The sequence below is a fragment of the uncultured Flavobacterium sp. genome, assembly GCF_963975005.1.
Classification (GTDB): domain Bacteria; phylum Bacteroidota; class Bacteroidia; order Flavobacteriales; family Flavobacteriaceae; genus Flavobacterium.
The window spans coordinates 1-49,721 of record NZ_CAXBFR010000003.1; the positions used below are offsets into that span (position 1 = coordinate 1).

Consider the following 49,721-nt stretch of genomic DNA (forward strand, 5'->3'; position numbering starts at 1 on the left):
CAATTCCAATATTTCTTGTATATTTTAAATCTCTTGCCATTTCTTATTTATTAAAATCTGAAGTGAGAGAATGCTTTATTTGCATCTGCCATTTTGTGAGTATCCATTCTTTTCTTAACTGCTGCACCTTCTTCTTTAGCTGCTGCTAAAATTTCTGATGACAATTTTCCAGCCATAGATTTCTCATTTCTTTTTCTAGCATATAGAATTAACCATTTCATTGCAGTAGAAATTTTTCTATCTGGACGAATTTGCATTGGTATTTGGAATGTAGCTCCACCAACTCTACGACTACGAACTTCTACGTGAGGCATAACGTTTGTTAAAGCGTCTTTCCATAATTCTAAAGCTGATTTTTCATTATCACCTTTTTTTGCTTCCACGATGTCTAATGCATCATAAAAAACTTTAAAAGCTGTTGATTTCTTACCATCCCACATCAAGTTGTTCACAAAACGTGTTACCAACTGATCGTTAAATTTTGGATCTGGTAAAAGGGGTCTTTTTTTTGCCGCTCTTTTTCTCATTTCTTTTCGTTTGTGTCAAAGTTTAACAATCAAAAGCAGAAAGCACAATACTTTCACACCTTTAGACATTATCCTCTAGACTGATTTTTGATTTACTTTTTAGCGTCTTTTGGACGTTTTGCACCATACTTAGATCTTCTTTGTGTTCTACCGCTTACTCCGGCAGTGTCTAAAGCACCACGTACGATGTGGTATCTAACTCCTGGTAAATCTTTTACTCTTCCACCTCTAACTAATACTATCGAGTGCTCTTGTAGATTGTGTCCTTCTCCAGGAATGTAAGCATTCACTTCTTTACCATTTGTCAAACGAACCCTTGCTACTTTACGCATTGCAGAGTTTGGTTTTTTTGGTGTAGTAGTGTAAACACGCGTACATACTCCTCTTCTTTGAGGACAAGAATCTAAAGCAGCCGATTTACTCTTCTTAGTCATTTGGGTTCTCCCTAGTCTTACTAATTGTTGAATTGTTGGCATAATTAAATACTAATTTTTCTTGTGATTTATTAATTCCCGCTTTTTTACGGGTTGCAAATGTATGAATATATTTTAACAAAACAAATCTAATTTATTAATTTTCAAAACTTTGTTGCTCATTATTTTTTGTTTTTTGATTATAGTTTGCCGTTACAAAAGATTATATGAAATTATTTTCGTTTTTTTGCGTTAGATAAATGCCATGAAAAAGTTAATTACTATATTCTTCTTCTCTTGCTTTCAACTCTCATTTTCACAACAATTTGAAATGATTGTTGAAGGAAGCAACAAAAAAAATTGACAGCTTAGGTTTTATCAAAAAACACATAAACGTTGCTTCTATAATTGAAGAACAAAAGTCTTTAGAACAAAAACTTCAATACAAAGGGTATTTTCAAAATGAATTATTGCTTCAAACAAAATTAAATGATAGCGTTTTCTTTTTTAAATACAGTTTAAAGAGTCAAGTTCAACTTGTGCATATATATATAGGTATAAATTCAGCAGAAGAAAAAGAACTATTAAGTCTAGAAAATGATTCCATAAAACTAACTATTGAGAATGTTGAATCTTTTATGCAAAATAAAATTTCTTTACTTGAAAAGAAAGGATATTCACTAGCTAAACTAAAACTAACAGATTACAATCAGGTTAATAATTATTTGGAAGCTAAATTAGTTTTAGATTTAAACCAAAAAAGAAATTTAACAAATATCGTAATTGAAGGTTATGACAAGTTTCCATATGGAATTAAAAAGGCAATTTTAAAGAAAGCAAGACGATTGGATTTCAATCAGGATAATGTTTCGAAAATTTATAAAGATTTTAATGAATTGCGTTTTGTAACTCAAACCAAATATCCTGAAATATTATTCACCAAAGATTCTACAAAAGTTTACGTTTATCTTGAGAAAGCCAAACCTAATAAATTTGATGGTTTTATAGGATTTGCCAATGATGAAAATTCCAATCTTCGTTTTAATGGTTATTTGGATTTACAATTGCAGAATATTTTAAATTCGGGTGAAAAGTTGAGTTTGTTTTGGAAAAACGACGGAAAACAACAATCAAGTTTTAATTTAGGAACTGAAATTCCGTACATGTTTAAAAGTCCGTTTGGAATTAAAGCTGATTTGCGAATTTTCAAACAAGACAGTACATTTCAAAACACAAAGACCGATTTGAATTTAGGATATTATTTCAAATACAATTCGAAAGTATATTTAGGCTACCAAAAAACAACTTCAGTTGATATTCAAAATACAAATTCGTTTAGCATTAATGATTTTACCAATACTTTTATTACTTCTACTTTTGATTATATTGACTTTAACAATGATGATTTCTTATTTCCAGAAAAGACAAAATTCAACATTAAACTTGGATCAGGAAATCGAACCATAAGTTCTTTAAAAACAAATCAATTTTTCGGACAAGTCAGTTTTAGTCACAATTTATATTTGAATGAAAAAAATATTATAAATATAAAAAACGAAACTTTTTATCTACAAAGTGATGATTACATAGTTAATGAATTATATCGTTTCGGCGGCATAAATTCGATTCGTGGTTTTAGTGAAAATAGTTTACAAGCCAATGCATATAGCGGGATTTTAACCGAATATCGCTACATGATGTCACCAAGTATTTACGTTCATTCGATAATTGATTATGGTTATTTTCAAGACAAAACCTCTAATTTGAGTAATAGTTTATTGGGATTAGGTTTTGGCTTTGGTCTTTTTACTAAAAATGGTTTATTCAATTTTATATATGCAAATGGATCTACCAATGAACAAAACATCAAACTTTCTAACTCAATTGTTCATGTTAGTTTTAAAACTTATTTTTAAGAAGAGATTAAAAATTAAAGGATTGAAAAATTGAAAGATTTCATTGTTTGTTCAATACCTTTTAACCTCATAAACTTTTAAACTACTAAACTTTTAAAAATTCTAATAAAAAGACTATTTTTGCCAAATGGAAAGAGATAATCAAATATTCGGAATACGTGCTATAATTGAAGCGATTCAATCAAAAACAGAAATTGATAAAGTTTTTTTACAAAAAGAGCTTCAAGGTGACTTGATGAAGGATTTGATGAAAGCTATGAAACAGAACAACGTTAATTTCTCTTACGTTCCTGTAGAAAAATTAAACCGCTTGACTTCTGGAAACCATCAAGGTGCTGTGGCAACGATTTCTCCAGTTTCTTTTCATGATCTAGAAACATTGATAGAAACTGTTTTGGCTAAAGAAAAAACGCCTTTGTTTTTAATTTTAGACCAATTATCTGATGCTCGTAACTTTGGAGCAATTATAAGAACGGCTGAATGCACTGGTGTTGACGGAATTATTGTTCAAAAACAAGGTTCTGCTCCAGTAAATGGTGACACCGTTAAAACAAGTGCTGGTGCTGTTTTTAATGTTCCAATTTGTAAAGTTGACCATATTAAAGATGCAATTTTTCATTTACAAGGAAGTGGTATAAAAACTATTGCTGCTACTGAAAAAACAGATAGCAATATTTATGATTTAACGCTAAACGAACCTTTGGCTATCATAATGGGAAGCGAAGATAGAGGTGTAAACCCATCTGTGTTGAAAATTGTGGATGAAAAAGCAAAATTACCAATGTACGGAACTATTGAATCTTTGAATGTTTCTGTAGCTTGTGGTGCTTTTTTATATGAGGTTGTTAGGCAGAGACAGTAAAAAAAAATTTGGTTCTCAGTCTTTAGTTGGCAGTGAAATTACTCCTTTTTAAATCCAATAAAATCTTAAACCCCTTTTGTGGTTAAAATGCAGTTTTTAATTTAGTAAGAAAAATACGCAATAAGTATTTGAAATACTAAATTTTAAAAATTAAAATGATTTTTTTAATTACATTTGCTCACTTTATAAAAAAAAAGAAAAAAAATGAAATTAAAAAAATTATTAGCAGTTGGTTTTCTGATGGCTTTGAATGCTTCTAACTTATTTGCTCAAAACATTTCTGGTGAAAATATTGAATATGAATCGCTAAAAGCTCCCATTTACAGTACTGAAGAAGCTTTAAGAACTTTTAAAGTTAATCTAACTTCACCTTACAACCTTACTGCTGAGGACGTAATAGCACAATCAAAAGTTGATTTTGAAAATGATGTTAAAAATTATGACAAAAAAGTAGCTAACAGCGAAAAAGAGTTTCAAGAAAAACTTAAAGACCATGATGATGAAGTTCTAAAAGCAAAAGAAAAATTTGAATTAGAATCTGCAGAATTTAAAAAACTATCTTTATTAGAGCGTCTATCAATGACTGATCAAGGTAAAAACCCAAAATTAGTCACACCAAATAAACCGGTATACGTAAAACCTACAAAACCTGTTTATCAATCTCCTAATTTAAATGATTACATTATTGTAAACAACAGCGTTCTTGAAACACAAATTAAAATTACAGGCTTTACTACTTCAGGTAAAAATTTAGAGGTTTTTTTAGATATTGATAAAATTACTTTTCAAGATAATGCAGGTCAAACTTTTGCAAAGCAACCAACAAAATTAAAAGTATTGGTTAATGGTGTTGAAAAAGTTAAAACGTCGATCTTTGAAGATTTTAAATTTGTTTCATCTTCTCCAAGTAACAACATAAACAAACCATTAACTGAAAAAAACTTTTTGACAGAAGTTATCAATACAGTGAATACTTACTTAAACGATAATTTTGGATATCAATCTTATAAAAGTACAGTAAAGATCTTAAGCGTAAAAAACAAAGGAAAATATGATGATCTAGAAAAAGCAGATATTTATATCTCAACAAATCTTAGAAAATTAAACCCTCAAAACCCTGAAATGACTGTAGCTGCAAAAGCGGGTTTACAAAAAGGAATTGACATTTGGACAAATACACTTACAAAAGTTGACTACAAAGACAAGAAAGCTGAATTTAATTCTAAGATAGCTGAATTTGTATATTTCAATCTTATCCGTTTGAATTTAGCGTTGGGTAATAAAAAAGATGCTGAAAAATATTTGAATGAAATGCAAGAAAATATGATTTATATGAAATTATCTTACGATGATGAAAATGAATTAAAAAGCATTGAAAATCAAATTTATAAATCTAAATAATTTTTAAATTTCGAATCAAAATGAAATTAAAACACATCTCTTATATTGTCCTTTTTATTGTTTCGTTTTTGAATGCACAAAACAACATTAAAGGCGATAATTTTGAATTTGACAAAGAATTCGAAGAACATCCAGAAATAGTTTTAGCTGATAATTACAATCACTACCTCTTTACAGTTACAAATAGAGATGGAATGTTATCTAGTCATAAATTGACCTTAAGAAAGTTTGATCAAAAAAATCAATTAGTAGATACTTTTGTTAAAGATTTTGCTATTGACTTGTATACCTTACATAACTTTCATGGCGTTTATGTAATTGATGATACTAAAATCGCTTTTATAGTTGAATCTTATTCCAATAAAAGAAAAATAAATGAACTTATTAAATATGTATTTGATAAAAAAACAGGCACATATAGTTCAGATGTTATCAGTTCACATGCAAGCACAGATGATAAAAAGTTTGGAAGTTTTTATGTAAAAAAATCTCTAAACCATAAATTTATCGGAATTACTTATGAAACTAGAAACAAAAAGAAGGAACCAGAAATTACAGAATGTATGGTTTTAAACAATTCTACTTTTGGTCAAGTTTTTACTAAAACCGTTCAATTTGAAGATGAATTTTATACTGATGAGAAAATAATGTCAAATAGTGGTCATTTTATTTTTTTAAGAAGACCTAGAAGCTATAAAGAAACCAATTATTTTGTTGTTATTTCTAAAGATGGTGAAAGTAAAAAAACAATTGAAGAAAACACAAGAGTTCACAAACCCATTGCCATATCAATTGGAACTCAAGATTATTTAATTGCTTTTAATTATAAAGACAAAGGAATAAGAAGAGGTGATTTTGGATCTATTTTATTGTATGATTTAGAGGCAGGTAAAATTTTAAAAAACAATGATATTGAAGATTTTAATAAAATTAAAGATATTGAAGAAGTAAATTTAGGAGCTGTTTTTGTTGAAAACAATCAAATTAGACTTTTTGTTGAAGGAAGATATAAATCAGGCACAAAACCAAGCACAACCTTCCCAAATTCTACTATGAAAGATCCTGTTTACAATTATGGGCCGTCGCATTTGTTCGTTTTTTCATATGATGGTACTTTAACTAACAACATTAATTTAGAAGTTAACCCACAATCAGAACCTACTTTATACCATTCTTTTGGAATGCTTAACGTAAAAGGAGAATACATCATTAATCCGGGAACATATTACAAAGGCAATAATTTACACAATTGGTTGTATAAAATTAATCCAAATAATAATTTTGCTATTACATATCTAAATTACCATTATCAAATATCTGACAATAACAGTTATAAATTTGTGAATCAAGTGGTTTATTATTTCCCAGATACAAACAGATTTTTGACAGCAGCTGTTGTTACTAATGAAAATAAAATGGGATTATTAAGTTTTACTTTAGAATAAAAAAAGCCTACATAACATAAAAAATCGTCATTTATAATGACGATTTTTTTATTCCTTTTTTATTCCTATGAAATCATAAATCACTTTTATAGATGAATTGAAATATTCTTTCACTACTTCTTCTGGTTTTGGTGGTGGAGCGAATTTTCCATTTTCGTCAAAGTTTTTCATAAAAGGATCATTTTTTGGATTGAAATCTGGACTTTCCCAATCGTAAAAAATCGCATGATCAAATTGTGGTGTTTTTAAGAAATAACTCAACACGAAACCTGTAAGAAAACCGAATAAATGTCCTTCCCACGAAATGTTGTTTTTTCCAACTTCTGGAAACATGTACCAAATCATTCCGCCATACAATAAGATTACGGTTAAGGAAACAGCTACTAATCTAAAGTATTTGGTAAAAATTCCTTTGAAGAAAATAAAACTGACTAAAGCATAAACTAATCCACTAATTCCAATATGGTAACTTGGTCTTCCTATCAACCATGTTCCTATACCTGAAAATAAAATTCCGATTATCACTACTGTTACAGCTTGTTCTCTATAAAAATACAGTAAGAATAACAAGAGAACAAATAAAGCAATAGAATTATTAAAAAGATGTTCTAAATCACCATGAATAAAAGGACTTAAAATAATTCCTTTTAATCCGAAACCTGTTCTTGGATAAATACCGTAATGTCCTAAATCTATATGGTAATGATGTTCTACCCAAAATACAATCCACAATACCAATACAAAAAGCAAAGGAAATAGAATTACCGATGGTGTAAATTTGAATGGATTGTCTTTTATTTTGTTCATTTTTGTTACACGGAGTTTCTAAAAGGAAACGCAAAGTTTCACAAAGAATTATTTTTGTTTGTTCAAAGATAACGCCAAATGTGTTTTTATGCTTTTTTGTCAGACCTTTCTAAAAAAACCTACAGAAAATCTTTAGCCCTGATGGGAATGGCATCCTTTTTTGAAAAAAAAGATAGAATGGACAGCAGGAAGAAGCCTTTCTAAAAATGCCTGAAGTTAGTGCTCCAAAAAAATAAAATTATTGTAATTTTACCAAATGGAAGCACCACTAGCCGAAAGAATTCGACCAAAACAATTATCTGAATACATTAGTCAACTGCATTTAGTTGGTGAACAAGGTTCGTTAACACATCAGATTGCGAAAGGGATTATTCCTAGCTTGATTTTGTGGGGACCACCTGGAACGGGAAAAACGACTTTGGCTCAAATTATGGCTGAAGAAAGTAAACGTCCGTTTTACATTTTGAGTGCGATTAATAGTGGTGTGAAGGATATTCGTGAGGTTTTAGACAAAGCGAAACAAAGTGGTGGCTTGTTTACGGCAAAAAATCCGATTTTATTTATTGATGAGATTCACAGATTTAGTAAATCGCAACAGGATTCATTGTTGGCTGCTGTGGAGAAAGGTTGGGTGACTTTAATTGGTGCTACGACTGAAAATCCGAGTTTTGAGGTGATTCCGGCTTTATTGTCAAGATGTCAGGTCTATGTTTTGAATCCGTTTTCGAAAGCTGATTTGGAAGCTTTATTGCATAGAGCGATGGAAACGGATGCTTATTTGAAAACAAAAGACATTCAACTGAAAGAAACGGAAGCTTTGTTGCGACTTTCTGGTGGTGATGGTCGAAAGTTATTGAATGTTTTTGAATTAGTGATTAATGCTAGTGAAGGAGATTTAATTGAAATTACGAATGAAAAAGTAATGCAATTAGCTCAAAAAAACACAGTTTTATATGACAAAACAGGTGAAATGCATTATGATATTGTTTCGGCTTTTATAAAATCGATTCGTGGAAGTGATCCAAATGGTGCGGTTTATTGGTTGGCTCGTATGATTGAAGGTGGTGAAGATGTGAAGTTTATCGCTCGAAGAATGTTGATTTTAGCCAGTGAAGATATTGGAAATGCCAATCCAACTGCTTTGATCATGGCAAATAATACGTTTCAGGCCGCAACTGCAATTGGTTATCCTGAAAGTCGAATTATATTGAGTCAGTGTGCGGTTTATTTAGCAACTTCTGCTAAAAGTAACGCAAGTTATATGGCAATTGGAAAAGCTCAGCAAATCGTAAAACAAACTGGTGACTTACCTATTCCACTTCATTTGCGAAATGCTCCAACGAAATTAATGAAAGAATTAGGGTATGGTGATGAATATAAATATTCGCACGATTTTGCTAATAATTTTGCTGAACAAGAATTTTTACCTGATGATTTAACGGAAACTAAATTCTTTGATCCAGGAGAAAATGCTCGTGAAAAAGAAATTCGTCAGTTTTTGAAGAATCGTTGGAAGGATAAGTATGGGTATTAGTTATGAGTTGATATAAACTAAAATTTCACCTCAACTTCTTCAACCACTAAAACATCATTTTGATAACTTTCAAATTTTGAGTTTTTACCGTTCAAAGTAAAAATTCCTTGAATACTTCCTTTTTTGGCAATGAAAATTGTTGGATTTGAAGTTTTTGAAAGTTCGAATTTTATATTTTTATTTTCGTCGACTAGATTATAACCGTTTTTAGTTAGCACAGAAACTAATTTTGCGTTTTCAATACCAATTTCTTGTTTACTTGATGTCACTTTCTCTTCGGTTAAAACAGCGCTTTCTTTGACTTCTGTCTTATTTTCAGTAGAAATAGCATATTTATTTTTAACATTTGTAAATCCTTTCATAGAAATTAATGCAGCTCGCGTTACTTCATTATATGCTGTATTTATATTTTTTTCTCTCGACTCTGTTTCATCACTAAAAGAGACAACATTGTTTTGACAATCTTTTAATTCAATTTTCATTTTAGTTTTAAACATATTACTGTCTTCAATTAAATCTAAAAACAAAGCATTACATCTATTGCTAGCTACTTCTAAAGGTAATTTGTCTGTTGTATAAAACACTTGGAAACCTTCTTTTTCAAAAAATGATTTACATAAAACATTTAGATTATATTCATTTTCAGCTTTTAAGAAATCGAATTTCTTTGGCATAATGATAACTTTATAATTTTCTTGTGCTACAGAAAGCATAGAAAAAAACAAAATTGATAAAAAAACAATTTTCTTCATTTTATAATATATTTTTTAATTCTAAAAGATGATTTACTTGGTAAACATCGTGATTAATTTCTGTTTTATGCTCGTTGAAAAAGATTGCATCTATACCAAAATCTAAAGCTCCTAAAACATCTGCTTCAAAACTGTCACCAATCATAATGCTTTCTTCTTTTGAAGCTTTTGCAATTCCTAAAGCGTAATCAAAGATAATAGGATTTGGTTTTTTTTGTCCGGCTAATTCTGAATTTGTTATGGTTTCAAAATAATGTCCAATGTTTGAATTATGCAACTTCTTGTCTTGAACTTCACTAAAACCATTAGTTATTATATGCAATTGGTAATTTGGTTTTAAATAGTCTAACAACTCAATGGCACCGTCAAAAAGATGATTGTATTCTGGTAAATACTCAATATAATCATCAGATAATTTGTGAATAATTTCATCAGAAACTTCAAAATTCAAAGCTACAAAAACATCTTTCAATCTATAATAACGTAAATCTTGATGTGAAATCTGATTGACTTGATACAACTTCCAATAATGTTGATTTCTTGGAATATAAATGTTTAAAAATTCTTCTAGAGAAATATCAAAACCTTGATTTTTAAAAATTGCATCAAACGCAAAACCTGAATTTTTATCAAAATCCCAAAGCGTATGATCTAAATCAAAGAACAAATGTTTTTTATGTTTGAACATCTTATTTTTTTACAATTACAGCATCTTCGATGTGATAAATCCAATCTTCTATATCTGTTTCGTTGTATCTAAAAGTTCCTTTTAAAGTCACGTATTGATCCGTGTTTAGTTTTGGCAAACTTCCTCTGAATTTAATTCCAGCTAAAGTTTCTGGCCCAGATTTTCCACAGAAAAAACAAGCTGCAAATACGTTTTTACTAATCGCATAATTCTTCGAATCAATTGGAATAATAAATCCACTAATGACAACCGTTTTCTTTCCTAATGCTTTTAATTTTGCGTTAACTACAGGAAAATCAACTTCTCCATAATCTTTTACTGTTTTTTTACTGTATGAAATGTTTCCTAATAATTTCCATGTCAAAGTATCTTCTGCAACTACTTTATTAGTAGAAGTTTTGAAATTTTTATTCGTTGAATTTGAAAAACTAAATAAGAAAAAAGCAACAAAAAGTGCTACAATAATTTTGGTAAACTTACCCATTTGCTAATGTTTTTGATATATTTAAATTATAGGCTTTTATAGCCGGAATTAACGCTGCAATGATTCCCACAAAGATAGTTAGTAAAAATAGAATTCCTTCTTTATCCCAAATAAATTCATAAGGATTGAAGCTCATTTTAAAATCATCTTCTGCCGAATTGGATAACAACATCAAAGCAATTCTTCCAAGAATCGTTCCAAAAAGGAATCCAACCACACATAACAATAAGCTTTCAATCATTACTAACATTAAAAGTTTGAATCGTCCTGCTCCACTCACTCTTAATAAAGCAAATTCAAATTTACGTTCTTTTAAAGTATTGAATAAAGCAATGAAAATTGAAATTCCAGAAATCAACATGATTCCGTAGGCTAAATATTGAAGAGCATCAATTCCAATTCCAAATAATTTGAATAAACGATTGACTTCAATTGCTGGAGAAGCTACTTGCATTTTTGTGTTTTGAGCAATGATTCTTGGCCAAGTTACAATTCCCATTTTATTTCTAAATTTCAACAAAACAGCTGTGATTTCCATTCCAGGTTCATCGATTGTTAAATCATTTTCGTGGTCATCGTGAACATGTCCTTCTTCTCCATGAATAGGGTTTTCTGCAACTAGGTCATGTTCGTGTTCATCATGTACATGAGCTACTTCACCGTGAGCTGAATTTTCTAGAACTACTTCATCATGATTATGTTCTTCATGACTTCCGTGCATTTGCCAAACACTTGGAATGTTGCATAAAATTAAATTATCTACAACTTTTCCAGTTTTTTCGGCAATTCCAACAACTGTGTATGCTTCATTTTCATGAACTTCTCCTTCTGCTGCATCACCATGTGAACCAAAGAACTCATCTCCTACTCTAATGTTTAATTTTTGAGCAATGTCGTTTCCAATAACAACATCAAAATTATGTTCAAATAGCTTTCCTTCAGAAATTTTTGCTCCATATTTTTCTAAATAATCAGGTGTTGTTCCTAAAATTTTAAAACCTCTATAATTATCTCCAAACGCTAAGGGAATTGCTTTTTCTAAAAAAGGGCTTTTCATCCAAACTTTTGCAGAATCATAACTTATATTTCCTGTTGGTGCATCTACTTGATAAACGGAAGAAAGTATTAATTGCAAAGGACTTCCTTGTGCTCCCATTACTAAATCAACACCGTCAATATTACTGTTGAATTTTTCTTCAAATTGTTTTTCTAGTAAAATTAAAACCGTAATTATCGCAACACTTGACATCAATAAAATGATGCTCAAAATTGTGTTTAAAGGTTTAAACCAAATGTTTCTCCAAGCTAATTTTGCAATCATATCATTGTAATTTGGTTGTGAAACTTCTCTTTAATTCGGCTATCATGTGTTACAATGATTAATGTTGCTTTATATTCTTTAGATAAAGACGTCAATAATTCAATCACGATTTCTGTGTTTTTATCATCTAAACTTGATGTTGGTTCATCAGCTAAAAGTACTTTTGGCTCGTTGATTAAAGCTCTAGCAATTGAAACACGCTGTTGTTGCCCAACACTTAATTGTGATGGTAATTTTGACGCATGATCTTCTAATCCTAATTGGTTTAAAAGTTTTTTGGCTGATGCTGTATTTTTCTTTCCTGTTGCCAACCAACTTGTCATTTCTAAATTTTCTAAAATAGTTAAAGAAGCAATGAAATGCGGTTTTTGAAATACAATTCCGATATATTTTCCTCTAAATGAATCATTTTTTCTTTCGGATAATGTCACAATATCAGTAGAATCAATTTCTATTGAACCTGATTTTGGTCGCAATAATCCAGCTAAAAGATGCAAATAAGTTGTTTTCCCTCTTCCTGAATTTCCTGTGATTAGAATTGTATTTCCGGCCGTACAAAATAATGCTGGCATATGAAATAATTCTCCTTTTGGGTATTGAAATGTAATGTTATTAGTGCTTATCATATTTTCTTAAATTCCAATATTTTAAATTCCAAATTCCAATATTGTAAATTCTAATTTCTAATTTCTGAATTTATAAGTGGCAAGATAAGAATTTGAAACGTATTTATTTCTTAAACTTATCTAAAAAATTCCTTCATCATTAAAACTATAAAATCCGTTTTCTGTGATGATAATATGATCTAAAACGTTTATTTCAAGATGTTTCGAAGCTTCTTTAATTTTTTTAGTAATTTGAATATCAGCATCACTAGCTAATAATTTCCCTGAAGGATGATTATGTGTTAGAATAATTGAGATTGCGTTGTGTTCAAAAGCTGTTTTAAAAATCAAACGAACATCTACAACTGTTCCTGTTAAACCACCTTTTGATAGTTGGGATTTATGAATTACTTTATTGGAATTATTCAAATATAAAACCCAAAACTCTTCGTGAGGCAATTCACCAATTATAGGTTGCATGATTTCGAAAACCATTTTACTAGATGTGATTTTCTTTAATTCAATAGATTCTTCTGCTCTTCTTCGTCTTCCTAATTCTAATGCTGCTGCGATTGAAATTGCTTTTGCTTCACCAATTCCTTTAAAATTTAAAAGCTGATTTACCGAAACTTTTCCTAAAGCATTGAGATTGTTATTTGTTGAAGCTAAAATACGTTGGCATAATTGCACGGCACTCTCATTTCGAGAACCAGAACCAATTAAAATAGCCAATAATTCAGAATCAGATAAGGAAGATTTTCCTTTAAGTAGAAATTTTTCACGTGGGCGATCGTCTTCAGCCCATTGGTTGATTGGTGTGTACATAATTTATTTGGCTTATATTAAAGTACAAATGAAAATAATTTTATAATAACTTCAAAATAAAAACGTTAGAATTTTTTAATAGACCGCAAATTTCACGAATTATCACAAATGAATTAATATGAACAAACCAATCTATATTATCTTATTTTCTTTAATCACTTTGTTTTCTTGTAAAAAAGACGCCAAAATGACTGATGTAATTTTTTCAAATCAAAAGGAAATTGTTCAAAATATTAGTATAGAAAATCCGAATTCTTTTGCTGAAAAATTATCAAATGCTGCAATTTCGATAATTGATGATAAAGTAGTTTACACACCAAGTTATGTTTCTATAAAATACCCAAATGGTGATGTTCCTGCAAAAACTGGAGTTTGCACTGATGTTATAATTCGTGCTTACAGAAAATTGAATATTGATTTACAAAAAGAAGTTCATGAAGACATGAAAGTAAATTTTTCAAGATATCCAAAAACTTGGGGTTTAACAAAAACTGACACTAATATTGACCACAGAAGAGTTCCTAATTTAGAAGTTTTTTTTGAAAGAAAAGGAGAAAAATTAAAGGTAACCCAAAATGCTTCTGATTACAAAACAGGTGAACTAGTAACTTGGATGATTAATGGAAAATTACCTCATATTGGTATCATTACGCATTTAAAATCTGCCGATGGAAAACGAAATTTAATTGTCCACAATGTTGGTGGCGGACAAGTTTTGCAAGATTGTTTGTTTAGTTATGAGATTATTGGGCATTATAGATATATTAATTAAGTCATTATGATAAACGGAACAATCTTGACTTGTTTTAAGCTACTTGATATTGCTTCGTTCCTCGCAATGACTTTACTTCATTAACCCTTTCACTTCTTCAAAATCCAAACCACCATAATTACCTGAACTCATCAATAATAAGGCTGAATTATCAAAATTTTGTGCAAACAAGAACTCTTTAAATTCTTTTGGATTCGTATAAATAATTAAATCTTCTCTTTGAAATGATTGTGCAATTTGTTCGTAAGTTACTTCTTCTAATTGCTTAATTTTTACAGCATCTGGTGAATAAAAAACAACCGCAACATCGGCTGAATCCAATGCTCCTTGGTATTCTTTTAAGAATTCTGCATTCAAACTACTGTACGTATGTAATTCTAAACAAGCAATTAATTTTCTATTTGGATATTGATTTTTTACGGCTTTTGTAGTGGCAGAAACTTTACTTGGTGAATGTGCAAAATCTTTATAAGCTACTTTTCCTTTTCCTTCTGCAATTTTCTCTAAACGTTTACTCGCTCCTTTAAAAGTCGCTATTGCTTCATAAAAATCAGCTTCATCAACTCCCATGTTTTGGCAAATCCATTTTGCACCAGCTAAATTATTTAGGTTATGTGCTCCAAAAACTTCAATTGGCATTGGTCCTTCTGGTGTGTCTAATAAAGTTGTTCCGTCTTCAACAGTATAACTTGGAGTTTGGTATGGCAATCTTCTAATGGTATTTTGCGAATCTTCTGCGACTTTTTTCACAGCTTCATCTTCTTCATTATAAATTAGAATTCCACCTTTTGTAATTTGATTAACGAATATTTCAAACTGTTCTACATAATTTTCAAAGGTTGGAAATACATTAATATGATCCCAAGCAATTCCTGAAAGTAAAGCAATATTTGGTTGGTATAAATGAAATTTTGGTCTTCTATCTATTGGTGAAGACAAATATTCATCACCTTCTAAAACGATAAAATCATTTTCATGTGTTAAATGCACCATAGTATCAAAGCCTTCTAATTGAGCTCCAACCATATAATCTACTTCGATATTATGAAAATGCATTACGTGCAAAATCATAGATGTGATTGTAGTTTTTCCGTGAGAACCACCAATTACAACTCGCGTTTTATTTTTAGATTGCTCGTATAAAAATTCAGGATAAGAATAAATTTTTAATCCTAACTCTTGTGCTTTCAACAATTCTGGATTGTCTTCCTTTGCATGCATTCCTAAAATAATAGCTTCAATATCTGAAGTTATTTTTTCTGGAAACCAGCCCATTTCATTTGGCAATAATCCTTTTTTATCTAATCTTGATTTAGATGGTTCAAAAATAGCATCATCGCTACCTGTAACTTGATATCCTTTATTGTGTAAGGCTAGAGCTAAATTGTGCATGGCTGCTCCACCAATGGCTATGAAATGTGTACGCATTTGAAATTCCAATATTTAAAATTCCAAATTCCAATATAAAAACTAATTTGAAATTTGGGATTTGAGTTTTTTTTATTTTTTAAATTCTTGTTTTAGCTGACTTGCTTTCGTTTTATTCTTCATTTTATTCAAATACAAATCATATAGTTTGTCATATGTTGTATTTGAATTTCCTATTTCGTGTGCTTTTTTATAATTGGTTTCAGCTTTAGAATAGCGTTCAAAATACACATCAATATATCCTCTTGCTAAGTAACCGTCAACTTTAGACAAGTTCATTAATTGTGTTGCATATTTTTGGGCTTTGGTTTCACTTCCGCCAACAATTCCCGGTAATTCGATATATAACATTACTAAAGCCCAACGCGTATCTATATGTTTTTCGTCTAATTTGGCAGCAGTTAAAAAAGCAGTTTCAATATCAGAAATCATTCCTAATGCTCTGAATTTATTGACACTTTTAGCTTTCATGCCCATTGCACCACCATATTTGTAATGATAATTTGCAGTAGAAGGAAATTTGAGTTTTAATTTTTCATAAAGAGAAATAGCTTCATCCCATTTTTTTTCTTTTCCAGCAATGTCTCCTAAATATTCTATTGTTTTTGAATGATTAGGATTAGTTTTTAAATAGTCTTCGAATAGCGTTTTTGCATCAGAAAGTTTGTTTTCTGAATACAATTTTTCTGCTTTTTCAAAACTTGATTGAGCTATCATTACTGAAGAAAATAATAAAAAAAATAATAGTTTAATTTTCATTGCTTTAAATTATGCTCAAAAATACTAAAATGATTTTGGTTATTATTTATAAAAAAAATATTTATGCTTAATTCCAACCTTTTTTGTATTTTTCATCTCTATAGTATAAAACACACTTATGTCTGAAAAAATATATCTCGTAATTTTATTTTTAAGTTTAAATTTTGGATTTAGCCAAAACTTTGATTCAAATTGGAAAAAAGTCTATCAATATGAATTAGATGGAAAAATAGAAACTGCTCAAAAAGAAGTTGAATCAATCTATAAAAAAGCCAAACGAAAAAAAGAAGATGTAACGATTGTTAAATGCTTTTTCTATTTGTCAAAATTTGAACAAGTTTTTGATGAAAATGCTCAATCAACAATTATTTCAAACCTTAGAAAAGAGATTAAAGAGGCTTCAAAAGAAAATAAAGCTATACTTAATTATATCTATGCTAAAATTCTGACGGATTATTACAATAACAAAAGGTATCTTATAGGTAAACGAACAAATCTTGAAAACAATTTAAGTACTAACTTTTTAACTTGGACGAGTGAAGATTTTGATGAAGAAATTAATTTTGCTTTCGAAAATTCTTTAGAAAATAGAAAAGCATTAATGGATATTTACATAAATGACCTAAAAGAAATTTTTGAAACTTCTCCCTATTCAAATAATAAAGAAATAAGTGTTTACGAATTTTTATTAGAAAAATATTCAGACCACATTATAAAAAAAATAAGCCAATGGGATTACAAAAATAAACTAGATATAAAAAAATTCAATGATACAGGGTTATATGATTACAATTTATCAAGCTATTATGATTTAAATAAAATTGAACATACTGAAGTAAAAAAAGTAATAGAACTATACGTATCACAAGAACAATATTATCGTATTAATACGAAAGAGAATATTAGAGACAACTATTATATTGAAAGAATTAAATTTCTTTATCGTCTTAAAAAAAACATTTTGTATTTTGATAAAATTAAACAACTAGAAAAAAGTACCAAAAACGAATATTTAAAACAAGATTTACGTTTAGCGAGAGCTAATTTATATTATTCTCAAACTCAAAAAAATTCAAAAGAAAATCTGTATCATAATGCTTTAGCGTTAATTGACACAATACTAAATTCTAAATCAAATCTCAAAACTCTTTCAAATGCTGAAAAATTAAAAAACTCAATAATTGGCAAATCACTAAGAATTGAAATTAAGAACAAAATATATTCAAACGAAAACACTAGAGCTTTCATAACCTATAAGAATATTGATTCAATTACCATCAATTATTATAAGTTTCCTATTGAAGTTGAAAGAAAATTAAACAGTTACGGTTCCAGTAAAAAGGACTCCCTATACATTGATTATATTACAAAAAACAAAGCTATTAAGCGCTTTACTCGAAAAGTATTAAACAAAAAAGACTACTTTGAATATTCTACTGAAATTTTGTTAGAAAAATTAGAAACAGGAAATTATTTACTGTTTATTGAGTCGAATAACAACTCCGACAACAAGAACATAGCATATAGTTTTTCAAAAATTACAGTTTCTAATATTGGAGTTCTAAAAGATAAAGATGTAGCGAATGATTTATTTTATTTTTATGATAATAAAACAGGAAAACCATTAGAAAATGTTATAGTACGAAATAATGAAGAATCAGTTATTTCAGATAAAAATGGCAAGGCAATCATAAAAAAAAGAGCGTATAATCCTAAAAACAATTATGACCGCTCAGAAATCTATTATATAAAAGAAAATGATACCATACTTGAAAATTATAACAAAGGATATTTAGGTATAAATATAGACGAATATGATGATAGGAATTTCGAAGCAAAAGCTATGGTTTACTTTGATCGTGCTATATATAGGCCTGGTCAAAAATTTTTCTTTAAAGCAATTTTAATTCAAAATAAAAAAAATAAAAAAAGTGTCGTTCCCTTTGTAAGTGTTCATGTGGTGATTAATGACGCTAATGATACTGTCTTAAAAGAGTATGACATTCAAACCAACGAATTTGGATCAATCTTTGGGGAATTTGAAATACCAAAAAATATTGTGACAGGAGAATTTTACATTTCAATTGATGAAGCTGAAGATTATAAAATTGATACCGAATATTATGATTCAGAAAATGATGAACATAAATTTTGGGACAATGTTAATTTTAGAAGTTCTGGTAAATTTTCTTTTCATGTAGAAGAATACAAAAGACCAACATTTGAAATAAATTTTTCAAAAATCACAGAAAACTATAAAATTGGAGATACAATTAAATTAAAAGGTAATGCAAAATCTCTAGCGGGTAATAGCCTTACTAATGCAAAAGTTGTCTATGAAATTTCCAATCATGTTTATAAAAAAAATAATAGCTATTCTGGAGATAATAATTTTAAAAGTAAAGAAATTCAAACAAATGAAAATGGTGATTTTATAATAGAATTCTTAGCAAATGATAGCCTATTAGATCTTAATCAGATATTTAGATTAGATTACACTATAAATGTAACAATAACTGACATAAATGGTGAGACTAGAGAAGCTGAAACATTCCTAAAAGTAGGCCTTGAAACGCTTTCATTAACTTCATATATTTCAGAAGAATTAAAAATAGAAGAAAAAAACAACTTAAGAATTGAGACTACAACATTAAATAATCATCCTATTAATGCTAAAGGTAAAATTGAAGTATATTATTTTGAAAAAAAATCATTTTTAAAAAACCGAGAATTTTCATTTCCTGAAATACAAACAATAGAAAGAGAAGAATTTAATAAACTTTTTCCGTTTGAACCTTATAACAAAACTGATACTGAAAGCAAGCAAATATTAATTAAAACAATTGATTTTGACACAAAGTTAACTAATGATACAAATCTTGATTTTTTAACTAAAGAAAAACTTGGTGATTATTATTTATTAATTTCATCAGAAGACGATAATGGAAATTTAATTAAAAACCATAAATATTTTAAATTAAAATCATCTAAATCTCCTTTTTTGAACGAACAGCTATTTTCTTATGTAGACAAAACTAAAGAAGGCTCTGATTTTTTTGAGATAGAAATTCGTTCAATAATCCAAGATTTATATATTACTTCTCGATTTTATGATGATCAACTAATAGTTAAAGAGCAAACTATTCAGTTAATTAATGGCAAAGGAGTATTTAAAATAAATAAAAAGAATGAATATAAAAACGATGTAAGTTTTCATTTCTCTTCTTTTTGGGAAAATGAGTTTGTAAGCACATTTTTTTCAATTAAAAAAGAAATAATTAGTCCAAGAATTAACATTGAGATTCAAAGCTTGAAAAACAAAATAGAACCTGGCAGCGTACAAAATTGGTCTTTTAAAATTTTAAATTCAAAACTAGAAGCTGAAGTTTTGGCCAGTATGTATGATAGTTCATTAGATCAATTTGTAGAAAAGAACTGGGAAGATATTTATCATTATAATCAAACTAACTACCCAGCCTTTCCAAGATTCTATAATGAAGACAAGGAATATCTATATTTCAGAAACTTTAATTTCGCTTTAAAATATCCCGATTATGAAAACAAATTTAACACAGAAATAAACACATTTGGTTTTGATTTCAATACAGTTTATAATGTATATCTAAATAAAAAATACCTGAAATCAATAAAAGGAATAACCAACATACCTAAAAATGCTAAAATAATAACAGGTAATGTGTCAGATGAACTAGGAACTTTAGCTGGTGCAACCGTTGTTGTAAAAGGTACAATAAGAGGAATAACGACAGATTTTGACGGTAATTTTGAAATAGAGGCAAAAGCTGGTGAAGTTTTAGAAGTTTCTTTTGCAGGAAAAAAGAAGAACACATTTATAATTGGTAGTAAAAGACAATATGATGTTATTCTAGAAGAAGGTTTCGTAGGTGATGAAATAGTGTTAACTGGCATTATTGGTGTTTCTAGAAAGGCAGATGCAGTAACTTCATCCTACCAAATAATAAAACATGAAGAAATTAATCAAGCTGCAAATGAAAATGCTGTTCAAGCCTTAGCAGGAAAAGTTTCTGGTTTACAAATAAATACAACTTCAGATGGAAAGACTAAATCAATTGTTTTAAGAGGAAGTCGATCTATCACAGGCAATAATGAAGCTTTAATAATAATTGATGGAACCATAAGCACAGCTAACAATTTACAAACATTAAATTCAAATTTAATCTTAGAAATGAGAGTTATAAAAGGTGGCGAAGGAGCAGCTTTGTATGGTGATAAAGGTGCAAATGGCGTAATTGTAGTTAGTACTAAAAAAGGTTTTCAAGAACTCGCGAATGTAAAAACAAGAACCAATTTTAAGGAGACAGCTTTCTTTTATCCCAATTTAAAAACAGATAAAGACGGAAAAATTTCTTTTGAATTTAAAACACCAGAATCTTTAACAAGATGGAATTTTAGACTTTATGCTCATAACAAAAATGCTGAAACAGGTTATTTTCAAACTGATATTATTTCTCAAAAAGATGTCATGGTACAAACCAACATGCCAAGATTTGTTCGTGAGAAAGATGAAATTAAAATAAGTGCAAAAGTAGTTAACATGACTTCAGAAATAAAAACTGGAATTGCCATGTTACAATTATATGATGCAACAACCAACACTGTTATTGATGAAATTTGTTCAAATAAAGACAACGTTAAAAACTTTTCATGTAAAGCAAAAGAAAGTGTCCCTGTAGAATGGATTATTAAAATCCCTGAAGGATTACAAGGTTTGCAGTATAAAATTGTAGCAAAATCTGGTAATTTCTCTGATGGTGAAGAGAATATTTTACCTGTTCTTTCTAATAAAGTTTTGTTGACAGAAAGTATTCCTATTTGGGTGAAAGGTGAAACGAAAAAGGAATATGAATTTCTTAATCTTAAAAACAATTCGTCTAAAACATTAAAAAATTATTTGTTCACTTTAGAATATACATCAAATCCAACTTGGTTAGCCTTGCAATCGCTTCCTTATTTGATGGAATATGAACATGAATGTGCCGAACAAACTTTTTCAAGATATTACGCAAATTATATTGCGACTCAAATTATTGATAGTAATCCCAAAGTTGCTTCTCTGTTCGAAACATGGAAACAAGAAGGAAATTTGACTTCAAAATTAAATATGAATGAGGAATTAAAATCAATTGTTTTAGCTGAAACTCCATGGTTATTAGATGCACAAAATGAAGAATCGAAAAACAAAAGACTTGCTCTTTTAATGGATTTAAACACTATGAAAGAATCTATGGAATCTACTTTGAAAAAATTGAAAGAAAAACAAAATCCTTCTGGCGCTTTTTCTTGGTTTGATGGTGGCGATGATAATCTTTACATTACGCAACATATTGTAAAAGGTTTAGGTCATTTAGGCAAACTTTTTCCTGAAAAGGATTCAATTTATAATAGTGTTGCAGAAAAAGCTATTCCATATTTAGATCAAAAATACATCAGTAATAGTTGGTTGAAAAATCAGAGAATCAATTATTATACCTATTCTAATCTACATTATTTATATGCTAGAAGTTTTTATGTTGAAAAACAACCAGTTTCTAAAAAAATAGATTCTATAATCAACATTCAAAAAGTAGAATTTAAAAAAGATTGGCTGACTTATAATTTATATTCTAAGGCATTATTGTCTTTAACGATGTATAGATTTGGAGATAAAACTTTCGCGAAAAAAATCTTAACAAACTTAAAAGAATCTGCTGCAAGAAATGAAGACAACGGAATGTATTGGATAGAAAACACTAACGGTTACTATTGGTATCAATCTTCTATAGAAACGCAAGCTATGCTTATTGAGGCTTTCACTGAAATTGAAAATGACGACAAAATTGTAGATGAATTAAAAGTTTGGTTGTTAAAAAACAAGCAAGTCAATAAATGGTCTACAACTAAATCAACAACTGAAGCTGTTTATGCCTTATTATTGGAAGGAAGTGATTGGACTTCTTTAAAAGACAACACAAAATTTACAATTGGAAATGAAAAAATATTTACTAAAAAACTATCTGAAAAAGATAAAGAAGCCGAAACCGGTTATATAAAACTAAATTGGAAAGCAGATGAAATTTCCAAAGAAATGGGAACAATTAAAATTGATAACAAATCTAAAGTTCCTGGTTACGGTGGTGTTTATTGGCAATATTTTGAGAATTTAGAAAACATTAAAACAGATAGCACTAAGATATTATACATTACTAAAACACTTTACAAGAAAGTTAAAACATCAAAAGGAAATGAATTAATCGAAATGAATAAAGAATCTTTAAAAACCGGAGATTCAATTACAATTAGATTAGTTTTAAAAACTGAAAGTGATTTAGAATTTGTGCATTTAAAAGATTTAAGAGCTTCATGTTTTGAACCTGTTGATGTAATTTCTAACTATGAATGGAAAGACAATTTATCTTATTATAAAAGCACAAAAGATGTCGCAACGCATTTCTTTTTCGATAAAATAAATAAAGGAACATATGTTTTAGAATATGATGTTAGAATAAACAACTCTGGAAATTTTAATGATGGTATAGCAACTCTACAAAGTATGTATGCTCCAGAATTTTCAGCACATTCAACAAGTACAACAATTAAAGTTGATTAATTAAACTAACAAAAAAAAGGCTTTCTAAATATAGAAAGCCTTTTTTTTATTGTTAACTAGAATATTATTCTACCTCAACATTTAACATTTTCCATAATTTATCTTTCAATTCTCCTAATCCTACATTAGTGATTGAAGAAATAAACATATATGGCGTTCCTTTAAATTCTTTATCTAATTGAGCTTTTAATTCTGTTTTTAATTCTTCATCAAGCATATCCGATTTAGAAATCACAACTAATCTGTCTTTATCCAACATTTCAGGATTGTATCTTCTTAACTCATCTAATAAAATTTCGTACTCTTTTTTAATGTCATCAGCATCAGCTGGAACTAAAAATAACAAAGTCGAATTTCGTTCAATATGTCTCAAAAAATAATGCCCTAAACCTTTTCCTTCTGCTGCACCTTCAATAATACCTGGAATATCTGCAATTACAAAGGATTGAAATTCTTTATAAGCAACGATTCCTAAATTAGGCTTTAAAGTTGTAAAAGGATAATCGGCAATTTTTGGTTTTGCAGAAGTTAATACTGATAATAAAGTCGATTTTCCTGCATTTGGAAATCCTACTAAACCTACATCCGCTAAAACTTTTAATTCTAAAATGATATCAACTTCTTCAGTTGGCATTCCTGGTTGAGCATATCTTGGTGTTTGATTAACTGAATTTCTAAAATTCCAGTTTCCTAAACCACCTTTTCCTCCTTTTGCAAGAATTTTTGTTTCATCATGTTCTGTAATTTCAAATAAAACATCACCAGTTTCTTTGTCTTTTACAATTGTACCTAATGGAACTTCAATATATTTATCACCACCATCTGAACCAGAACTTCTCGAACTTCCTCCATCACCACCGTGACCCGCTTTTACGTGACGCAAGAATTTTAGACTAAATAATGTCCAAAGATTTTTATTTCCTCTAACATAAACGTGTCCACCACGACCACCATCTCCACCATCTGGACCACCTTTTTCAATAAATTTTTCTCTATGTAAATGCGACGAACCTTTACCTCCTTTTCCGGAAGAAACATATATTTTTACGTAGTCGACGAAATTTCCTTCTGTCATAACTTTAATTAGTGATTAGCAATTAGTAATTAGTGATTAGCTAATTTCCATGCTGAAATTATTTTTGCAAAGGTAAGATTTATTACTCAAACTACTATTTTATTCTTTATTGATGTTTTTTACTAAAATTTTATCAATTTTTACCCCATCCATATCAATTACTTCAAACTCTAATTTATTCCAAATTAATTTCTGACCTTGTTTCGGAATTGCTCCTAATTCAGTAATGATTAAACCACTAACTGTTGTGACTTCATAATCTGACAAATAATCATCCATTTCAAAATAAGTCAGAAAATCATGTAGTGAATAATGCCCATCAACCAACCAAGAACCATCTTCTCTTGCTAATAGTTGAAATTCTTCTTGATAAAAATCGGAAGCATCACCAACCAAAGCTTCTAAAATATCATTTAAAGTAATCATTCCCTGAAAAACTCCATGCTCATCAGTCACCAATGCATAATGAATTTTTGAGGTTTTAAAATGTTCTAATGCTTTATAAGCTAAAGTATATTCGATGAAATAAATGGGTTCACTTACAAATTGTTTTAAATCGAAATCTCCAGTTTCAAAATTTGAAAACAATTCTTTTAAGGAAACAATTCCAACTACGTTGTCCAAATTATCTTTACAAACAGGGTAAAAAGAATGTAAATTTTCTAAAATTTTAGCTCTAATTTCTTCTGTTGTGTCTTGTTGAGATAAATATACTACTGAATTTCTATGTGTCATAAGAGAGTTTACTTTTCTATCTCCAATATGAAAAACACGTTCAACGATGTCTTGCTCAATTTCCTGGACTTCTCCACCTTCTGTTCCTTCTTTTATAATGGCTTTGATTTCTTCTTCCGTAACTTTTCCGTCAGCTGAAGGTTTTATTTGTAACACTTTCAATAAAAACTCAGTTGAAATCGTCAACAACCAAATAAATGGCATCGTAATTTTTGACATATATTTCATAGGAATGGCCAAAGCTTTTGCAATTCCTTCTGGATGATTCAAACCAATTCGTTTGGGTAATAATTCGCCTAAAACTAAGGAGAAAAACGTCAAAATTATTACAACTATAGCAACGGCAATTGAATCTGCATAAGGTTGTAAAACTTCAAACGAACTAACAAAATTTTTAACATCTGTAGTGATTTTATCTCCAGAAAAAATACCTGTTAGAATTCCGATTAAGGTAATTCCGATTTGAACAGTTGATAAAAATTTATTGGGAGAATTAGCTAATTCTAAAGCAGCTTTTGCTTTTATATTTCCTTTTTTGGCTGCTGTTTCTAAACGAGTTTTTCTTGCAGAAATTAAAGCAATTTCAGACATTGAAAAAACGCCATTTAATAGAATTAAGAATAATATAATAAGTATTTCCATAAGTAAAGTTATAAAAAAAGAGCTATTTAAATGAATAGCTCTTTAATGATTACAAATATCTAAAAAAAATTATAAAGTATCTATAACAGCACTTAATCTTTCTGTGACTTCTGCAATACTTCCAATTCCGTCAACCGATTTGAATTTATCTTGTGCTTTGTAATAATCCATCAAAGGAGCCGTTTTTTGATTATATTCATCATAACGATTTCTGATTTTGTCTTCGTCTTGATCGTCTGGCCTTCCTGATGTCTTCCCTCTTTCTAACAAACGTTGTACTAAAATTTCATCATCAGCATCTAAAGCAACTGTGGCAGTGATTCCTTGATTTTTAGAAGTCAAAAACAGATCTAAAGCTTCAGCTTGAGCAATCGTTCTTGGAAAACCATCAAACAAAAATCCTTTTGCCTCTGGATTTCTATCTACTTCACTTTGTAACATTTTAATGGTTACTTCATCTGGAACTAAATCACCTTTATCCATAAAAGTTTTAGCTAACTTACCTAATTCTGTTTCATTTTTAATGTTAAACCTAAAAATATCACCCGTTGAAAGATGTACTAAATTATATTTTTCCTTTAAAAAATCGGCTTGAGTTCCCTTACCTGCTCCAGGTTTTCCGAATAAAACTATATTAATCATTTGTGTTTGTGTGTTTTCTATGGCTAATTGATAAACATCTGGTATATTTCTTCCTAATCCATTATAATCTAGACCAAATCCAACTATGAATTTATTTGGAATACGAATACCTATATAATCTAATTTGATATCTTTTTTATAAGCTTCTGGTTTAAAAAAAAGGGTTGCAATTTTTAAATGCTTTACTTTTTTCTCTTTAAATATTCTTTTTAATTCTTCTATTGTGTTTCCAGTATCAACAATATCTTCAACAATTACAACGGTTTTTCCTTCTAAATCTTCGTTTAAACCGATTAATTGTTTTACTTCATTTGTTGTTTCTGTTCCTTCATAAGAAGCTAATTTTACGAAACTCACTTCGCACATTCCTCTATAATATTTCATTAAATCTGAAATAACTTTAAAAGAACCATTCAAAACTCCAATAAAAACAGGAACTTCGTCAAAAAAATCATCATCCATTTGTTTTGCCATATTTTGAATTGCAAAATCTATTTCGTCTGATGAGATAAAAGGTTCAAAATGTTTATCGTGTAATTTTATCATTGTGTAGTTGTTCCGATTAAAATCGGTTTTGTTGTTTGTAAAGAAAAATAAACAACAAATTTACTAAACATGAAAGGATTACGAATAAAGTATTTCAACTTTTTTGCAAAATTGATATATTTACAACATGAAATCGTCACAAACGCTATTTGCTTTAGCAAAAACCTTAAAAAAACGATAACGTATATGACCTTTAAAAAATAAATATTTCCATATATGAATTCAGAAATGTTTGCAAAAATTGACCAAAGTACAGCTCACAAAAAAAGCAGAATTACAGTAAGTAATTTTGCCATGAAAAACGATGAAAATTTAGCTGAATTAATCGAAATTGCTTTTGATATTTCCCACAAAAATCACGTAAAAGCCTTTTGGTCATTAGAATTAGTTTGCAATAAAAAACTAAAAATGTTCGTTCCCTATTTAGATAGGTTTTGTGAAATTTTCCCCAAATTGAAAGATGATTCAGCTGTTAGACCAGCCACAAAAATTTGTATGTTTTTAGCCAAAAGCAATCACAGAAAAAACGGAATTGAGTTGTCAAAAGACCAAGAACACACTATTATTGAAAATTTAGTAGATCGATTAATTCAAAATGAAAAAGTAGCTGCAAAAGTATATTCCATGAAAGCTTTATTTGTTTTAGGAAAAAAATACCATTGGATTTACGAGGAATTAAAGCCAATAATCACGCAAGATGCTTTTGAACATTCAGCAGCTTATCAAGCTTGTGCGCGTAATATTTTGAAGAAAATTTAAGTTTTTGTCATTTCTAAATTTGATTTTTAGCATTTGGAAAATGGAATTTATATCTTTGCTCAAACACAACTACAAATGAATTATTTCTCTTCTGATTTTAAATTAGGAATTTTAGGTGGTGGTCAATTAGGCAAAATGCTTTTGGCTGACACAAGAAAATTTGACATCCAAACTTTAGTGCTTGATCCAAGTGAAGAAGCACCATCGCAATTTGGCTGTAATGCTTTCTATAAAGGAAGTTTAATGGATTTTGACACGGTTTACAAATTTGGAAAAATGGTCAATTTATTGACAATCGAAATTGAAAACGTAAATCTCGACGCTTTAGACAAACTAGAAGAAGAAGGTTTAGCTGTTTTTCCATCTCCAAAAACCTTACGTTTAATTCAAAACAAAGGAAAACAGAAAGATTTTTATGTCGAAAAAAATATTCCTACTTCAAAACATTTGCGTTTAGTTGGTTTAAATGATTTAAAACAATCTCTTGAAAAAGACGAATTAGAGTTTCCTTTTGTATGGAAATGTGCTCAATTTGGTTATGATGGAAATGGTGTAAAAGTTTGTCGTTCTGCTTTAGATTTAATCAATCTACCAGATGTGGAATGTATTGCTGAAGATATGATTCCGTTTAAAAATGAATTGGCAGTAATTGTTGTTCGTTCTTTTTCAGGTGAAGTTAAAACCTATCCTGTTGTAGAAATGGAATTTCATCCTGAAGCTAATCAAGTTGAATATGTAATTTGTCCAGCAAGAATTGACGAAAAAGTTGCTCAAAAAGCAATTGATGTTGCCTTAAAAGTTTCTGAGAGTTTCAATCATGTTGGTTTATTAGCTGTTGAAATGTTTCAAACAGAAGATGATGAAATTTTAGTAAACGAAGTCGCACCAAGACCGCACAATTCTGGACATTATTCTATTGAAGCAAGTTACACATCACAATTTGAAAATCATTTACGTGCCATTTTAAATCTTCCTTTAGGAAATACAGCAAGCAAAGTTGCCGGAATTATGGTAAATTTGGTTGGCGAAGAAGGTTTTGAAGGTCAAGTTGTGTATGAAAACATAGAAAAAATAATGGCAATTGATGGTGTAACACCTCATATTTACGGAAAAAGACAAACTAGACCTTTCAGAAAAATGGGTCACGTTACAATTGTAAACGAAGATATGGTTGAAGCTAGGAAGATTGCTGAGGAAGTTAAGAAAAGTATTCGAGTAATTAGTGAGCAGTAATTAGTGTTCAGGTTTTTAAAACATTATGCAATGAATGAATTAGAAAAATCAGGAAAAATGAAAACAATTTTATTAGCAATAAGTATATTATTAATTTCAATTCATACAATTTATTTCTACCATTCAATAAGACCTGAGTTTGAAACAAAAAAAATTATCCAACAAATTATTAGGTTTTCCTTAACTTTTGCCCTGCTTTATTTTGTTTATGTAGGAAAAAAATGGGCTAAAAATATTTCAATCATATTATTTTCAATTGGATTATTAGGAGCAATTTACGCTTTTTCAAGTAATGAAGAATTGCCATTAATTTTAAAAACCCCTTTCATCGTGATGACATTAGTATATAGTATTGCTATTTATCATTTCGCTTTTTCTAAAAGTTTTAAAGCTTTTTTTGAATACCAAAATAACAAAGAAATTTACAAACAACATTAAACTAAAAAAATGAAAGTAGCCATCATAATGGGTTCAAAATCCGATTTACCAGTAATGCAAGATGCCATCGATATCTTAAACGGATTTGATATTGAAATCGAAGTAGATATTGTTTCGGCACACAGAACTCCAGAAAAATTATTTGATTTTAGTCAAAATGCACATACTCGTGGAATTTCAGTAATTATTGCTGGAGCTGGTGGTGCTGCTCATTTACCTGGAATGGTTGCTTCTATGTCTCCGTTACCTGTGATTGGTGTTCCTGTAAAATCTAGCAATTCTATTGATGGTTGGGATTCTGTTTTATCTATTTTACAAATGCCTGGTGGTGTTCCTGTAGCAACTGTTGCTTTAAACGGTGCCAAAAATGCTGGAATTCTTGCTGCTCAAATTATTGGAACTTCTGACAAATGTGTGCTTGATAAAATCATTGCTTACAAAGAAGGATTAAAGCAAACCGTTTTAAAATCTTCAGAAGAATTAAAAAAATAAAATTTAATTTTCATAAAATAACCCTTTCAGAAATTAAAACTCAGAAAGGGTTTAATAATAAAAAAATGACACTACTTACTCAAACATTCCATACAAAATTCGAAACAGCTCCATTTTCGCAAATTAAAATGGAAGATTACAAACCTGCTTTTGAAGAAAATATCAAAAATGCAAAAGCTGAAATCGATGCCATAATAAATAATCCAGAATCTCTAACTTTTGAAAATACTTTGGAAGCTTTAGATTTTGCAGGAAATCCTTTAGATAGATTATCGTCTATTTTCTTCAATCTAAATTCGGCTGAAACTTCTGAAGAAATGCAAAAAATAGCACAAGAAGTTTCTCCATTACTGACAGAATTCAGTAATGACATTACTTTAAATGAAGATTTATTCAAAAAAATAAAAGCAATACACGATCAAAAAAATGATTTAACTTTAACTACGGAACAACAAACTTTATTAGACAAAAAATACAAAAGTTTTGTTAGAAATGGTGCTTTGTTGAATGACGAACAAAAAACAAAACTTCGTGAAATTGACACACAATTAGCCAAACTGAAACTGACTTATGGTGAAAATGTTTTAGCTGAAACCAACAATTATCAGTTACACATTACAAATGAAGCCGATTTAAAAGGTTTGCCTGAAGGTGTAATCGAAGCTGCAAAGTCAGAAGCAGAAAACAGAAAACTAGAAGGCTGGGTATTTACTTTAGATTATCCAAGTTACATTCCTTTTTTGACATATGCGGATAATCGTGAATTGCGAAAAGAACTTGCTACTGCAGCAGGAAAAAAAGCATTTCAAAACAATGAATTTGACAATCAAAATAACGTAAAAGATATTGTTCGTTTGCGTCATGAACGAGCTAATTTATTGGGTTATCCTTCACATGCTCATTTTGTTTTGGAAGAACGTATGGCTCAAAATCCAGATAAAGTAATTTCATTTTTGAATGATTTATTAGAAAAAGCCAAACCTGCAGCCGAAAAAGAATTTTCAGAATTAACTGCTTTCGCGAAAGAATTAAACGGAATTGATCATTTAGAAAAATGGGATGGTGCTTATTATTCTGAAAAAATGAAACAAAAATTATTTAATTTGGATGATGAAAAACTAAAACCCTATTTCAAATTACAAAATGTTTTAAACGGTGCTTTTACAATTGCTAAAAAACTATACGGATTAACCTTCACAGAAGCTTTTGATATTGAAAAATACCATAAAGATGTTACAACTTACGAAGTAACGGATGAAGATAACCAATTAGTAGCTGTTTTTTATGCTGACTTTTTTCCAAGAAAAGGAAAACGAAATGGTGCTTGGATGACTTCATTTAAATCACAATCGATTAGAAATAGTAAAAACGACAGACCACATATTTCAAATGTGTGCAACTTCACCCCACCAACAGCGACTAAACCTTCACTCCTAACCTTTAATGAAGTAACAACTTTATTTCACGAGTTTGGTCATGGTTTGCACGGAATGTTAGCCAACACGGTTTATCCAAGTTTATCTGGAACTTCTGTCTATTGGGATTTTGTGGAATTACCAAGTCAAGTGATGGAAAATTGGTGCTATGAACCAGAAGCTTTAGCATTATTTGCTAAACATTATGAAACTGGAGAAATTATCCCTCAAGAATATGTAGAAAAAATCAAAGAAAGTGCGAGTTTTCAAGAAGGAATGGCTACAATGCGACAAATAAGTTTTGGTTTACTAGATATGACATATCACGGAAAACCACAAATAATAGATGATGTAAAAGCATTTGAAGAAAAAGCATTTGAAAACACAAAACTATATCCAGATGTTGCAGAAAATTGCATGAGTACATCTTTTTCTCATATTTTCCAAGGTGGTTATTCTTCTGGATATTACAGTTACAAATGGGCAGAAGTGTTAGATGCTGATGCATTTGCTTATTTTCAAGAAGAAGGCATTTTTGATAAAGAAGTGGCTACAAAATTCAAAGAAAATGTACTTTCAAAAGGTGGAACAGAACATCCAATGACTCTGTACAAAAAATTTAGAGGCCAAGAACCAAAACCTGAAGCGCTGCTGAAACGTGCTGGGTTGATTTAAAAATAAGTTAGCAGTTATTCCAAAAAAAATCGTTAATAAATGAAAAATAAAGATTTAGAATTTACTATTAGAAGAGGAATTTTTGATAATGCTCCAAGAAAGTTAATTTTAAATCCAGAATTCATAAAATTTCAAAGTAATGATTCTGTAGATAATCCATATACAATTTTTGAAGTAAATGAAATTGCTGAACTTAGATTTGGAATGAAATGGATTTCTATAGAAGTTACTTTTGGAAGAGAATATTTTATTTACATAAGAAATACTGAAAAAAAAATTATTAAAATAAACTTCAGTACTTATTTTGGAAATAAAAAAACTGAATATCAAAATCTCTATCGCGAAATAATAATTAATCTTGAAAATTTATATTTTGGAAAAATTGTAGAAGAATATTTAAAAAAATATCAACGTAAAGAAAGTTTTCAAATTAATGATGTATATTTTTCAGAAGAAAATGTAAAAATTGGAGGAAACGGAATAATTAAAGGAAGTGAAAAAATAATTTCTTGGGAAAACTTAAGAATTAAAGATTATTATTCAAATATAACTATTTATAGTGCTGAAAACTCTAAAGAAATTAATCGAGGTTTTAGCTATTTAGAAGATTGGAATTCGCTCGTTTTATGTAGCTTTCTAAAAAGTGTATTAAAATATAGAGAAAGTGAAAAGAAAAAGGTAAATGACAAGAACAACTGCTAACAACGGTTTTGTTCAATGGCTTGGGCTTGGTTTTTCCTTCGGAAAAACCTCTATGATTCGTAATTTTGTTTTATATTTGTTTTGGTCAGTGCTTAATCACAAGCCACTGAAACAAAGCCGTAAAACGATAACCGAATTCCAATAGTTCGGTTTCTTTTTAAAAAAAACTTTCATTTATTATTGAAACTTTAAAAACTTTTATATATCTTTGTTTTATCAAATTAAATCAATTCTTAAATGGAATTCAAAGAAGCAAAAAATAAATTCGTTCAAACTTGGGGTGCATTAGGCAGTCAATGGGGAATTAACAAAACCATGGCTCAAATTCACGCTCTATTAATGGTTAGTAACGAATCTATTTCTATGGAAGACGTTATGGAAGAATTACAAATTTCTCGTGGAAATGCTTCAATGAATCTACGTGCTTTAATGGATTGGGGAATTGTTTACAAAGAATACAAAGCCGGTGAAAGAAGAGAGTTTTTTACAGCCGAAAAAGATTTAGACGAATTAGCCGTAAAAATCGCAAGGGAAAGAAGCAAAAGAGAAATCAGACCTGCTTTGAAAGTTTTAAAAGAAGTATCGTCTATAAAAGCTGATGCAACCTTAGAAGAAAGACATTTTGTAGATCAAACTACCAAATTATACGATTTTGTTTTAAAAGCTGACAATATGTTAGAAAAAGCTACAGAATTTAAAGACAACTGGTTAGGACGATTGGTTATAAAAATTATGAAGTAGAAACTGAAACAAAAAAATTTAACTTAAACTTTCATTTATTTCTGAAAGTTGTATAAAAACAAAAAATATGAGCTTTTTAACTGCAGAATGGAATGATTTACTTTTCATCAATTACGAGATCGATTCAAAATTGCTAGAAAAATATGTTCCAAAAGGAACTGAATTAGATTTATGGAATAACAAATGTTACATAAGTCTAATAGGTTTTATGTTTGAAAACGTAAAAGTCTTAGGTTTTAAAATTCCATATCACGTAAATTTTGAAGAAGTAAATTTACGTTTTTACGTCAAACGTTTCGAAAATGGAATTTGGAAACGAGGCGTTGTATTTGTCAAAGAAATTGTACCTAAGCATGCTATAACAATTGTTGCTAATACTTTGTACAATGAACATTATCAGACCTTACCTATGCGTCACACTAGAACTTCTGATGCTAATTCGCTACAATTCAAATATGATTGGAAAAACAACAATTATTGGAATTCGATTGCAGTAAAAACAAAAAAAGAACTTCTTCCTATTGAAAAAAATTCCGAAGCCGAATTCATATCAGAACATTACTATGGTTATACCAAATCAAACCAAAAGAGAACGGTAGAATATGAAGTTACTCATCCAAAATGGCAACAACTAGAAGTTATGGACTATCAAGTTGATGTTGATTTTGAATTGGTTTATGGAAAAGAATTTGCCTTCCTTCAGCATCAAAAACCAGTTTCATGTTTTATGGCAAAAGGTTCTAAAATTACGATTGAAGGAAAAAAAACTATAAAAGAATAGCAAGTCAAAACTTAGATTTCTTCAAAAGAAAACAGAGCATTTAACTATGAAAACACTAAACAACCAAACTCTAATTTACGATGAAGATTGTCCAATGTGTAATATTTATACTTCTGGATTCATAAAAGCAAAAATGTTAGATTCTCAAGGCAGAAAGTCATTTGAAAATATAACTATTGAAGAGAAAAACTATATTGATTTGGATAGAGCTAAAAATGAAATAGCGTTAGTTCATATTAAAAACAAAACTACATTATATGGAATTGATAGTTTGCTAAAAATAATTGGTTATTCGTTTCCATGGGTGGAGAAAACAGGCACTATAAAACCAATTAATTTCTTCTTGAAAAAATTTGACAAATTCATTTCTTATAACAGAAAGGTTATTGCACCTAGTAAAATCAAAAACAACATTCAATGTACTCCAGATTTTAATGTAAAATATAGAACTTTATATATACTTTTTGCAACTCTTTTTACAGCAATAACTTTATTTCAATATTCAAAATCAATTGTATTGTTGCCAAAAGCTACTTTCCTTAGAGAACTATTTTTAGCCATTGGACAAATAGGATTTCAATATTTGTTTATTCAAAAATTAAGCAAACAAAAACAACTTAATTATATAGGTAATTTAGTTACTGTTTCAGTAATGGGAAGTTTATTTTTATTACCAATTATATTCTTGAATAAATATATTTTTTTAAATGAATATTTGATTTTAGGCTGGTTTAGTTTAACCGTGAATTTAATGGTTTTAGAACATTACAGAAGAACAACTATTTTAGAATTGCCTAAACATTTAACCTTAACTTGGATCTTGTATAGAGTAATTGCTTTAATAATAATCTTAACTTTATAACAATGAAAAAATTAGTAATCGCAGCAGGAACAGGTTTTTTAGGTCAAGTTATAGTAAATCATTTTAAAGATAAATTTGAAGAAATTGTAATTCTTACAAGAGAAAAATCTGAAATAAAAAGCAATATCAAATATGTAAATTGGAATGCAAAAACGCTTTCTGGTTGGGAAAACGAGCTAGAGAATGCTGATATTTTAATTAATCTTGCTGGAAAATCTGTTGATTGTAGATATACTGATAAAAACATGAAAGAAATTTTATCATCAAGAATTGATAGTACTTCTATTTTAAATAAAGCTGTTTTACAATGTAAAAATCCTACAAAGCATTGGTTAAATTCATCCACTTCTACCATTTACAGAAATTCTGAAGACAAACAAATGACCGAAGAAAATGGAGAAATTGGAAATGATTTCTCTATGAATGTAGCTAAATCTTGGGAAAAGGCTTTTTTTAAAATTGAAACTCCAAAAACACTAAAAACAGCTTTAAGAACTTCAATAGTTTTAGGAAAAAATGGTGGTGCTTTTATTCCGTTAAAAAGATTAACACAGTTTGGATTAGGTGGAAAACAAGGAAATGGAAATCAATTTATTAGTTGGATTCATGAAAAAGATTTCGCTAGAGCAATTGAATTTATTATTGAAAAAGAAATGATTGGAGTTGTAAACGTTGTTTCTCCAAAGCCTATTCAAAATAAATATTTCATGAGTGAATTAAGAAAAGTATTAAAAATCCCAATCGGAATTCCAACACCAAAAGCAATTTTAAAAATTGGAGCAAAAATTATTGGAACTGAACCAGAATTAGTCTTAAAAAGCAGAAATGTTATTCCGAAAAGATTACAAGAAATTGGTTTTGAATTTAAATTTGATACTTTATATAAAACCTTTAAAAACCTTTCATCATGAACCTCACATAATTGGTTACGCTATCTATTTACCAATTGCTAATGTATTAACAACATATGTTGCAAAAACTTTATTCAAAAACAGCTTAATAACATGACAAATATTTTTAAAGTAAAAGAGGAAATTGCTAAAACCACAAACAAATTATTTGAGACTGGTTTCTATTTATTAAACTTAGGATTTGCATTAATGATTTTAGAACTTTACCTCTACAAAGACAGCTATCAAGAATTAATTGAAAAACTAAGTTATAAAATTGGAGGTTTTGAAATCTACTTAGGCATCATGCTTTTAGTTAACTTATATTTTTTTTTAGAGGAAAAAGAAAAGCAAGAGAGAATAATCAAGATGGTCAAAATGTAATTAATAATAATTTAATGGGAAACCTATAAGATTCTGTTAAAATCATATAATTTACTAAAGACTTAAGTAACATAGTTTTGTTGAAATTAATTATTAAAATAGAAATTATGAATCTTAAAAGAATCTTTGGAACAATACTTACTTCTCTTGGAATAGGTGGTTTAATTTACACTGCTGTTTTATTTTCAAACACGTCAGGAAGTAATCAAGATATTAGATCACTAATTATTTTTGGTGTTTTAGGTTTGATTTTCTTCTTAACAGGAATAAGTTTAGTTAGAACAACAAAAGACGAATCATAAACATTTATGAAATTATAAATTGTTTTCGATTAGTTTAAAAATTAAAAACAATGACAACAATAAACCTCATCACAAAAATAAATGCACCAAAGAAAATTGTTTTTGATTTATCAAGAAATATCGATGTGCATCAAAATTCTGCCAGCAAAACAAATGAAAAAGCTATTGCAGGAATTACTTTTGGTTTAATCAACTTAAATGAAACCGTAACTTGGAAAGGCAAACATTTTGGAATTTACTTAACGCACACAAGTAAAATAACCGAAATGAAACTATATGATTATTTTGTTGATGAAATGGTAAATGGCAATTTCAAATCTTTTAAACATGAACATTCTTTCAAAGAAAAAAATGGCAAAACAGTGATGATTGATAATCTAATGTATGAAACTCCTTTTGGAATATTTGGAAAGTTTTTTGATAAATTAATCCTAAAAAATCACATGACTAAATTTTTGACTACAAGAAATGCAGTTTTAAAGAAATTAGCCGAAAATCAACAATAACAACAACCAAACTATAGGCAAACTTTCTACCCAAAATGAAGTGAAATATTTATTCCGTTTTGAATTAGAGTAATAAGTATAAAGTAGTAATATTAGTGCAACTAAAAAAGTAATTACTAATTGTTGAAACGTAATATTTGGCTTAAAAAAGTCTAACCCTAAAAAGACTAAAGTTAATAAATAGCTTAATCTTTTGGTTTGCTTCAAGCCTAATTTTTGAGGAATAGTATGAAGTTTTAAATCGTCATACTGCAAGTCAATTATTTCAAAAATTAACATCAAAACAAAAACCAAAAAAAAGCGTTGAATACATTTCAAGAAAACGATTATTGAAAAGTCTACCTCTGCATTTATAACTGGCAAGAGAACGGTTACTCCAACCCAAGCAATAGCTACCAAATAAATTTTTAAACCACTCCAATTTCGCATGTTAGTTCTATGTGGAAAAAAAGGTAATGTATATAAAATTGTAAGTAATAATGCTCCAAATCCAATTAGTTTAGTTTTTGCATTTAATTCCAAAAAATAATAAAAAGTAGCAAATGCCGATATAACACTTAAAACAATAATGGCCTTAAAAGTTTTAGTCAATTTAATTTTTTTAACTCTTGCTAATTCATCATACTTGATAAAATTATACCCTACAATGGTTCCAAAAAAACCAAAATAGGCTACAGACTCATCATAAGAAATGTTTAACTTAAAAAAAGTTATTCGAATCAAAGCATAAACGGCCAAAGCAACATGAAGACTACTTTGAATGTAAAAATCAAATATGTATTTTAGAATTCGCATTCAACAAAAATAATCAAAGTGTTAATAAGAATGGCTTTTAGTTGATAAAAAGACAAAAAATTGACTCAAATTAAGGAAAAATTAGAAGTATAATAATTACTTTTGCACTTTAATCTGAATTTGTTTTGGATTTTAAAAAAAACAACACAATTACACACTTTATCTTTACATAAATGAAAACAGACTCATTTGCATTAAGACACTTAGGACCAAGAGAAAACGATTTACCAAAAATGTTGGAAACCATTGGTGTTGAAACATTAGACCAATTAATTTTCGAAACTATTCCAGCTGATATTCGTTTGAAAAAACCATTGGAATTAGAACATATAATGACGGAATACGAATATGCAAATCACATTCGTTTATTAGGTCGCACAAACAAAGTTTTTAAATCTTATATAGGATTAGGTTATCATCCTACAGTAGTTCCTCCTGCAATTCAAAGAAATATTTTTGAAAACCCAGGATGGTACACCGCATATACACCTTATCAAGCAGAAATTGCACAAGGTCGTTTAGAAGCAATTCTTAATTTTCAAACTACAGTCATTGAATTAACTGGAATGGAAATTGCAAACGCCTCTTTATTAGACGAAAGTACAGCAGCTGCTGAAGCAATGGCCTTATTGTTTGATGTTCGTTCAAGAGACCAAAAGAAAAATAATGTTTGTAAATTCTTTGTTTCAGAAGAAATCTTACCTCAAACTTTATCGGTTTTGCAAACACGTTCTGCTCCAATTGGGGTTGAATTAGTAATTGGAAATCACCAAGAATTTGATTTTTCTAGTGACTTTTATGGAGCTATTCTGCAATATCCAGGAAAATATGGTCAAGTATACGATTATGCTGATTTTATCAAAAAAGCAAATGAAAACGAAATAAAAGTTGCTGTTGCTGCAGATATTTTATCGTTAGTAAAATTAACTCCTCCAGGAGAAATGGGTGCAGATGTAGTAGTAGGAACGACTCAGCGTTTTGGTATCCCAATGGGTTATGGTGGACCACATGCTGCTTATTTTGCAACCAAAGAAGAATACAAGCGTTCAATGCCAGGAAGAATTATCGGAGTTTCGCAAGATGCAGATGGAAATCGTGCCTTACGTATGGCCTTACAAACGCGTGAACAACATATTAAACGTGAAAAAGCAACTTCAAACATCTGTACAGCTCAAGTTTTATTGTCTGTAATGGCTGGAATGTTTGCTGTTTATCACGGGCCAAAAGGATTAAATTATATTGCTGAGAAAGTTCATGGAATGGCTTCTACGCTAGCTGATGCTTTAAATAAATTAGGAGTTTACCAAACAAATACTTCTTTTTTCGATACAATTGTTGTAAAAGCTGACGCCAAAAAAGTAAGAGCTATTGCTGAAAAAAATGAAGTAAATTTCTTCTATGTTGATGATGAAACGATTTCAATTTCTTTAAATGAAACAGTTTTATTTAATGATATTAATGAAATAATTGCCGTTTTCGCTGAGGCATTAGGAAAAGAAGCTTTTGAAATTTCTGAATATGTTTTAGAAAAAAATTACCCAACGCAATTAAGCAGAAAATCAGCCTTTTTAACGCACGAAGTATTCAATAAATACCACTCAGAAACAAGTTTGATGCGTTATATCAAAAAATTAGAGCGTAAAGATTTGTCTTTAACGCATTCAATGATTGCTTTAGGCTCTTGTACCATGAAATTAAATGCAGCAGCCGAAATGTTACCATTAAGCATGCCTTATTGGAATACAATTCACCCTTTTGCTCCATTAAATCAAGTACAAGGTTACACTAAAATGCTTAAAAAATTAGAGCATCAATTGAATGTTATTACAGGTTTTGCTGGAACTACATTACAACCAAATTCTGGTGCTCAAGGTGAATATGCTGGTTTAATGACTATTCGTGCTTATCATCATTCGAGAGGTGACGAAAAAAGAACAATTTGCTTAATTCCTGCATCAGCACACGGAACAAATCCTGCATCAGCTGCAATGGCTGGCATGACAATTATCGTAACCAAAACTATGGAAAACGGTAATATTGACGTAGAAGATGTTAGAGAAAAAGCAATTCAATATAAAGATGAATTATCATGCTTAATGGTAACTTATCCTTCAACCCATGGTGTTTTTGAAAGTGCTATTAGAGAAATTACTCAAATTATTCATGAAAATGGTGGTTTAGTGTATATGGATGGCGCAAATATGAATGCTCAAGTTGGATTAACAAATCCTGCTACAATAGGCGCTGATGTTTGTCACTTAAACTTACATAAAACATTCGCTATACCTCACGGTGGTGGTGGACCAGGTGTTGGACCAATTTGTGTTAACGACAAGTTAGTCCCATTTTTACCAAGTAACCCATTAGTTCAGGTTGGTGGAGAAAAAGCTATTACTGCAATTTCTGGAGCACCTTATGGTTCGGCTTTAGTATGTCTAATTTCTTATGGTTATATCTGTATGTTAGGTGCAGAAGGAATTACAAATGCTACAAAATATGCCATTCTAAATGCAAACTACATGAAAGCGCGTTTAGAAGAGCATTATCCCGTTTTATATGTTGGAGAAAAAGGTAGAGCAGCTCATGAAATGATTTTAGATTGTAGAGGATTTAAAGAAAAAGGAATAGAAGTTTCTGATATTGCAAAACGATTGATGGATTATGGTTATCATGCTCCGACAGTTTCTTTCCCAGTTGCAGGAACATTAATGATCGAACCAACTGAATCAGAAGATGTAGCCGAATTAGATAGATTCTGTGATGCTATGATTTCAATTCGTAAAGAAATAGAAGAAGCATCTGCAGATGAACCTAATAATGTATTGAAAAATGCTCCACACACATTACATATGCTTACGGCTGACACGTGGGTTTTACCTTATACAAGAGAAAAAGCAGCTTATCCATTAGAATATGTTATTGAAAATAAATTCTGGCCTAGCGTTCGTCGTGTTGATGAAACTTATGGTGACAGAAATTTAGTTTGTAGTTGTGCTCCTATTGAAGCTTACATGTAATAATTAGATAGTAGGTTAAGAACTAAGATATAAAAGGTTTCAAATTTATTTTTGAAACCTTTTATTTTATGACAAATGTCAGATAAAAGAATTTCAATAGTAGTAACTTTGTTAAAATTTTCGAAAGATGAAAGATATTGAAAATAGAGAAGACATACTTTTAATAATGAAAGCGTTTTATGATAGGCTTTTAGCAGATAAAAGCATTAGTTTTTATTTCTCTAAAATCACAAACACAGACCAACATTTAGAACATCACTTTGAAATACTTGCAACTTTTTGGGAACAATCCTTATTTATGAAAGGTGGATATAGTAACAACATGTTTCAAATTCATAAAGATCTACACGAGAAACATTCTTTTAAAAAAGAACATTTTGATGCTTGGCTTAACCATCTTAGCGAAACAATAGATTGCCGTTTTAAAGGTAAACATGCAGAAGAAATGAAAACGAATGCATTAAGCATGGCAACCATAATGCAAATAAAATTTCAGTAAAATAAGTATTTATTACATTATTAATAGTAATATCTTTGTTATCTTAATTATTCCATAATAATATGCATGCATAGTACTTTTTAGCATGTCATTAAATTATTTATTATTAATTTAGCAAATTAAAACCTCTACAATGCAAATTAAAATCACAGGTTCAGGAAGTTACATTCCTTCTTTAACAATAACAAATGGAGATTTTGCAAACCATACGTTTTTAAATGAAGATGGTTCCAAGTTAAATCAACCAAATGATGTAATAGCTCAGAAGTTTACTGAGATTACTGGAATTGCAGAAAGAAGGTATGTTGACGACAATCAAACTACTTCACAAATTGCTACGATTGCTGCACAAAAAGCAATCGAAGATGCAAAAATTGACCCAGAAACTTTAGACTACATAATTTTTGCTCATAATTTTGGTGATGTAAAAAAAGGTACTATTCAAGGTGATATGTTACCAAGTTTAGCGGCTAAAGTCAAATATAATTTAAGAATAAAAAACCCAAAATGTGTAGCTTACGACATGCTCTTTGGTTGCCCTGGTTGGGTAGAAAGTGTAATTCAAGCACAAGCTTTTATAAAAGCAGGAATGGCAAAAAAATGTTTAGTAATTGGTGCCGAAACTTTGTCTAGAGTAGTTGATCCACATGATAGAGATTCTATGATTTATTCTGATGGTGCGGGTGCTACAATTATTGAAGCTACGGATGAGTCTGGTGGAATATTAGCAAATATTAGTGCATCACATACGTACGACGAAGCTAATTATTTGTTTTTTGGAAACTCTTACAACAAAGATAACGACCCAGACGTTCGTTATATAAAAATGTATGGCCGAAAAATTTATGAATTTGCTTTAGTAAATGTTCCAAAAGCCATGAAAGAATGTTTAGAACTTGCTAATATTGATATCGATCAGGTTAAAAAAATATTAATTCACCAAGCTAATGAAAAAATGGATGAAGCAATCGTTCAACGTTTTTATAAACTTTACGAAAAGCCTTATCCTGAAGGAATTATGCCAATGAGCATTCATAAATTAGGAAATAGTAGTGTCGCAACTGTACCAACACTTTATGATTTAATTATGAAAGGTGAAATTGAAAATCAATCTTTAAACAAAGGTGATGTTATCCTTTTTGCTTCTGTTGGTGCTGGCATGAACATTAATGCTATTGCTTATCAGATGTAAATTTTTCAATTTTTTTGTTTGTTGTTTACTGTTTATAGTTAATTTTGTCACTATACAATAACCTTTTATAATGTACGAAAAAACATATCCAAGCAAACGATTTAATATTACATTAGATTTTCTAAAGAAACATATTGCTACAAATGAGTTAATTTTAGATTTAGGAGTTCCAAATCCTTTTTCTAAAATCATGCTTGAAAATGATTATTCAGTAAAAAACACCAAAGGAGAAGATTTAGATAACGATCAATCAACATTACAAAATGATGAATATTCGGTTGTGACTGCTTTTGAGATTTTTGAACATTTATTAAATCCTTATACGATTTTAGAGAATGTTAAATGTGATAAAATTTTAATTTCAATTCCAATGCGTTTGTGGTTTTCTTCGGCTTACAGAAGCAAAACAGATAAATGGGATAGACATTACCACGAATTTGAAGATTGGCAATTGGATTGGTTGTTAGAAAAAACTGGTTTCAAAATCGTAGATAGTGTAAAATTCACGCACTCAGTTAAAAAAATTGGTTTTAGACCTTTGTTGCGATATTTTACAAATCGTTATTATTTGGTTTACGCAGTAAAAAATCCCAAATAAAAAATCCCAAATTCCAAAAAAAATCCATTCAATTGGAATTTGGAATTTTAAAAATTGGAATTTCATTTATGAATTACTACATTATCATTCCGGCTTACAACGAAGAACAATTTATTGAATTAACACTTCATTCAATTGTGAATCAAACTATTTTACCTAAAAAATTAGTTATAGTTGATGATAATTCGACTGATAAAACTTTTGAAATTGCTGAGAAATACGCTGAGAAATTCTCTTTTATTTCTGCAGTCAAAAACAACTCTGAAGCCATTCATTTACCTGGAAGCAAAGTCATCAAAGCATTTAATAAAGGATTATCGCAATTAGACGATGATTATGACGTGATTGTAAAACTAGATTCAGACTTAATTTTGCCTTTAAATTATTTTGAAACTATATTAAATCATTTTAATTCTGATAATAAAATTGGAATGGTTGGTGGTTTTGCATACATTGAAAAAGATGGAAATTGGATTTTAGAAAGTTTGACCGACAAAGATCATATTCGTGGTGCTTTTAAAGCATATAGAAAAGAAACTTTTATACAAATTGGTGGCTTAAAAACAGCAATGGGTTGGGACACCGTTGATGAGTTATTATGCAAATTTTACAATTGGAAAGTTGTTACTGATGAATCTTTAGAAGTAAAACATTTAAAACCAACTGGTGCCAATTACGATAAAGCTGCTCGTTATAAACAAGGCGAAGCTTTTTATAGTTTAGGGTATGGTTTTTTAATTACTGCTATAGCTTCCTTAAAATTGGCTTTAAGAAAGAAAAAACCACTTCTGTTTATAGATTACATAAAAGGTTTTTGGAAAGCAAAATCGTCTGGAAAAGAATTATTTGTGACTCAAGAACAAGCTAAATTCATTAAAAAGTATCGTTGGAAAAAAATGAAGGAAAAATTGATTTAATGTACAATAAAATATATGAAATCATTTTTTATTAATTTATTTTTATTCCTAACTTTTATAAACGTTTCTGCTCAAACTAAAAAATCAATAGTTTGTTCCGAAGACAACAAAACTATATCAGATGCTCTTTTGATTATAGGTAATACCCCAAAATACATTACAGACAGCATTGGCAGTGTTTACATTAATAGTGTCGATTTTGATAAAGAAATAACCATAAGACACTTAAATTTTGAAACAAAATCATTTGTAAATTGGAACAATCAAGACACTTTATTTCTTCTGGGAAAAAAATATAATTTAGACGAAATTGAATTAGTTGCTAAAAAAAAGAAGATTAAAACAAAGCAAATTTTTCCAACTAAAAACTTTAGAAATGTTTCATTTGAAAATTGGGGAAAATCTAGTGGTATTTCTTAAAACATTGAAATTGCAGTTTTCTTTCCAAATAAAAATAATATCCAAACAAAAATTATAAAAAAGGTTTTAATTCCTACAAATGATTATAAAGTAATTGAAAATTTAGTTTCAATGAACACATCTAAAAGGAAAAATGCAAAATATAGTCCTTTCAAAATAAATCTATATACAGTTGACAGTATAATAGGGATTCCAAAAGATAAGATATTTGAAGAAAGCTTTATCATCAAGTGTGAACTAAATGAAGAATTTGCTATTCTAGAATTTGATAAAGATGAAGAATTTAAATTTCCAAAAGAAGGTGTTTTTATAGTTATAAAAAACCTAACTAAGGAAGAATATAAAGAACTTGGTTATGATTTTGTACCAGGAATAAAGCAAATAGGGGTTTCAAAAAATAATAAGTTTTTGCCTTATTTTAGATATTTACATCAAGGAGAGAATGCCTTATGGAGAAAGCAAGATTACATAATTGACAGAAACAACACCTATTATATTGGTATTGAAGTTGAGGAACAATAAATTTTTTAATATTAGTTTACGAAACAAAAACCACTTCTGTTTATAGATTACTTAAAAGGTTTTTGGAAAGCAAAATCGTCTGGAAAAGAATTATTTGTGACTAAAGAACAAGCTAAATTCATTAGAAAGTATCGTTGGAAAAAAATGAAGGGAAAGTTGATTTAAATCTGTTTATTTACATTTCTTAACCTATAAATAATTTTTATAATTGTCATTAAATGTTTTATTTAATCATTTTTTTAACATTTATTATTGCTTTTTATTAGTGTTGTTTTAATTTCTTTGAAAAACAAAACTATTCACAATGAAAAAAATCGCTTTACTTGGAATACTGTTCCTATTTACAATTCAGACAAATGCTCAAGATTATGTAGATATTGTAAAATTTAGTTTAAACAATTCAACTCTTGAAAACGGAACAAATTCAGAAACTAATGTAAAAAATTTAAATTTTGAACTTTATTACCCAAGCGTAATAAATGACAAATTAGTACTTCTAACTGGTTTTACAGCAGAAAACACAAACCTTAGCTTCTCTCCTTTGTCTAATAATAGCAATTTGACCATGGCTCGCTTGAATTTGGGAGTAAAATACCAACATTCTGAAAAATGGTCGGGAACTTATGTTTTGCTTCCAAAAATTACTTCTGATTTTAATAATCTTGGATCAAACGACTATCAATTTGGTGGTATTGCTATTATAGATTATCAAGCTAAAGAAAATTTAAAGTATAAATTTGGTCTATATAGTTCTACAGAAAATTTCGGAACTACTTTAACACCAATTATAGGTTTATGGCACAGATCTCAAAACAAAAAACTATACATAAACGCTACATTACCCATTAGAATGGATATTAATTATGCGCTTGGTTCTAAATTCAGTGTGGGTTCTGACTTGTTAACATCTATTAAATCTTATAACATATCCGCTTCAAATTCGAATTTATACATACAGGAAGAATCTATTCGTTTTGGACTTTATGCCTCTTATGGCCTAATGAATAATGCTCTTTTATTGAGAGCCAAGGTAGGTTACGACACTACTGACTATGGTTTATATAATCAAAATGATACTGTAGGCCTTCAAGTTCTAACTTTACAAGTTTCTGGTGATAAGAGAAACCGATTAAACACTGAGTTTGTTGCTGCGCCATATATAGGTGGAGATATTATTTACAGATTTGATTTAAATAAAATGAAATAAAAAATATTATTTACTCCTTAAACACTTTAGGAACTTTGATGGACTTAAAGTGTTTTTTGTATAATAGAAAATTTTAACCTTACCGAGATATGCGTTAGTGATGGGAACGGCATCCTTTTGTGTAATGCAATGAAGCAAAAGATATAGTGGACAGCACGACCTGAAAGGGAACGCCCAAAAAAATCATAAGACATAACACAAAACTCATAACTTCTTAGTATTTTTGATGATATTTTAAAACTATGATGTTAATTAGATACCTAACTCAAATAGGTCGTTACTTTATAATGTTGAAAGAGGTTTTCAAGCAACCTACCAAATGGAAAGTCATGCGACAACTTATTTTTAAGGAAATTGATGACTTAATCATTGATTCTTTGGGTATTGTTGCTTTTATTTCATTTTTCGTTGGTGGTGTTGTAGCGATTCAAACAGCTTTGAATTTAACAAATCCTTTAATTCCAAAATATTTAATTGGTTTTGCTACCAGACAATCTGTGATTCTTGAGTTTGCTCCAACCTTTATTTCGATAATTATGGCTGGAAAAATGGGTTCTTTTATAACATCGAGTATAGGAACTATGCGTGTTACCGAACAGATTGATGCTCTTGAAGTGATGGGTGTCAACTCTCTTAATTATTTAGTCTTTCCTAAACTTATTGCCTTATTTTTATATCCATTTTTAATCGGAATCAGTATGTTTTTAGGTGTACTTGGAGGCTGGATGGCTGGTGTTTATGGCGGATTTACTTCTAGCGCAGAATTTATACAGGGTATTCAAACGGATTTTATTCCTTTTCATATAACTTATGCTTTTATTAAAACATCTGTTTTCGCTTTTATTTTAGCTACAATTCCTTCTTTTCATGGTTTTTATATGAAAGGTGGTGCTTTAGAAGTTGGTAAAGCTAGTACAGTGTCATTTGTTTGGACTTCTGTTGTAATTATTTTAATAAACTACGTATTAACACAACTCCTTTTAAGCTCATGATAGAAGTAAAAAATATAGAAAAGACATTTGGTGATCAAAAAATTTTAAAAGGAATTTCAACCAATTTCGAAGCTGGAAAAACAAACTTAATTATTGGACAAAGCGGTTCTGGAAAAACGGTTTTTCTAAAATCATTATTAGGCATTCATACACCAGAAACAGGAACAATTTCGTTTGATGGTAGAATTTATTCTGAACTTTCTAATGATGAAAAAAGAGCTTTGCGAACAGAAATCGGAATGGTTTTTCAAGGAAGTGCTTTATTTGATAGCATGACCGTTGAAGAGAACATTGGTTTTCCGTTAAAAATGTTTACTAATAAAACAGCCCAAGAGATAAAAGAACGCGTTGATTTTGTAATAGCCAGGGTGAACCTGATAGATGCTAACGACAAAAAACCTTCAGAAATTTCAGGTGGTATGCAAAAACGTGTTGCCATTGCAAGAGCAATTGTAAATAAACCCAAATATCTTTTTTGTGACGAACCTAATTCGGGTTTAGATCCAAAAACAGCAATTGTTATTGATAATCTTATTAAAGAAATCACCGAAGAATACAACATTACAACTGTTATCAATACACATGATATGAATTCTGTAATGGAAATTGGAGAGAAAATTGTCTTCTTAAAAAACGGTCTAGTCGCTTGGGAAGGTTCTAATAAAGAAATTTTCAAAACAGATAATGAAGCCGTTACCGATTTTGTATATTCCTCAGAGTTATTCAAAAAAGTTAGAAAAATGTACTTAGAAGAAGACGCAAATTAATACGTTACATATACCCAACCCGTTTTATTTTCTCCATCATGAAATTCTAGCACATAATAATATGTAGATGCAGGTAATTTATTGTTGCTATTTGTTTGTCCTTTCCATTCATTACTATAATTTTCTTTATCATAAACCAATCGACCATATCTGTTATAAACGTATATTTTCTTTACATTGTACCCTGATAAATCGAAACTATCATTGTAACCGTCTCCATCTGGTGAAAATGCATTTGGCATAAAACAATTTGTGTTTTCAACCAATGCCGCAGCATTTGATTTACATCCTAAAGCATCAGTTACCTCAACATTATATAATCCAATTTCTAAACTAGGCACAATAATATTTTGGCTATTACTTACAAAGTTATTTGGACCAGTCCAAGAGAACAACGCATTAGGTAAGCTGTTTGAATTTGTAATATTAATTTCATAACTGTTTCCATTACAACCTTGCTCTAATAGTACATCAAAAGAATTTATTTTTTCAATTATTTCTATATCACTTATTCCTTCACAACCATTATCATTAATTAAAACACTATAGTTTCCAATTTGGTTTATTATTAATGAAGAGCTTGTTTGAGTTGAGAGTAAAATTCCATTATAAAACCACTTAATTGAAACCAAAGTTACATCGAAATTAGCTGGATTTATGGTTAACGTTTCATTTTGTCCTAAACAAATTGAAGTAATTCCATCAATTGTGAAATCTGGGATCGGATTGCTATTTATTATAATTTGCTCCGTTATCGAATTACAACCATCAACAGTAACAAAGGCAAAATATGTTCCGTTATTACTACTATTAAAACCTTGAATTAATGGATTTTGGTCTGTTGAAGTAAATCCGTTTGGTCCTGTCCAAAAATAAGTAGCGTTTGCAATTGTATTTGATCCTAAAAGAACATCATCTCCTTCACAAATAGGACTCGGAGCTGTTAATGTTGGAGAAACAGGTAAATCTTTAATAGTTATTGTTATTGTTGATGAATCTGATAAAGCACAAAATCCAGTTACTGTATAATTGAAAGTGTGATTCCCTACAGAATAATCATTTGGGTTTATGGTTGTATTTACTATTATATTATTATAGAAATCTGTCCAAACACCACCAATATCATGAGGATTACTTAAAAACGAATTTAAACTTATAGTAGTGTTTTCTTTACATAATGAAGGGTTCGAATCGTTTCCGGCATTTGGATTAAATCCATCTGGACTTATGGTATATGGAATTATTTGATTTATACAGCTATTAGCATTTGTAGTTGATAATTGAACAGCATATGTTCCTGTATTATTTATACTGTTAAAAGGTGTAAAAAGCAATGTGTTGGTTGTACTTAATATTACCGTTGGGTTTTGAGTATTATACCATTGGTATGTCACGAAGGGAAAATCTTGAATTTCTAATTGCCCATTTTGACCATTGCATAAATTAGAAGCTACAATTTCTGGTTCTGGTAATAATGTTACATCAAATACTCTGTTAACAAAATTACCACAAACATCTTCTACTTTAAAATTGTAAATAGCTGGTGCTAATCCTGAAAAGGTATTTGAAGTAGTATTATTTATCACAAAAGGCAACCCGTTTTTTTGAGTAATACTATATTGTAAGGGTGCTAATCCTTCAGCAATTACAATTACTTCTTGCGTATTATTTGCACAAGGAAAAGCATAAGCATCAATGATTTTTGGACCACCTTCAAATTCAAATTCATCTAGTACCAAAATACATCTACTTATATTAGTTGTACCATTAGAATAAGTGTAAAAGACGTTTAAAATTCTAAATAAGCC

General features: G+C 29.4%; 46 protein-coding genes and 1 pseudogene. 31 read left to right on the top strand and 16 right to left on the bottom strand.

All coding sequences use genetic code 11. The features are described 5' to 3' along the window. Positions 1-50 precede the first annotated feature (50 nt). The gene (gene rpsG, locus AACZ53_RS00790; RefSeq protein WP_026717851.1) at positions 51-527 is read right to left on the bottom strand and encodes a 30S ribosomal protein S7; all 477 of its coding nucleotides are present in this window, start codon (positions 525-527) and stop codon (positions 51-53) included. 92 nt (positions 528-619) lie between these two features. Then, entirely contained in the window at positions 620-1,003 is a 384-nt protein-coding gene (gene rpsL / locus AACZ53_RS00795; RefSeq protein WP_026717850.1) for a 30S ribosomal protein S12, read from the bottom strand. A 275-nt stretch (positions 1,004-1,278) separates the two neighbouring features. Here rpsL and AACZ53_RS00800 point away from each other — a divergent pair, with 275 nt between their 5' ends. The 4 genes from AACZ53_RS00800 (at position 1,279) to AACZ53_RS00815 (ending at position 6,564) form a co-directional block, all read left to right on the top strand. After that, positions 1,279-2,856: a hypothetical protein gene (locus tag AACZ53_RS00800; protein ID WP_339833581.1), complete on the top strand. Its 1,578-nt coding sequence runs from the start codon at positions 1,279-1,281 to the stop codon at positions 2,854-2,856. Positions 2,857-2,983: 127 nt separating this feature from the next. Continuing rightward, positions 2,984-3,718: a 23S rRNA (guanosine(2251)-2'-O)-methyltransferase RlmB gene (gene rlmB / locus AACZ53_RS00805; RefSeq protein WP_339833584.1), complete on the top strand. Its 735-nt coding sequence runs from the start codon at positions 2,984-2,986 to the stop codon at positions 3,716-3,718. Between the two features lie 204 nt (positions 3,719-3,922). After that, positions 3,923-5,119, top strand: coding sequence for a hypothetical protein (locus AACZ53_RS00810; RefSeq protein WP_339833587.1), 1,197 nt, complete (start codon positions 3,923-3,925; stop codon positions 5,117-5,119). A 20-nt stretch (positions 5,120-5,139) separates the two neighbouring features. After that, the gene (locus tag AACZ53_RS00815; protein WP_339833589.1) at positions 5,140-6,564 is read left to right on the top strand and encodes a hypothetical protein; all 1,425 of its coding nucleotides are present in this window, start codon (positions 5,140-5,142) and stop codon (positions 6,562-6,564) included. A gap of 48 nt (positions 6,565-6,612) precedes the next feature. Here AACZ53_RS00815 and AACZ53_RS00820 read toward each other — a convergent pair whose 3' ends face one another. Then, positions 6,613-7,371, bottom strand: a complete 759-nt coding sequence (locus AACZ53_RS00820) for a rhomboid family intramembrane serine protease (protein WP_339833591.1) — start codon at positions 7,369-7,371, stop codon at positions 6,613-6,615. A gap of 256 nt (positions 7,372-7,627) precedes the next feature. Between AACZ53_RS00820 and AACZ53_RS00825 the strand changes: the two genes are divergently transcribed. Then, on the top strand, positions 7,628-8,905 hold the full coding sequence (locus tag AACZ53_RS00825) for a replication-associated recombination protein A (protein ID WP_339833593.1): 1,278 nt from the start codon (positions 7,628-7,630) through the stop codon (positions 8,903-8,905). A 17-nt stretch (positions 8,906-8,922) separates the two neighbouring features. Here AACZ53_RS00825 and AACZ53_RS00830 read toward each other — a convergent pair whose 3' ends face one another. The 6 genes from AACZ53_RS00830 to radC form a co-directional block, all read right to left on the bottom strand. Continuing rightward, positions 8,923-9,657: a hypothetical protein gene (locus tag AACZ53_RS00830; protein WP_339833595.1), complete on the bottom strand. Its 735-nt coding sequence runs from the start codon at positions 9,655-9,657 to the stop codon at positions 8,923-8,925. Position 9,658: 1 nt separating this feature from the next. After that, a complete protein-coding gene (locus AACZ53_RS00835) occupies positions 9,659-10,345 on the bottom strand; it encodes a YjjG family noncanonical pyrimidine nucleotidase (protein ID WP_339833598.1) in 687 nt (228 codons plus the stop codon). Between the two features lies 1 nt (position 10,346). Further along, positions 10,347-10,829, bottom strand: coding sequence for a hypothetical protein (locus AACZ53_RS00840; RefSeq protein ID WP_339833600.1), 483 nt, complete (start codon positions 10,827-10,829; stop codon positions 10,347-10,349). Beyond that, positions 10,822-12,150: an FtsX-like permease family protein gene (locus AACZ53_RS00845; RefSeq protein WP_339833602.1), complete on the bottom strand. Its 1,329-nt coding sequence runs from the start codon at positions 12,148-12,150 to the stop codon at positions 10,822-10,824. The genes AACZ53_RS00840 and AACZ53_RS00845 overlap by 8 nt, the downstream gene beginning before the upstream one ends. Continuing rightward, positions 12,147-12,776 carry an ABC transporter ATP-binding protein gene (locus AACZ53_RS00850; protein WP_339833605.1) on the bottom strand — a complete coding sequence of 210 codons (630 nt, stop codon included), beginning with the start codon at positions 12,774-12,776 and terminating at the stop codon, positions 12,147-12,149. Before AACZ53_RS00850 ends, AACZ53_RS00845 begins: the two co-directional genes overlap by 4 nt. 120 nt (positions 12,777-12,896) lie before the next feature. Beyond that, complete coding sequence (gene radC, locus AACZ53_RS00855) at positions 12,897-13,580, bottom strand: DNA repair protein RadC (RefSeq protein WP_339833608.1); 684 nt, start codon at positions 13,578-13,580, stop codon at positions 12,897-12,899. Between the two features lie 118 nt (positions 13,581-13,698). On the opposite strand from radC, the gene AACZ53_RS00860 reads away from it, so the two are divergent. Further along, complete coding sequence (locus tag AACZ53_RS00860; RefSeq protein ID WP_339833611.1) at positions 13,699-14,352, top strand: DUF1287 domain-containing protein; 654 nt, start codon at positions 13,699-13,701, stop codon at positions 14,350-14,352. A 72-nt stretch (positions 14,353-14,424) separates the two neighbouring features. Here the strand turns inward: AACZ53_RS00860 and AACZ53_RS00865 are convergent, their stop codons facing one another. After that, positions 14,425-15,780, bottom strand: a complete 1,356-nt coding sequence (locus AACZ53_RS00865; RefSeq protein ID WP_339833613.1) for a Mur ligase family protein — start codon at positions 15,778-15,780, stop codon at positions 14,425-14,427. A 72-nt stretch (positions 15,781-15,852) separates the two neighbouring features. Next, positions 15,853-16,539, bottom strand: coding sequence for a tetratricopeptide repeat protein (locus tag AACZ53_RS00870; protein WP_339833616.1), 687 nt, complete (start codon positions 16,537-16,539; stop codon positions 15,853-15,855). Between the two features lie 118 nt (positions 16,540-16,657). Between AACZ53_RS00870 and AACZ53_RS00875 the strand changes: the two genes are divergently transcribed. Then, positions 16,658-23,167, top strand: coding sequence for an alpha-2-macroglobulin family protein (locus tag AACZ53_RS00875; protein WP_339833619.1), 6,510 nt, complete (start codon positions 16,658-16,660; stop codon positions 23,165-23,167). A gap of 64 nt (positions 23,168-23,231) precedes the next feature. Here AACZ53_RS00875 and obgE read toward each other — a convergent pair whose 3' ends face one another. The 3 genes from obgE to AACZ53_RS00890 form a co-directional block, all read right to left on the bottom strand. Continuing rightward, on the bottom strand, positions 23,232-24,242 hold the full coding sequence (obgE, locus tag AACZ53_RS00880; protein WP_339833621.1) for a GTPase ObgE: 1,011 nt from the start codon (positions 24,240-24,242) through the stop codon (positions 23,232-23,234). A 99-nt stretch (positions 24,243-24,341) separates the two neighbouring features. Further along, positions 24,342-25,619 carry a hemolysin family protein gene (locus AACZ53_RS00885; RefSeq protein ID WP_339833623.1) on the bottom strand — a complete coding sequence of 426 codons (1,278 nt, stop codon included), beginning with the start codon at positions 25,617-25,619 and terminating at the stop codon, positions 24,342-24,344. Between the two features lie 69 nt (positions 25,620-25,688). Then, the gene (locus AACZ53_RS00890; RefSeq protein WP_339833625.1) at positions 25,689-26,807 is read right to left on the bottom strand and encodes an adenylate kinase; all 1,119 of its coding nucleotides are present in this window, start codon (positions 26,805-26,807) and stop codon (positions 25,689-25,691) included. Positions 26,808-27,023: 216 nt separating this feature from the next. Here AACZ53_RS00890 and AACZ53_RS00895 point away from each other — a divergent pair, with 216 nt between their 5' ends. The 13 genes from AACZ53_RS00895 (at position 27,024) to AACZ53_RS00955 (ending at position 36,987) form a co-directional block, all read left to right on the top strand. Beyond that, positions 27,024-27,566 carry a hypothetical protein gene (locus AACZ53_RS00895; RefSeq protein ID WP_339833627.1) on the top strand — a complete coding sequence of 181 codons (543 nt, stop codon included), beginning with the start codon at positions 27,024-27,026 and terminating at the stop codon, positions 27,564-27,566. 75 nt (positions 27,567-27,641) lie between these two features. Beyond that, positions 27,642-28,799, top strand: coding sequence for a 5-(carboxyamino)imidazole ribonucleotide synthase (locus tag AACZ53_RS00900; protein WP_339833629.1), 1,158 nt, complete (start codon positions 27,642-27,644; stop codon positions 28,797-28,799). 30 nt (positions 28,800-28,829) lie between these two features. Next, entirely contained in the window at positions 28,830-29,237 is a 408-nt protein-coding gene (locus AACZ53_RS00905; protein WP_339833632.1) for a hypothetical protein, read from the top strand. Positions 29,238-29,246: 9 nt separating this feature from the next. Continuing rightward, positions 29,247-29,729, top strand: coding sequence for a 5-(carboxyamino)imidazole ribonucleotide mutase (purE, locus tag AACZ53_RS00910; protein ID WP_026717825.1), 483 nt, complete (start codon positions 29,247-29,249; stop codon positions 29,727-29,729). Between the two features lie 65 nt (positions 29,730-29,794). Then, a complete protein-coding gene (locus tag AACZ53_RS00915) occupies positions 29,795-31,819 on the top strand; it encodes a M3 family metallopeptidase (RefSeq protein WP_339833635.1) in 2,025 nt (674 codons plus the stop codon). Between the two features lie 39 nt (positions 31,820-31,858). Beyond that, positions 31,859-32,521, top strand: a complete 663-nt coding sequence (locus AACZ53_RS00920) for a hypothetical protein (RefSeq protein WP_339833637.1) — start codon at positions 31,859-31,861, stop codon at positions 32,519-32,521. A 237-nt stretch (positions 32,522-32,758) separates the two neighbouring features. Further along, the gene (locus AACZ53_RS00925) at positions 32,759-33,262 is read left to right on the top strand and encodes a transcriptional regulator (protein WP_339833640.1); all 504 of its coding nucleotides are present in this window, start codon (positions 32,759-32,761) and stop codon (positions 33,260-33,262) included. A gap of 67 nt (positions 33,263-33,329) precedes the next feature. Further along, entirely contained in the window at positions 33,330-34,043 is a 714-nt protein-coding gene (locus AACZ53_RS00930) for a DUF2071 domain-containing protein (protein WP_339833643.1), read from the top strand. A gap of 46 nt (positions 34,044-34,089) precedes the next feature. Then, positions 34,090-34,905 carry a hypothetical protein gene (locus AACZ53_RS00935; protein ID WP_339833645.1) on the top strand — a complete coding sequence of 272 codons (816 nt, stop codon included), beginning with the start codon at positions 34,090-34,092 and terminating at the stop codon, positions 34,903-34,905. Between the two features lie 2 nt (positions 34,906-34,907). Beyond that, positions 34,908-35,816 carry a TIGR01777 family oxidoreductase gene (locus AACZ53_RS00940; protein WP_339833648.1) on the top strand — a complete coding sequence of 303 codons (909 nt, stop codon included), beginning with the start codon at positions 34,908-34,910 and terminating at the stop codon, positions 35,814-35,816. 93 nt (positions 35,817-35,909) lie between these two features. Beyond that, on the top strand, positions 35,910-36,179 hold the full coding sequence (locus tag AACZ53_RS00945) for a hypothetical protein (RefSeq protein WP_339833651.1): 270 nt from the start codon (positions 35,910-35,912) through the stop codon (positions 36,177-36,179). A 107-nt stretch (positions 36,180-36,286) separates the two neighbouring features. Then, positions 36,287-36,481 carry a hypothetical protein gene (locus tag AACZ53_RS00950; protein WP_026717819.1) on the top strand — a complete coding sequence of 65 codons (195 nt, stop codon included), beginning with the start codon at positions 36,287-36,289 and terminating at the stop codon, positions 36,479-36,481. Positions 36,482-36,531: 50 nt separating this feature from the next. After that, complete coding sequence (locus AACZ53_RS00955) at positions 36,532-36,987, top strand: SRPBCC family protein (RefSeq protein ID WP_339833654.1); 456 nt, start codon at positions 36,532-36,534, stop codon at positions 36,985-36,987. Here AACZ53_RS00955 and AACZ53_RS00960 read toward each other — a convergent pair. Further along, entirely contained in the window at positions 36,967-37,782 is an 816-nt protein-coding gene (locus AACZ53_RS00960; protein ID WP_339833657.1) for a hypothetical protein, read from the bottom strand. The genes AACZ53_RS00955 and AACZ53_RS00960 overlap by 21 nt on opposite strands. A 173-nt stretch (positions 37,783-37,955) precedes the next feature. Between AACZ53_RS00960 and gcvP the strand changes: the two genes are divergently transcribed. The 11 genes and pseudogenes from gcvP (at position 37,956) to AACZ53_RS01015 (ending at position 47,913) form a co-directional block, all read left to right on the top strand. After that, positions 37,956-40,799 carry an aminomethyl-transferring glycine dehydrogenase gene (gene gcvP / locus AACZ53_RS00965; RefSeq protein WP_339833660.1) on the top strand — a complete coding sequence of 948 codons (2,844 nt, stop codon included), beginning with the start codon at positions 37,956-37,958 and terminating at the stop codon, positions 40,797-40,799. A 127-nt stretch (positions 40,800-40,926) separates the two neighbouring features. Further along, positions 40,927-41,298: a group III truncated hemoglobin gene (locus AACZ53_RS00970; RefSeq protein WP_339833663.1), complete on the top strand. Its 372-nt coding sequence runs from the start codon at positions 40,927-40,929 to the stop codon at positions 41,296-41,298. Positions 41,299-41,431: 133 nt separating this feature from the next. After that, complete coding sequence (locus AACZ53_RS00975) at positions 41,432-42,490, top strand: ketoacyl-ACP synthase III (RefSeq protein ID WP_339833665.1); 1,059 nt, start codon at positions 41,432-41,434, stop codon at positions 42,488-42,490. 70 nt (positions 42,491-42,560) lie between these two features. After that, a complete protein-coding gene (locus tag AACZ53_RS00980; RefSeq protein WP_339833667.1) occupies positions 42,561-43,088 on the top strand; it encodes a methyltransferase in 528 nt (175 codons plus the stop codon). A gap of 68 nt (positions 43,089-43,156) precedes the next feature. Beyond that, a complete protein-coding gene (locus tag AACZ53_RS00985) occupies positions 43,157-44,005 on the top strand; it encodes a glycosyltransferase family 2 protein (protein ID WP_339833682.1) in 849 nt (282 codons plus the stop codon). 15 nt (positions 44,006-44,020) lie between these two features. Beyond that, a complete protein-coding gene (locus AACZ53_RS00990) occupies positions 44,021-44,425 on the top strand; it encodes a hypothetical protein (RefSeq protein WP_339833670.1) in 405 nt (134 codons plus the stop codon). Positions 44,426-44,536: 111 nt separating this feature from the next. Beyond that, the gene (locus AACZ53_RS00995) at positions 44,537-44,947 is read left to right on the top strand and encodes a hypothetical protein (protein WP_339833672.1); all 411 of its coding nucleotides are present in this window, start codon (positions 44,537-44,539) and stop codon (positions 44,945-44,947) included. Between the two features lie 21 nt (positions 44,948-44,968). Beyond that, a pseudogene (locus tag AACZ53_RS01000) lies at positions 44,969-45,112 on the top strand (glycosyltransferase family 2 protein); the annotation flags it as partial. Positions 45,113-45,251: 139 nt separating this feature from the next. Beyond that, positions 45,252-46,154, top strand: a complete 903-nt coding sequence (locus AACZ53_RS01005) for a DUF6268 family outer membrane beta-barrel protein (protein ID WP_339833674.1) — start codon at positions 45,252-45,254, stop codon at positions 46,152-46,154. Positions 46,155-46,399: 245 nt separating this feature from the next. Next, complete coding sequence (locus AACZ53_RS01010; RefSeq protein WP_339833686.1) at positions 46,400-47,146, top strand: ABC transporter permease; 747 nt, start codon at positions 46,400-46,402, stop codon at positions 47,144-47,146. Next, complete coding sequence (locus AACZ53_RS01015; protein WP_339833677.1) at positions 47,143-47,913, top strand: ATP-binding cassette domain-containing protein; 771 nt, start codon at positions 47,143-47,145, stop codon at positions 47,911-47,913. The genes AACZ53_RS01010 and AACZ53_RS01015 overlap by 4 nt, the downstream gene beginning before the upstream one ends. Here AACZ53_RS01015 and AACZ53_RS01020 read toward each other — a convergent pair. Then, positions 47,910-49,721, bottom strand: a 1,812-nt coding sequence (locus AACZ53_RS01020; RefSeq protein ID WP_339833679.1) for a gliding motility-associated C-terminal domain-containing protein, incomplete at its 5' end; no start/stop codon positions are given. The genes AACZ53_RS01015 and AACZ53_RS01020 overlap by 4 nt on opposite strands.

What these genes read in the sequence shown, in the direction of transcription:
- AACZ53_RS00870 (WP_339833616.1), bottom strand. Translation starts at nt 16,539, where the DNA reads ATGAAAATTAAACTATTATTTTTTTTATTATTTTCTTCAGTAATGATA.
- AACZ53_RS00885 (WP_339833623.1), bottom strand. Translation starts at nt 25,619, where the DNA reads ATGGAAATACTTATTATATTATTCTTAATTCTATTAAATGGCGTTTTT.
- AACZ53_RS00895 (WP_339833627.1), top strand. Translation starts at nt 27,024, where the DNA reads ATGAATTCAGAAATGTTTGCAAAAATTGACCAAAGTACAGCTCACAAA.
- AACZ53_RS00915 (WP_339833635.1), top strand. Translation starts at nt 29,795, where the DNA reads ATGACACTACTTACTCAAACATTCCATACAAAATTCGAAACAGCTCCA.
- AACZ53_RS00970 (WP_339833663.1), top strand. Translation starts at nt 40,927, where the DNA reads ATGAAAGATATTGAAAATAGAGAAGACATACTTTTAATAATGAAAGCG.
- AACZ53_RS00930 (WP_339833643.1), top strand. Translation starts at nt 33,330, where the DNA reads ATGAGCTTTTTAACTGCAGAATGGAATGATTTACTTTTCATCAATTAC.
- AACZ53_RS00850 (WP_339833605.1), bottom strand. Translation starts at nt 12,776, where the DNA reads ATGATAAGCACTAATAACATTACATTTCAATACCCAAAAGGAGAATTA.
- AACZ53_RS00920 (WP_339833637.1), top strand. Translation starts at nt 31,859, where the DNA reads ATGAAAAATAAAGATTTAGAATTTACTATTAGAAGAGGAATTTTTGAT.
- purE (WP_026717825.1), top strand. Translation starts at nt 29,247, where the DNA reads ATGAAAGTAGCCATCATAATGGGTTCAAAATCCGATTTACCAGTAATG.
- AACZ53_RS00945 (WP_339833651.1), top strand. Translation starts at nt 35,910, where the DNA reads ATGACAAATATTTTTAAAGTAAAAGAGGAAATTGCTAAAACCACAAAC.
- rlmB (WP_339833584.1), top strand. Translation starts at nt 2,984, where the DNA reads ATGGAAAGAGATAATCAAATATTCGGAATACGTGCTATAATTGAAGCG.
- AACZ53_RS00905 (WP_339833632.1), top strand. Translation starts at nt 28,830, where the DNA reads ATGAATGAATTAGAAAAATCAGGAAAAATGAAAACAATTTTATTAGCA.
- AACZ53_RS00890 (WP_339833625.1), bottom strand. Translation starts at nt 26,807, where the DNA reads ATGATAAAATTACACGATAAACATTTTGAACCTTTTATCTCATCAGAC.
- AACZ53_RS00955 (WP_339833654.1), top strand. Translation starts at nt 36,532, where the DNA reads ATGACAACAATAAACCTCATCACAAAAATAAATGCACCAAAGAAAATT.
- AACZ53_RS00875 (WP_339833619.1), top strand. Translation starts at nt 16,658, where the DNA reads ATGTCTGAAAAAATATATCTCGTAATTTTATTTTTAAGTTTAAATTTT.
- AACZ53_RS00900 (WP_339833629.1), top strand. Translation starts at nt 27,642, where the DNA reads ATGAATTATTTCTCTTCTGATTTTAAATTAGGAATTTTAGGTGGTGGT.
- AACZ53_RS01015 (WP_339833677.1), top strand. Translation starts at nt 47,143, where the DNA reads ATGATAGAAGTAAAAAATATAGAAAAGACATTTGGTGATCAAAAAATT.
- AACZ53_RS00825 (WP_339833593.1), top strand. Translation starts at nt 7,628, where the DNA reads ATGGAAGCACCACTAGCCGAAAGAATTCGACCAAAACAATTATCTGAA.
- AACZ53_RS00980 (WP_339833667.1), top strand. Translation starts at nt 42,561, where the DNA reads ATGTACGAAAAAACATATCCAAGCAAACGATTTAATATTACATTAGAT.
- AACZ53_RS00960 (WP_339833657.1), bottom strand. Translation starts at nt 37,782, where the DNA reads ATGCGAATTCTAAAATACATATTTGATTTTTACATTCAAAGTAGTCTT.
- obgE (WP_339833621.1), bottom strand. Translation starts at nt 24,242, where the DNA reads ATGACAGAAGGAAATTTCGTCGACTACGTAAAAATATATGTTTCTTCC.
- AACZ53_RS00950 (WP_026717819.1), top strand. Translation starts at nt 36,287, where the DNA reads ATGAATCTTAAAAGAATCTTTGGAACAATACTTACTTCTCTTGGAATA.
- AACZ53_RS00835 (WP_339833598.1), bottom strand. Translation starts at nt 10,345, where the DNA reads ATGTTCAAACATAAAAAACATTTGTTCTTTGATTTAGATCATACGCTT.
- AACZ53_RS00860 (WP_339833611.1), top strand. Translation starts at nt 13,699, where the DNA reads ATGAACAAACCAATCTATATTATCTTATTTTCTTTAATCACTTTGTTT.
- AACZ53_RS00830 (WP_339833595.1), bottom strand. Translation starts at nt 9,657, where the DNA reads ATGAAGAAAATTGTTTTTTTATCAATTTTGTTTTTTTCTATGCTTTCT.
- rpsL (WP_026717850.1), bottom strand. Translation starts at nt 1,003, where the DNA reads ATGCCAACAATTCAACAATTAGTAAGACTAGGGAGAACCCAAATGACT.
- AACZ53_RS00925 (WP_339833640.1), top strand. Translation starts at nt 32,759, where the DNA reads ATGGAATTCAAAGAAGCAAAAAATAAATTCGTTCAAACTTGGGGTGCA.
- AACZ53_RS01010 (WP_339833686.1), top strand. Translation starts at nt 46,400, where the DNA reads ATGTTAATTAGATACCTAACTCAAATAGGTCGTTACTTTATAATGTTG.
- AACZ53_RS00995 (WP_339833672.1), top strand. Translation starts at nt 44,537, where the DNA reads ATGAACACATCTAAAAGGAAAAATGCAAAATATAGTCCTTTCAAAATA.
- AACZ53_RS00935 (WP_339833645.1), top strand. Translation starts at nt 34,090, where the DNA reads ATGAAAACACTAAACAACCAAACTCTAATTTACGATGAAGATTGTCCA.
- AACZ53_RS00940 (WP_339833648.1), top strand. Translation starts at nt 34,908, where the DNA reads ATGAAAAAATTAGTAATCGCAGCAGGAACAGGTTTTTTAGGTCAAGTT.
- AACZ53_RS01005 (WP_339833674.1), top strand. Translation starts at nt 45,252, where the DNA reads ATGAAAAAAATCGCTTTACTTGGAATACTGTTCCTATTTACAATTCAG.
- AACZ53_RS00845 (WP_339833602.1), bottom strand. Translation starts at nt 12,150, where the DNA reads ATGATTGCAAAATTAGCTTGGAGAAACATTTGGTTTAAACCTTTAAAC.
- AACZ53_RS00810 (WP_339833587.1), top strand. Translation starts at nt 3,923, where the DNA reads ATGAAATTAAAAAAATTATTAGCAGTTGGTTTTCTGATGGCTTTGAAT.
- radC (WP_339833608.1), bottom strand. Translation starts at nt 13,580, where the DNA reads ATGTACACACCAATCAACCAATGGGCTGAAGACGATCGCCCACGTGAA.
- AACZ53_RS00985 (WP_339833682.1), top strand. Translation starts at nt 43,157, where the DNA reads ATGAATTACTACATTATCATTCCGGCTTACAACGAAGAACAATTTATT.
- AACZ53_RS00815 (WP_339833589.1), top strand. Translation starts at nt 5,140, where the DNA reads ATGAAATTAAAACACATCTCTTATATTGTCCTTTTTATTGTTTCGTTT.
- AACZ53_RS00840 (WP_339833600.1), bottom strand. Translation starts at nt 10,829, where the DNA reads ATGGGTAAGTTTACCAAAATTATTGTAGCACTTTTTGTTGCTTTTTTC.
- AACZ53_RS00990 (WP_339833670.1), top strand. Translation starts at nt 44,021, where the DNA reads ATGAAATCATTTTTTATTAATTTATTTTTATTCCTAACTTTTATAAAC.
- AACZ53_RS00865 (WP_339833613.1), bottom strand. Translation starts at nt 15,780, where the DNA reads ATGCGTACACATTTCATAGCCATTGGTGGAGCAGCCATGCACAATTTA.
- AACZ53_RS00820 (WP_339833591.1), bottom strand. Translation starts at nt 7,371, where the DNA reads ATGAACAAAATAAAAGACAATCCATTCAAATTTACACCATCGGTAATT.
- AACZ53_RS00975 (WP_339833665.1), top strand. Translation starts at nt 41,432, where the DNA reads ATGCAAATTAAAATCACAGGTTCAGGAAGTTACATTCCTTCTTTAACA.
- gcvP (WP_339833660.1), top strand. Translation starts at nt 37,956, where the DNA reads ATGAAAACAGACTCATTTGCATTAAGACACTTAGGACCAAGAGAAAAC.
- rpsG (WP_026717851.1), bottom strand. Translation starts at nt 527, where the DNA reads ATGAGAAAAAGAGCGGCAAAAAAAAGACCCCTTTTACCAGATCCAAAA.